At 67.3% G+C, this 57,671-nt stretch carries 45 protein-coding genes and 1 tRNA gene (1 of these 46 cut by a window edge); 21 read left to right on the top strand and 25 right to left on the bottom strand.

The window, feature by feature from the left end; translation table 11 throughout:
- Positions 1–1,807, bottom strand: partial view of a DNA polymerase III subunit alpha gene (dnaE, locus tag ACOGXE_RS07395; protein ID WP_419933303.1) — the 5' portion only. It extends 1,754 nt beyond the left edge of the window; 1,807 of the gene's 3,561 nt are visible here — the first part of the coding sequence; the start codon lies at positions 1,805–1,807; the stop codon falls past the left edge of the window.
- A gap of 153 nt (positions 1,808–1,960) precedes the next feature.
- Between dnaE and ACOGXE_RS07390 the strand changes: the two genes are divergently transcribed.
- Positions 1,961–2,806, top strand: coding sequence for an HDIG domain-containing metalloprotein (locus tag ACOGXE_RS07390; RefSeq protein WP_419933302.1), 846 nt, complete (start codon positions 1,961–1,963; stop codon positions 2,804–2,806).
- Between the two features lie 39 nt (positions 2,807–2,845).
- A complete protein-coding gene (locus tag ACOGXE_RS07385; RefSeq protein WP_419933301.1) occupies positions 2,846–3,667 on the top strand; it encodes a TerC family protein in 822 nt (273 codons plus the stop codon).
- Here ACOGXE_RS07385 and ACOGXE_RS07380 read toward each other — a convergent pair.
- Complete coding sequence (locus ACOGXE_RS07380) at positions 3,664–4,155, bottom strand: pyridoxamine 5'-phosphate oxidase family protein (RefSeq protein ID WP_419933300.1); 492 nt, start codon at positions 4,153–4,155, stop codon at positions 3,664–3,666. The two genes, ACOGXE_RS07385 and ACOGXE_RS07380, sit on opposite strands and share 4 nt — an antisense overlap.
- Before the next feature lie 200 nt (positions 4,156–4,355).
- Here ACOGXE_RS07380 and ACOGXE_RS07375 point away from each other — a divergent pair, with 200 nt between their 5' ends.
- Positions 4,356–5,669, top strand: coding sequence for a PQQ-dependent sugar dehydrogenase (locus tag ACOGXE_RS07375; protein WP_419933299.1), 1,314 nt, complete (start codon positions 4,356–4,358; stop codon positions 5,667–5,669).
- Between the two features lie 6 nt (positions 5,670–5,675).
- On the opposite strand, the gene ACOGXE_RS07370 is transcribed toward ACOGXE_RS07375, so the two are convergent.
- From ACOGXE_RS07370 to ACOGXE_RS07345, 6 genes are all read right to left on the bottom strand, one after another.
- The gene (locus ACOGXE_RS07370) at positions 5,676–8,081 is read right to left on the bottom strand and encodes a hypothetical protein (RefSeq protein ID WP_419933298.1); all 2,406 of its coding nucleotides are present in this window, start codon (positions 8,079–8,081) and stop codon (positions 5,676–5,678) included.
- Between the two features lie 44 nt (positions 8,082–8,125).
- Positions 8,126–10,444, bottom strand: a complete 2,319-nt coding sequence (locus ACOGXE_RS07365; protein ID WP_419933297.1) for a hypothetical protein — start codon at positions 10,442–10,444, stop codon at positions 8,126–8,128.
- Between the two features lie 39 nt (positions 10,445–10,483).
- On the bottom strand, positions 10,484–11,245 hold the full coding sequence (locus ACOGXE_RS07360; RefSeq protein WP_419933487.1) for a succinate dehydrogenase/fumarate reductase iron-sulfur subunit: 762 nt from the start codon (positions 11,243–11,245) through the stop codon (positions 10,484–10,486).
- A gap of 53 nt (positions 11,246–11,298) precedes the next feature.
- Positions 11,299–13,233, bottom strand: a complete 1,935-nt coding sequence (locus tag ACOGXE_RS07355; RefSeq protein ID WP_419933296.1) for a fumarate reductase/succinate dehydrogenase flavoprotein subunit — start codon at positions 13,231–13,233, stop codon at positions 11,299–11,301.
- Positions 13,234–13,240: 7 nt separating this feature from the next.
- On the bottom strand, positions 13,241–14,080 hold the full coding sequence (locus ACOGXE_RS07350) for a succinate dehydrogenase cytochrome b subunit (protein ID WP_419933295.1): 840 nt from the start codon (positions 14,078–14,080) through the stop codon (positions 13,241–13,243).
- Positions 14,081–14,160: 80 nt separating this feature from the next.
- The gene (locus ACOGXE_RS07345; protein WP_419933294.1) at positions 14,161–15,402 is read right to left on the bottom strand and encodes a hypothetical protein; all 1,242 of its coding nucleotides are present in this window, start codon (positions 15,400–15,402) and stop codon (positions 14,161–14,163) included.
- A gap of 278 nt (positions 15,403–15,680) precedes the next feature.
- On the opposite strand from ACOGXE_RS07345, the gene ACOGXE_RS07340 reads away from it, so the two are divergent.
- Positions 15,681–17,144 (top strand): sigma 54-interacting transcriptional regulator, encoded by a 1,464-nt coding sequence (locus ACOGXE_RS07340; RefSeq protein ID WP_419933293.1) that lies wholly within the window; start codon positions 15,681–15,683, stop codon positions 17,142–17,144.
- A gap of 3 nt (positions 17,145–17,147) precedes the next feature.
- The gene (locus ACOGXE_RS07335; RefSeq protein ID WP_419933292.1) at positions 17,148–19,184 is read left to right on the top strand and encodes a hypothetical protein; all 2,037 of its coding nucleotides are present in this window, start codon (positions 17,148–17,150) and stop codon (positions 19,182–19,184) included.
- A 4-nt stretch (positions 19,185–19,188) separates the two neighbouring features.
- On the opposite strand, the gene ACOGXE_RS07330 is transcribed toward ACOGXE_RS07335, so the two are convergent.
- Complete coding sequence (locus ACOGXE_RS07330) at positions 19,189–19,908, bottom strand: TetR/AcrR family transcriptional regulator (RefSeq protein WP_419933291.1); 720 nt, start codon at positions 19,906–19,908, stop codon at positions 19,189–19,191.
- A 152-nt stretch (positions 19,909–20,060) separates the two neighbouring features.
- Between ACOGXE_RS07330 and ACOGXE_RS07325 the strand changes: the two genes are divergently transcribed.
- The 4 genes from ACOGXE_RS07325 to ACOGXE_RS07310 all read left to right on the top strand — a co-directional run bounded on the left by ACOGXE_RS07325 (position 20,061) and on the right by ACOGXE_RS07310 (position 25,269).
- Positions 20,061–21,185: an LLM class flavin-dependent oxidoreductase gene (locus ACOGXE_RS07325; RefSeq protein ID WP_419933290.1), complete on the top strand. Its 1,125-nt coding sequence runs from the start codon at positions 20,061–20,063 to the stop codon at positions 21,183–21,185.
- A gap of 27 nt (positions 21,186–21,212) precedes the next feature.
- A complete protein-coding gene (locus ACOGXE_RS07320) occupies positions 21,213–21,581 on the top strand; it encodes an STAS domain-containing protein (RefSeq protein WP_419933289.1) in 369 nt (122 codons plus the stop codon).
- 77 nt (positions 21,582–21,658) lie between these two features.
- Positions 21,659–23,032 carry a Na+/H+ antiporter NhaA gene (nhaA, locus tag ACOGXE_RS07315; protein ID WP_419933288.1) on the top strand — a complete coding sequence of 458 codons (1,374 nt, stop codon included), beginning with the start codon at positions 21,659–21,661 and terminating at the stop codon, positions 23,030–23,032.
- Positions 23,033–23,160: 128 nt separating this feature from the next.
- Positions 23,161–25,269, top strand: coding sequence for a sodium-translocating pyrophosphatase (locus ACOGXE_RS07310; RefSeq protein ID WP_419933287.1), 2,109 nt, complete (start codon positions 23,161–23,163; stop codon positions 25,267–25,269).
- A gap of 67 nt (positions 25,270–25,336) precedes the next feature.
- Here ACOGXE_RS07310 and ACOGXE_RS07305 read toward each other — a convergent pair whose 3' ends face one another.
- From ACOGXE_RS07305 to ACOGXE_RS07285, 5 genes are all read right to left on the bottom strand, one after another.
- Positions 25,337–25,735, bottom strand: a complete 399-nt coding sequence (locus tag ACOGXE_RS07305) for a type II toxin-antitoxin system VapC family toxin (protein ID WP_419933286.1) — start codon at positions 25,733–25,735, stop codon at positions 25,337–25,339.
- Complete coding sequence (locus ACOGXE_RS07300) at positions 25,735–26,046, bottom strand: type II toxin-antitoxin system Phd/YefM family antitoxin (RefSeq protein ID WP_419933285.1); 312 nt, start codon at positions 26,044–26,046, stop codon at positions 25,735–25,737. Before ACOGXE_RS07300 ends, ACOGXE_RS07305 begins: the two co-directional genes overlap by 1 nt.
- Positions 26,047–26,120: 74 nt before the next feature.
- The gene (locus ACOGXE_RS07295; RefSeq protein WP_419933284.1) at positions 26,121–27,062 is read right to left on the bottom strand and encodes a hypothetical protein; all 942 of its coding nucleotides are present in this window, start codon (positions 27,060–27,062) and stop codon (positions 26,121–26,123) included.
- Between the two features lie 31 nt (positions 27,063–27,093).
- A complete protein-coding gene (locus tag ACOGXE_RS07290) occupies positions 27,094–29,088 on the bottom strand; it encodes an ABC transporter permease (RefSeq protein ID WP_419933283.1) in 1,995 nt (664 codons plus the stop codon).
- A gap of 58 nt (positions 29,089–29,146) precedes the next feature.
- The gene (locus ACOGXE_RS07285; RefSeq protein ID WP_419933282.1) at positions 29,147–30,175 is read right to left on the bottom strand and encodes a quaternary amine ABC transporter ATP-binding protein; all 1,029 of its coding nucleotides are present in this window, start codon (positions 30,173–30,175) and stop codon (positions 29,147–29,149) included.
- 71 nt (positions 30,176–30,246) lie between these two features.
- Here ACOGXE_RS07285 and ACOGXE_RS07280 point away from each other — a divergent pair, with 71 nt between their 5' ends.
- Positions 30,247–30,948, top strand: coding sequence for a TetR/AcrR family transcriptional regulator (locus ACOGXE_RS07280; RefSeq protein WP_419933281.1), 702 nt, complete (start codon positions 30,247–30,249; stop codon positions 30,946–30,948).
- On the opposite strand, the gene betA is transcribed toward ACOGXE_RS07280, so the two are convergent.
- The gene (betA, locus tag ACOGXE_RS07275; RefSeq protein WP_419933280.1) at positions 30,897–32,591 is read right to left on the bottom strand and encodes a choline dehydrogenase; all 1,695 of its coding nucleotides are present in this window, start codon (positions 32,589–32,591) and stop codon (positions 30,897–30,899) included. The two genes, ACOGXE_RS07280 and betA, sit on opposite strands and share 52 nt — an antisense overlap.
- A 130-nt stretch (positions 32,592–32,721) precedes the next feature.
- Complete coding sequence (locus ACOGXE_RS07270) at positions 32,722–33,807, bottom strand: glycine betaine ABC transporter substrate-binding protein (protein ID WP_419933279.1); 1,086 nt, start codon at positions 33,805–33,807, stop codon at positions 32,722–32,724.
- Between the two features lie 134 nt (positions 33,808–33,941).
- Here ACOGXE_RS07270 and betC point away from each other — a divergent pair, with 134 nt between their 5' ends.
- From betC to ACOGXE_RS07235, 7 genes are all read left to right on the top strand, one after another.
- Positions 33,942–35,435: a choline-sulfatase gene (gene betC, locus ACOGXE_RS07265; protein ID WP_419933278.1), complete on the top strand. Its 1,494-nt coding sequence runs from the start codon at positions 33,942–33,944 to the stop codon at positions 35,433–35,435.
- A gap of 194 nt (positions 35,436–35,629) precedes the next feature.
- Positions 35,630–37,003 carry an ammonium transporter gene (locus ACOGXE_RS07260; RefSeq protein ID WP_419933277.1) on the top strand — a complete coding sequence of 458 codons (1,374 nt, stop codon included), beginning with the start codon at positions 35,630–35,632 and terminating at the stop codon, positions 37,001–37,003.
- A gap of 216 nt (positions 37,004–37,219) precedes the next feature.
- Positions 37,220–38,116, top strand: a complete 897-nt coding sequence (locus tag ACOGXE_RS07255) for a DUF368 domain-containing protein (RefSeq protein ID WP_419933276.1) — start codon at positions 37,220–37,222, stop codon at positions 38,114–38,116.
- Positions 38,117–38,226: 110 nt separating this feature from the next.
- On the top strand, positions 38,227–41,034 hold the full coding sequence (gene topA, locus ACOGXE_RS07250; protein ID WP_419933275.1) for a type I DNA topoisomerase: 2,808 nt from the start codon (positions 38,227–38,229) through the stop codon (positions 41,032–41,034).
- A gap of 13 nt (positions 41,035–41,047) precedes the next feature.
- The gene (locus ACOGXE_RS07245) at positions 41,048–42,628 is read left to right on the top strand and encodes an MFS transporter (protein WP_419933274.1); all 1,581 of its coding nucleotides are present in this window, start codon (positions 41,048–41,050) and stop codon (positions 42,626–42,628) included.
- Positions 42,625–43,359, top strand: coding sequence for a dTMP kinase (gene tmk, locus ACOGXE_RS07240; protein WP_419933273.1), 735 nt, complete (start codon positions 42,625–42,627; stop codon positions 43,357–43,359). Before ACOGXE_RS07245 ends, tmk begins: the two co-directional genes overlap by 4 nt.
- Positions 43,360–43,459: 100 nt before the next feature.
- Positions 43,460–44,737 (top strand): hypothetical protein, encoded by a 1,278-nt coding sequence (locus ACOGXE_RS07235; RefSeq protein ID WP_419933272.1) that lies wholly within the window; start codon positions 43,460–43,462, stop codon positions 44,735–44,737.
- 45 nt (positions 44,738–44,782) lie between these two features.
- Here the strand turns inward: ACOGXE_RS07235 and ACOGXE_RS07230 are convergent.
- The 4 genes from ACOGXE_RS07230 to ACOGXE_RS07215 form a co-directional block, all read right to left on the bottom strand.
- A tRNA-Thr gene (locus ACOGXE_RS07230) sits at positions 44,783–44,854 on the bottom strand.
- Between the two features lie 204 nt (positions 44,855–45,058).
- Positions 45,059–46,708: a hypothetical protein gene (locus ACOGXE_RS07225; RefSeq protein ID WP_419933271.1), complete on the bottom strand. Its 1,650-nt coding sequence runs from the start codon at positions 46,706–46,708 to the stop codon at positions 45,059–45,061.
- Positions 46,701–47,591, bottom strand: a complete 891-nt coding sequence (locus ACOGXE_RS07220; RefSeq protein ID WP_419933270.1) for a hypothetical protein — start codon at positions 47,589–47,591, stop codon at positions 46,701–46,703. The genes ACOGXE_RS07225 and ACOGXE_RS07220 overlap by 8 nt, the downstream gene beginning before the upstream one ends.
- 947 nt (positions 47,592–48,538) lie before the next feature.
- Positions 48,539–48,784 (bottom strand): DNA cytosine methyltransferase, encoded by a 246-nt coding sequence (locus ACOGXE_RS07215; protein WP_419933269.1) that lies wholly within the window; start codon positions 48,782–48,784, stop codon positions 48,539–48,541.
- Positions 48,785–48,841: 57 nt separating this feature from the next.
- Between ACOGXE_RS07215 and ACOGXE_RS07210 the strand changes: the two genes are divergently transcribed.
- Positions 48,842–49,105: a hypothetical protein gene (locus ACOGXE_RS07210; protein ID WP_419933268.1), complete on the top strand. Its 264-nt coding sequence runs from the start codon at positions 48,842–48,844 to the stop codon at positions 49,103–49,105.
- Positions 49,106–49,445: 340 nt separating this feature from the next.
- On the opposite strand, the gene ACOGXE_RS07205 is transcribed toward ACOGXE_RS07210, so the two are convergent.
- The 3 genes from ACOGXE_RS07205 to ACOGXE_RS07195 form a co-directional block, all read right to left on the bottom strand.
- On the bottom strand, positions 49,446–49,703 hold the full coding sequence (locus ACOGXE_RS07205) for a hypothetical protein (RefSeq protein WP_419933267.1): 258 nt from the start codon (positions 49,701–49,703) through the stop codon (positions 49,446–49,448).
- Positions 49,704–50,058: 355 nt separating this feature from the next.
- On the bottom strand, positions 50,059–50,697 hold the full coding sequence (locus ACOGXE_RS07200; RefSeq protein ID WP_419933266.1) for a hypothetical protein: 639 nt from the start codon (positions 50,695–50,697) through the stop codon (positions 50,059–50,061).
- A 572-nt stretch (positions 50,698–51,269) separates the two neighbouring features.
- Positions 51,270–52,037, bottom strand: coding sequence for a TIGR02391 family protein (locus ACOGXE_RS07195; RefSeq protein ID WP_419933265.1), 768 nt, complete (start codon positions 52,035–52,037; stop codon positions 51,270–51,272).
- A 353-nt stretch (positions 52,038–52,390) separates the two neighbouring features.
- Between ACOGXE_RS07195 and ACOGXE_RS07190 the strand changes: the two genes are divergently transcribed.
- Complete coding sequence (locus tag ACOGXE_RS07190) at positions 52,391–53,038, top strand: DUF7380 domain-containing protein (protein ID WP_419933264.1); 648 nt, start codon at positions 52,391–52,393, stop codon at positions 53,036–53,038.
- A gap of 291 nt (positions 53,039–53,329) precedes the next feature.
- Here ACOGXE_RS07190 and ACOGXE_RS07185 read toward each other — a convergent pair whose 3' ends face one another.
- Positions 53,330–54,052, bottom strand: coding sequence for a hypothetical protein (locus tag ACOGXE_RS07185; protein ID WP_419933263.1), 723 nt, complete (start codon positions 54,050–54,052; stop codon positions 53,330–53,332).
- Positions 54,053–54,437: 385 nt separating this feature from the next.
- Here ACOGXE_RS07185 and ACOGXE_RS07180 point away from each other — a divergent pair, with 385 nt between their 5' ends.
- Positions 54,438–54,869: a hypothetical protein gene (locus ACOGXE_RS07180; RefSeq protein WP_419933262.1), complete on the top strand. Its 432-nt coding sequence runs from the start codon at positions 54,438–54,440 to the stop codon at positions 54,867–54,869.
- A 209-nt stretch (positions 54,870–55,078) separates the two neighbouring features.
- A complete protein-coding gene (locus ACOGXE_RS07175) occupies positions 55,079–56,395 on the top strand; it encodes a hypothetical protein (protein WP_419933261.1) in 1,317 nt (438 codons plus the stop codon).
- 614 nt (positions 56,396–57,009) lie between these two features.
- Here the strand turns inward: ACOGXE_RS07175 and ACOGXE_RS07170 are convergent.
- Positions 57,010–57,498, bottom strand: coding sequence for a hypothetical protein (locus ACOGXE_RS07170; protein ID WP_419933260.1), 489 nt, complete (start codon positions 57,496–57,498; stop codon positions 57,010–57,012).
- Positions 57,499–57,671: the final 173 nt, after the last annotated feature.

The raw sequence follows: 57,671 nt of genomic DNA, 5'->3' as shown, positions 1-57,671 counted from the left end.
CGTCGTCGATGATCGACAGCGTCCGCAGGCCCAGGAAGTCCATCTTCAGCAGACCCAGGTCTTCCACGCCGCCCATGTCGAACTGGGTGACAATCGGCGCCAGTTCGGGGTCGGTGCCCGACTCGGGCTTGCGCTGGATGGGCAGGTACTCGGTGAGCGGCTCGGGGCTGATCACCACCGCCGCGGCATGCACCGAGTCCTGGCGGATGAGGCCCTCGAGCCCGCGGGCCACGTCCACCACCTCACGCACCTCGTCGTCGGTGGAGTACATGGTGCGCAGCTCGGCCGCAGCCGCGTACCCGTCGGCGTGCTTGTCGTCGCGTTCGAGGCAGGCCTCGAGCGGGGTGTCGCGGCCCATGATCAGCGGCGGCATGGCCTTGGAGATGCGGTCGCCCAGCGAGTACGGCTTGCCCAGCACCCGGGCCGCATCGCGCACGGCCGCCCGTGCCTTGATGGTGGAGAAGGTGATGATCTGCGCGACGTGGTCGTGGCCGTATTTCTGGGCCGTGTAGTGGATCATCTCGTCGCGGTGGCGGTCGTCGAAGTCGATGTCTATGTCGGGCATCGAGATGCGGGCCGGGTTCAGGAACCGCTCGAACAGCAAGCCGTACTTGATGGGGTCGAGATCGGTGATGCCCAGGCAGTAAGCCACCACGCAGCCGGCCGCCGAGCCCCGCCCGGGCCCCACCCGGATGTTGCTCTCACGGGCGTGGCGGATGAGGTCCCAGGTGATCAGGAAGTAGCTGCTGAAACCCATGTCGGAGATGACCCGCAGCTCATACGCGATGCGCGCGGCAGTGCTCTCGGGCACGTTGGAGCCCCAGCGCTTCTTCGCCCCCTCGAACGCCAGATGCCCCAGGTAGGCGTCGGCGTCGGCGTGGGGGGCGGGCACCTCGAAGTGCGGCAGCAGCACCTGTCCGAACTCGATATTGGTCTCGGCCCGGTCGGCGATGGCCAGCGTGTTGTCGCACGCCTCGGGGAATTCGCTGAACACCGCCCGCATCTCGGCGGCGCTCTTGAGGTAGTGCTGGTCGCCGTGGAACTTGAAGCGGTCGTGGTCGCTGCGCAGCGACCCGGTCTGGACGCACAGCAGCGCGTCGTGCGCCACCGCATCGTGCTGGTGGGTGTAGTGCAGGTCGTTGGTGGCCAGCAGCGGGGCGCCCAGGTCGTGCGCGATCTGCAAGAGCTGGGGGTTGCACTCATGCTGGGCGCCGATGCCGTGGTCCTGCAGCTCGACATACAGCGAGTCGCGCCCGAAGATGTCCTGCAGGCGGCCGGCCCGGCGGCGGGCCTCGTCGTAGTCGCCTGCCAGCAGGGCCTGCTGCACGACGCTGCCGAGACACCCGGTAGTGGCCGTCAGGCCCTCGGCGTGGTCGGCGAACATCTCCCAGTCCATCCGGGGCTTGTAGTAGTAGCCCTCGAGGAAGGCGCGGCTGGCCAGCTTGAGCAGGTTGCGGTAGCCGGCATCGCTGTGGGCCAGCAACGTCAGGTGGTAGTAGAGCTTCCCCCCGCCCTCGCCGTCGTCGCCGGTGTCGTCCACCTTGGCGTTCTTGGCGCGGTTGCGGTTGGGGCGCTCGTGGCGGCTCTCGAGCGCCATGTAGGCCTCGGTGCCGATGACCGGCTTGATGCCGTGCGCCTTGCAGGCCCGGTAGAAGTCCAGGACCCCGTACATGTTGCCGTGGTCGGTGATGCCCAGCGCCGGCTGACCGTCGGCCGCCGCCGCTGCGACGACCTCGTTGATGCGCGCCGCGCCGTCGAGCAGGGAGTACTCGGTGTGGGTGTGCAGGTGCACGAACGACGCTGCCACGCTGCTCCTCGATCTCGTCTGAAGCGGGCCGTGTTTCGAACATAGACCGGTCGCCTCGCCGCGGCGTGAACCCGCGCCGGGCCGCGGTGCGCAACGCCCAAAACCCCCAGAAACATGGTTGGAGAGCGGCGCGCCGGGCAGCATCATGGAGGGATGGCCACCCCGCACCGCGCGCCCGAGCGCGACGACGCCGACGAGCTCGAGCTCGACCACGGTGCCGTGCTGCCCTGCGACGAGCTGAACAGCGTGCTCGTGGTCGACGATCCCCGCGAGGGCCTGTGGGAGCTGGTCGACAGCGGCTGGGCCGATGAGCATCTGCCCGAGCTGCCCGCCCTGGCGCTCGAACAGGATCCGATCCATCGCCACAAGGACGTGCTGGCGCACACGATCGCGGTGGTGGCTCAGAGCCCGCCCCGCCTGCGTGTGCGGCTCGGGGCGCTGTTCCACGACATCGGCAAGCCGTTGACGCGCCAGATCGGCTCGGGCGGCGTGACGTTCCGCAATCACGAGGCCGTCGGCGCCAAGCTCACCCGCAAGCGGATGCCGGTGATGGGTTACGGCCAGGATCTGACCGAAGAGGTGGCGCGTCTCGTGCACTTGTCGGGCCGCTTCAAGGGCTACGACACCGGCTGGACTGACGCAGCAGTGCGGCGCTATGCCCGCGACGCCGGGCCGCTGCTGGGCGACCTGAACGACATGGTGCGCAGCGACTGCACGTCGCGCAATGTGAAACGGATCGAAGCGCTGCACGACGCACTCGACCGGTTCGAGGTGCGCATCGCCCGGCTGGCCCGCGAGCAGACTGCCGCGGAGCTGCGCCCCGAGCTGAACGGCGACGAGGTGATGACCCACCTGGGCCTGGCGCCGGGGCCCGAGGTTGGCCGTGCCATGAGGTTCCTGCTGGAGCTGCGCCGCACCGAGGGTGAGCTCGGCGCCGACGAGGTGCGGTGCCGTCTCGACACCTGGTGGGCTGCCCAGGACGCTGCCGCCTCGCCATAGCGACGGCGAGGTCGCGGCTCCGCTCTAGCGTGTGCAGCCGTGGATTGGGTGACTGCTCCGGATGTGTGGATCTCGCTGATCACGCTGACGGTGCTCGAGATCGTGCTCGGCATCGACAACGTGATCTTCATCTCGATACTCGCCGGTCGGCTGGGCGGGAAGGAGGCCGAGCGGGCACGCGTGGTGGGCCTGTCGCTGGCCATGGGGATGCGGGTGCTCTTGCTGCTCGGCATCTCGTGGATCGTGCGGCTGACGACGCCGTTGTTCTCAGTGTTCGGCCACGAGCTGTCGGGGCGCGACCTGATCCTGCTGGGCGGCGGCCTATTCCTGCTCGGCAAGGCCACGTTCGAGATCCACCACAAGCTCGAGGGCGACGACCATCAGGGCGACGAGGCCCGCGCCGGCACCACATTCGCCAAGGTGATCTTCCAGATCCTCGTGCTCGACCTGGTGTTCAGCCTCGACTCTGTCATCACCGCCGTGGGCATGGCCGACCGGGTGGGAGTGATGATTGCGGCGGTGGTCATCGCGGTCGGCGTGATGCTGTGGTCGTCAGGGCCGGTGATGCGCTTCGTGGGCAAGCATCCGACGGTCAAGATGCTGGCGCTGGCGTTCCTGCTGCTCATCGGCATGTCGCTCGTGGCCGAGGGCGCCGAGTTCCACATCCCGAAGGGCTACATCTACTTCGCCATGGGCTTCGCGGTGCTGGTGGAAGCGCTCAACCTGCGCATGAAGCGCAACCGCCAATCCCGCACCCCGCCCGTCGAGTTCCACGAGCGCCGCATGCCGGATTTCGCAGCCGCCGGTGACGCAGGCGACTCCGACGACGCGCCGACCGCTGGCGACGGATCGTCTAGCTAGGCGACGCGCCGCTCCACCAGGCCGCCCGCTGGGGTCCAGGTTTCTACGACGAGGTGATGGCCCTCGACGCGTACGAGCACGGCGCGAGCGATCCTGGCGGTGAACAGGGCCATCGGGGTCGCGTCGTCGATCTCATGGTGATGCCCCCGCAGAAACGTCTCGAGCTCGGAGGCGTCGGCTGGGGCCACCTCGCCTTCGATGCGCGCATCGCCGCTCTGCAGCTCCCCGCTCTCGGGTGCAGAGTGCAGCCCGAACCGGGGGTCACGACGCAGGTCGGCCGCCTTCGTCGAGTTGCGGCCCATTCCCAGCCAGAGGTGCCCGTCGCGGATGGGGGCTTCCATGCCCGACATCCGGGGCGAGCCGTCAGCGCGGAGGGTGGCCATGACCGCATGCAGGTGGCTCTCGAATCGCTGCTGCATCCGCTTGGCCAGATCGCCGCAGGTTGCGGCGAAGCCCCCCCAGGTCACGGGATCACTGGTTGCATTCATGTGCTGTCCTCGGCTCTGTGCTCCGCGTCATTCTGCATGGCCTGCGTGGCTACCGTCGCGCCGTGACGCTCGGACGTGCAACAGCAGCACTTACGGCGGCTGCACTCTTGGCGTGTGCGTGCGGGGCCACGTCGGGCGATCACGACGATCCGGCCGCCGGTGGACAGGACGGCGATGCCCGCGCGGGCCCGAGCACCGTCGTGACGGCGCCCCCTGCGCTGCGGGCCGCCGACTCACCAGCGGGTCCCGATTTCGCGTCCGGGAGCACTGGCAACACAGCACCCGCCTCGGTGACAGGCGACGAGTCGCGTCCAGCGGGCACATCGATCGACGCAGACGACCCAGGCGACGCGGGCGCAGTGCCGGCATCGACGATGCCGCCGCAGACAAGTGCGCCGCCGGCCGGCGAAGCTGCGCCGTCGCTCGCCCAGACTCGATTCGAGCTGGTGCCGGTCGCCGAGATCGAAGCGCCCATCGCGCTCGCAGCCCATCCGGGCACCGGCCAGCGATACGTGGCGACGCTGACCGGACAGGTGTGGCTGCTGGATCCCGCTGATGGCCGCGACGCCGACAACGGGGCTGATGCCAGGGCCGCCCCGCAGCTCGTGGCCGACATCGGCTCGAGGGTCAGCCAAGGTTGCGAGAACGGGCTGCTGGGCATCACCTTCTCGCCTGACGGGTCGCAGCTCTACCTCAGCTACACCGACACAGCCCGCGACAGCCGGATCGCCGTGATGCCCATGGACGGCGAGACGCCCCAGGCCGGCCGGCGTCGCGTGCTGCTTGCACTCGATCAGCCGGCGTGCAACCACAACGCCGGCGAGGTGCAGATCGGACCCGACGGGAACCTGTGGATCGGCTTCGGGGACGGCGGCGGCGCCGACGACGTGTTCGGCCAGGGCCAAGACCGCGCAACGCTGCTGGCCACCATTGCTCGCATCGACCCGAACCCAGCCTCGGGGCAGGGCTACGGGATTCCGGCCGGCAACCCGTTCGCCTCCGGCGACGCCCCCGAGGTGTGGGCGTACGGCGCGCGCAACCCGTGGCGATTCTCGTTCGACCGGCTCACCGGCGATCTCTGGATCGCCGATGTCGGCCAGAACCGCATCGAGGAGATCCACGTGCTGCCTGCCGCCGACGGCTGGTCGCCGGGCGCCAACCTGGGCTGGCCGCTGTTCGAGGGCAACGAGCGCTTCAGCGGCAGCGAGTCGCCCCCTGATCTGCTGTTCCCCGTCTACACCTACACCCACGACGACGGCTGCTCGGTGACCGGCGGCTACGTGTACCGCGGCAGCGCCATCGAAGCGCTCAAGGGCACCTACGTGTTCGGCGACTACTGCACAGGCGACCTGTGGGGTCTCGTCCGAGGTCCCGACGGCGCCGCAGTGCGCAAAGACCTCGGCGTGTCAGTGCCGCGCAACACGCTCGTGTCGTTCGGCGAGGACGCCGCCGGCGAGCTCTACGTGCTCAGCGCCGCCGGCACCGTCTTCCGCCTACAGCAGACAACTCCCTAGCTGGCCCTACTCGGGCTGGGGCTGCCATTCACCCCAGGTGACGTCAGTGATCAGGCGATGCATCCACCGGGGCTGCCCGGTCTCGATGCCCCACACGCTCACACCGCGCCCTCGGTCGATGATCCATCCGATGAGCGACTCGATGGAGCCCGCCGAGTAGATGAGATGGCTGTCGCCCGGAGACCAGATCGCGACCCGGGTCGGCGCGGGCAGCGTGTGCACCAGCTCGACGTCGTCGTCGAGCGAGGCGGGCGTGTGCAGATACAGGGCCTCACGGTCGGGCATGCCGTCGCCGTCGTCGTCGTGATACGCCACATAGGCGACACGGCCGTCTTCGGACCACGACAGCGAGTTGCCCGCTTCTGCCAGGGTCGTCGCTTCCACGACGCCGTCGGTGCGCTCGACGCGAGCGCGCTGGCCCACGAGGTCGCCGTCGGCGTCGCGCAGCATCTCGGTGTAGGAGATGTACTTGCCGTCTTCTGACCAGAAGATCCAGCCGTAGACCGACGGGGCGAGTTCGCCGATGAATCGCTTCGAGCTGCCGTCGCGATGCGCGACCCACGACAGTTCGGAGGTCAGGAAGTCGGTCACCGGACGGTCGGTCTCCTCCCCGTATTCGAGGTAGGTGCTGTCGGGCGACCACCCCAGGAAATCCACGTCGGCAGCGATGATGACGGGTTCCGCATCTCCGTCCACGGAGGTGACGCGCAGCTCGGTCGAGCAGTCCTGCGGATCGACCGCCTCGTACGCGATGTGCTTCCCGTCAGGCGACCACGGGCGGATGATCAGCACACCCCACTCGGGGTATTCGACCATGTCGATGCGGCGCGCATCGCTGCCGTCGGCGGCTACCACCCACAGGTCCCAGATGTTGTCGGTGTCGCCGTCGCCGCACTCCGCGGGCGTCGCGTAGAGAAGGTGCCTGCTGTCGGGTGCCCAGCGCACGATGATCGCGTCCTCGGCCAGGGTGACCGGCGGCGCGCTGCCATCGGTCGGCTCGATGCGTGCCTCGTGGACCTCGTCGGAGGTCTCGGGGTCGATGTGATCGGTGATGTACGCCAGATAGGCGCCGTCACGCGACCAGATGAAGTCTCTGATATCGCCGTAAGCCCACGTGCGCCGGTCCATCTGGCCCAAGCTGCGCCGCTTCTGGCCGACGTCGTTGTACAGCACGGCCTCGAAGGAGTCGAGACGGTCGTTGCCGTCGGTGTCGGCGTTGTTCCAGACGATGAGATGGCTGCCGTCGGGCGACCACCACGGCCACGTGCCCTCGGCCACGAGCGGCTTGCCGTCGGCATCAGGGGTCGCGGCCATCACGCGTTCCTCGTCGTCGGCCCAGGCGAGCCGCAGCCCGTCGCTGAAGTCCCATTCCCAGCCGTTGTGATCGACGGTGCGCAGCTTGCGGTTGCTGCCGTCTGCCCGGACCGTGAACAGCGTCGAGCCCACGCCTCGGACGCCCGATGCCTCAGTAAGCGCCAGGAAGGGCCACGGTTCTCCAGGGTCCACGCTGTACGGGGTATGCCTGCCGTGAATAATGTCCTCGAACTTCTGGTGTGCCGCACGAGTGAGCGTCGTTATGTCTGCGGCGTCCGCAGGCGTGCCCGTCGCCACGGCGACGCGCTCGACGTAGACATCGGACTCCATCGCCTCGAGGAGAACCTTGACTGCGGCCTCGGCGGCCATGCCGGCCTCGTCGGCCAGCCCCGCGAAGACAACCCGAGCCGGTGGGTAATCGGCGAAGAGCGACGCTGTTGCCTCTGACAGTCCGTTCGAGATGTCGTCGGGGTCGAAGTACACGAGCACCGCATCGTCGATGGTGCCGGCGAACTCGAGTGCCGTGTTGACATCGTCGTCGTTCCAGCCATCGGCAATGACGAACGTGACCGTGCCAGCGTCGATGTACTCGGGCCTGCCCAGCCTGATGCGCGCAGCAGCGGCAGATGTCTCGACTCTCGTGGCGCCGCCCAAGTCGTGCACGACGGTCCAGCGGTAGGCCGATCGAGCCAGCGCCTTCACACTGTCCATGACCTCAGCCGGTATCACGTCATCACCGCCGACGATCATCAAGCCGTCGGGCGCGAACTCCGCGATGATCTCGGCTGTCTCGGCTGGCACGCCGTCAGGGTCAAGGCACGCCGCGGCGGTATTGCGCCCGTGCCGGGCCAATTCCTGCGCGACTGCGATGTCGGCGGAGCGTTCGCAGTTCGCGACGACGAGCGTCAGATTGGGCCCCTGGCGTGAGATATTGGCCGGCGCCCCGTCTTGTGCCTGCTGGGCCGCGGCCGGCGCGGCCAGCACGACGGAACCCAGCAGGACTGCGAGTGCCGTCGCTGCCGAGGCGGCGCGCGTGCGCCACCCCATCCGCCGAGCCGGCGCCTCGTGAGGACTCCGGAATGCCTTTTCGCGCTTCATCGAGGCGACACGCTACCGCCCGCTCGTCAGCGCTCTGGTCGCGCTCAGCGGGGCTGCCACTCGCCCCAGGTGACGTCGGTGATCAGGCGCCGCGTCCAGCGCGGATCGGTGGTGCGCACCACCCAGGCATCCGACCCGCGTCGGCGGTTGATGAACCAATCCAGCAGCAGCTCGGTCGGGCCCGAGACATACCCGAGGTACGCGCCGTCGGGTGACCATCGCGCTCCGAGCGTGATGCCGGCCAGCTCGTAGACCAGCCTGACGTCGGCAGCCGCCGAGCCCACGGTGTGGACGAACAACGCCCGGCGATCGATCTCGCGGTCGCCGTACTCGTTGTAGTGCGCGACGTAGGCGAGCCGGTCGTCGACGGGCGACCACTCGAGAATGTTGCCCCACTCGGCAAGCTGGACGACTCCGCCGATGCCGTTGGCCCGCGTGACGACGGGCCGGCTGCCGATGACCTCGCCGTCGGCATCTCGCACCACCGCGGCGTACGCGAGGTGCTGGCCGTCACGCGACCAGCGCACCGGTCCGAAGACGGTGGGGAGCGCCTCGCCCAGATCGCGCCGATCGCTCCCGTCGTTCCGAACGACCCAGACATGCTCCCGCAGCGGCACGCCCTTGCCTGGGGTGCCCACCGTGAGGCCATACGCCAAGTGGTTGCCGTTGGGCGACCAGCCCACGAGCCGCCCGTCGGCGACCGCGCCCAAGGCTGTGGCTTCGCCGCTGGCAGCTGCCACCTTCAAGTGCATCGAGCAGTCCGCTGGATCGAGCGACTCGTAGGCGAGGTGGCGACCGTCAGCCGACCACAGGTGCACGAAGCGCCACTGGATGCGGTCGATCGGGCCCAGCTCGCGGGGCTCGCTGCCATCGGTCTTTGCGATCCACAGGATCTGGCTCTCGTCCCGACCGTTGCCGTCGCAGTCATGCGGTGTGGCATATGCGAAGTGGGCGCTGTCAGGTGACCAGCCCAAGAACGTGACATCCTCGCCGAGCGTGAGCGCGAGCGCCGACTCATCGGTCGACCAGATGCGTGCGAATTGGGCCGTGCCGCCCGTCGCGGGATCGTCGATCAGCTCGACGTAGGCGAAGTGCGTCCCGTCGGGCGACCAGGAGGCGAGCGGCAGGTCCGCGTAGAGGAAGGTGCGGTAATCGACCACGCCGATGCGTTGGAGTCCCCGGCCGTCGGCGCTGGCGATGTGCGCCTCGGTGCGGCTGCGGAACGCGGTGCGACCGGCGAACCTGAAGGTGACGACGTGGCTGCCGTCGGGCGACCATGTCGGGTATTGGCCGGTCTCGGACACGACCCGCTCGTCGCCGGTGAGCGCCGAGACCCGCAGCCGGCCGTCGAGGTTCGCCCAGCTCAGTTCGCCACTGCCTGGATTCCACGCCCAGCCGCGGTGGTCCCCCGAGCGCAGCTCGCGCCCCGAACCATCAGCCTGCACGCTCCAGAGCCGGTGCCCGGGGCCCTCTTCCAAGGGTCCCCGCGCTGAGCTTGCCGCCAGCACCGGTACTGGATCGTCGCCCGCCGCGCCGCGCACCTGGGTGCCCTGAACGATGGCGGTGAAGATCTGGCGAGCAGTGCTGACAGACGGCGACGCCTCCGGAGTCCAGAAGAGCGGCTCGCCGGCTTCGGCGACGCGCTCGATCTCGACAGTCAGCTCGTTCGCATCGAGCGCGGCGGCGACGGCCGTCTCGGTGACTGCTCCGACCTCGTCGGGAAGGCCCACGAGCACGACGCGAGCAGGGCGATAGTCGGCAATGAGCGAGGCCGTCGCAGCGGGGAGGCCGCCGGCAATCGTGCGGGGCTGGACGTAGACGACTGCGGCGTCGTCGGTGACGCCGGCCGCCGCCGCGGCTGTTCGTACTTCGCTGCCGTTCCAGCCGTTCGCGACGTACAGCGTGACGGTGCCCGGGCCGGTGACGCTGGGTGACTCGAGGGCGGCACGCGCCGCCAGCGCGGCCGTCTCGATCCGGGTGGCGCCGCCAAGCCGCTCGATCGCGGTCCAGCGAAATGCGGCTCGAGCGGCTGCAGTCAGCTCGTCCATCACTGCAGGCGGCACCGCTACCTCGCCACCCACGACGATCAACCGGTCGGGTGCGAACTCGGCGATAAGCGCAGCCGTCTCCGGTGACAGGCCGCTGGGATCGACGCACACCTTCGCCGCATTGCGGCTGTGCGCGGCAAGCGCCTCCGCGATCGCGTTGTCGGACGGAACCGGACAGCTCGCCACCACCAGCGTCAGGTTGGGGCCGCCGCGGACGAAGTTCGACGGTGTCTGGGCCGCCGCAGGCGCAAGCAGGCCCAGCGCCATCGCCAGCGCGGTGAACAGTGCGACTGCCATCTTCGCTGCCGGCTTCATGGGACCGCCTTGGTCATCTGCAATCGGCGCCGCCGCCGCTCAGCTCTGGCCGGCCAGCTTGCGGTTCTTGATCTTCGCCTTGACGTAGTCGCGATTCATGAACGCGATGAAGTCGAGGCTGATCTCCTTCGGGCAGGCCTCGGTGCACTCGCCGTGGTTCGTGCACGAGCCGAAGTACTGCTCCATCGTCTCCACCATCGCCTCGGTGCGCTCCCAGCGCTGGGGCTGACCCTGGGGGATCAGGTTGAGATGCGCCAGCTTCGCCGAGGTGAACAGCTGGGCCGCGGAGTTGGGGCAGGCCGCCACGCACGCGCCGCAGCCGATGCAGGCGGCGGCGTCGAACGACGTGTCCGATGCCTCCTTGGGCACCGGCGTCAGGTTGGCGTCGCCCGCCGCACCGGTGTTGACCGAGATGTAGCCGCCGGCCTCGATGATGCGGTCGAAAGAGCTGCGGTCGACCACCAGGTCGCGCACCACGCCGAACGCCTTCGCTCGGAACGGCTCCACGGTGATGACGTCGCCGTCGGCGAACTTGCGCATGTGCAGCTGGCAGGTGGTGGTGGCCCGCTCGTGGCCGTGCGCCCGGCCGTTGATCATCAGGCTGCACGTGCCGCAGATGCCCTCACGGCAATCGTGATCGAACTCGATCGGCACGCCGCCCTCGGAGATCAGCCGCTCGTTGATGATGTCCAGCAGCTCGAGGAACGACATGTCCTCGCTGACGTCCGGTGCGTCGAAGGTGTGGAACCGTCCGGGCGCATCGGGCCCCTCCTGGCGCCAGATGCGCAGCGTGAGGTTCAGAGTGCGGCCGTGACCGTGCTGGCTGTTCTGGTCCGGCTGCCCGTTTGCCCCGCTCACTTGTAGCTCCGCTGTGTCAGTGCGACCACGTCGAAATCCAGCTCCTCGATGTGCCGGGTTTGCACCTCGCCAGGCCCGTTCCATTCCCATGCGGCGACGTGCGCGAAGTTCTCGTCGTCTCGCTGCGCCTCGCCCTCGGGCGTCTGGTGCTCGGCCCGGAAGTGTCCGCCGCAGCTCTCCTCGCGCACGAGGGCGTCGCGGGCCATCAGCTTGGCCAGCTCGAAGAAGTCGGCCACCCGGCCGGCCTTCTCCAGGCCGGAGTTCAGGTTGGCGCCTGAGCCCGGCACGCGCAGATCGGCCCAGAACTCGGCCTCCAGCGCCGGAATCTCCGACAGGGCCTTCTCGAGGCCTTCGGCGGTGCGCTCCATGCCGATGTAGTCCCACACGATCTTGCCCAGCTCCCGGTGGAACCAGTCCACCGAGCGGGTGCCCCCGATCGACAGGAACCGCTGCGTGGCATCGGTGACCTCGGCGACTGCCTGGGTGAACACCGGGTCGTCGATCGGCACCACCGGCTCGCCGAGCCTCGCAGCCAGGTCGTCGCCGATGGTGTAGGGCAGCACGAAGTAGCCGTCGGCCAGGCCCTGCATGAGTGCCGAGGCGCCCAGCCGGTTGGCCCCGTGGTCGGAGAAGTTGGCCTCGCCGATGGAGTAGCAGCCCGGCACGGTGGTCATCAGGTGGTAGTCCACCCACAGCCCGCCCATCGTGTAGTGGATGGCCGGGTAGATGCGCATGGGCGCCGCGTAGGGGTTCTCGCCCGTGATGCGCTCGTACATGTCGAAGAGGTTCCCGTACTTCGCCGCCACCGCCGGCTGGCCGTCGCGGGCGATCACCTCGGAGAAGTCCAGGTACACGCCGTTGCGCAGCGGGCCCACGCCCTTGCCCTGGTCCACGACGGTCTTGGCGTTGCGGCTGGCCACGTCGCGCGGCACCAGGTTCCCGAAGGCCGGGTACTTGCGCTCGAGGTAGTAGTCGCGCTCGGACTCGGGGATCTGCTCGGCCGGCCGGGCGTCGTCCATCTGCGCCGGCACCCAGATGCGGCCGTCGTTGCGCAGCGACTCCGACATCAGCGTCAGCTTCGACTGGAACTCGTCGCTGGCCGGGATGCAGGTGGGATGGATCTGCGTGTAGCAGGCGTTGGCGAAGTGCGCCCCGCGCCGGTGCGCCCGCCACGCCGCGGTGACGTTGCAGGCCATGGCGTTGGTGGACAGGTAATAGACGTTGCCGTAGCCGCCGGTGGCCAGCACCACGGCGTGACCGGTGTGGGCGGCGATCTCGCCAGAGATGAGGTCGCGGGTCACGATGCCGCACGCACGCCCGTCCTTGGTGACCAGGTCCAGCATCTCGGTGCGGGTGTACAGCTCGACACCGCCCGCTGCGACCTGCTTGGCCAGTGCCTGGTAGGCGCCCAGCAAGAGCTGCTGGCCGGTCTGGCCGCGGGCGTAGAACGTCCGGCTGACCTGCGCGCCGCCGAACGAGCGATTGTCGAGCAGGCCGCCGTACTCGCGGGCGAACGGCACGCCCTGGGCGGCGCACTGGTCGATGATGTTCAGCGACACCTCGGCCAGCCGGTGCACGTTGGCCTCGCGGCTGCGGTAGTCGCCGCCCTTGACCGTGTCGTAGAACAGCCGGTGCACCGAGTCGCCGTCGTTCGTGTAGTTCTTCGCCGCGTTGATGCCGCCCTGGGCAGCGATGGAATGCGCCCGGCGGGGCGAATCGTGGAACGTGAACACCTTCACCCGGTAGCCCAGCTCCGACAGCGACGCCGCGGCGGAGGCACCTGCCAGGCCCGTGCCCACCACGATGATCTCGAAGCGGCGCTTGTTGTTCGGGTTGACCAGCTTCATGGAGAACTTGTGGTTCTGCCACTTGTCGGCCATCGGCCCGTCGGGCACCCGGGAATCGAGCACGCCGTTCGTTGCACCGTTCATAGCCATCTCAGTGCGCCCCTGCTTCTGCTTCGAGACACTCCAGCCCGGTGGTGTCGTTGACCGGGCACTCCCGGTTGTCCTCGTCGACCAGGCCGGCCTGCACCAGCACCGGGAACGACAGGTTGCCCACCAGCACCACGCCGGCCAGCACGGTGGCCAGGTTGCGGCGCAGGCCGTTGTAGCGCGGGTTGTTCACGCCGAGGCTCTGGAACATGCTCCAGGTGCCGTGGAAGATGTGGACGGCCAGCGCCACGTTGGCCACCACGTACAGGATCGCCACCGGGATGCTCGACAACGACTCCACCACGTTGTGGTACGGATCGCCCCGTACGTAGGCGTCGCCCAGCCACCAGCCCCACGTCAGATCGGCCAGGTGGAACAGCACGTACAGGCCCACGATGGGACCCGTCCAGCGCATCGTGCGCGAGGCGTAGTTGGCGGCGATGTAGTCGCGCTTGGAGGCGTATTTCTTGGCGCCGCCCACGAAGCCCGCCCGCTCGGATGCCAGCCGGCTGCGCTCCTTGAGCGTGTACGCCGAGTGCAGGTGTACCACGAACATCGCGAGCAGCCCGACCCGCATGATCCACAGCAGCAGCGTGCGGGGCAGCAGCCCGCCGCCGAGGTCGCGCAGCGTCTCGGCGTACTCGTACATCCGCGAGGGGCCCTCGTAGAGGTGCAGATTGCCGATCATGTGAACGATCACGAAGCCGAGCAGCCCGATGCCTGTCCAGGCCATGACCCACTTGCGGCCGATCGCCGACTGGTAGATGTTCAGCGGGAACGGCAGCGGGCGCTTGGCCTTGAACACCGGTGCAGACCCGGCGGCCTGCGTGGCAGTCGGCGCCATGTGTTCCTCCCGTGCGTGGCGTGGTGCGGCGATCGGCGCGGTCCGCCCCGGGGGGCCGATCGCGCCAGGGCCGTACGGTACTAGCGCGTCGGCAGCGCTGGGCGGGTCGGATCGGCGGCGTGCATGGCCTGGCGCACGGTGCGATCGGTCCACGAGCCGATCCGCGGCGCACGTCGCCGACCGTCGGACGGATGCACCGGCTGCCAGGCGGCGATGCACGGATGGTGGCCGGCGTGATCGGCGGCGGCCGCGGCGGCCTGCGCGGCCAGCGCACGCAGGCCGCGTTCGGCGCCGGTGAACACGCTGGGCTCGAGTGTGACCTGCTGGCACAGCAGCTCGCCGCGGGTGTTTGCCGAGTCGTAGGCGCACCGATGGCTCAATTCGTGCTGCACGACACGCAGGGCGTCGAGTCCGCCGCGAAGCGGTTCGCCGTTCACGGCCACGCGTCCCCGCCGGAGCGACACGGTCCGGATCCCCGTCGGGAGCCTGACTGCGTGGCTGGAGCGCCCGTCGACGGCCACGTCGATGTCGATGCAGTAGAGCGCCTGGTCTCCTAGCCCGGCAGGCCACCACAGCGACGGTTGCTCCAGCGCGACCAGCCACTCCAGCTCGTTGCGACCGCGCGCCAGCACGGGCTCGGACAGGGCCAGGCCATCGCCCTCGGAGGCCACTTGACGGGAGGCGTCCTGCGACCAGCCGGCCTCGGGGTCCTCGGCGGGCAGCACCGTCGTGGTGATCTCGCTGCGATGCGTGCCGGAGCTGTCGACGGTGGCGGCGATGCGCAGCACGGCCCGGTCAGGACTGGCCTCGATGACCAGCGCGCGGACGCGTTGGATGCGCGCGGGCCCAGTCTGCTCAATCTGCACCTGCGCGTCCTCGCTCTGGGGCACCCGGACGGCCCCGTGTGAGGCCTCGACCGCCGCCAGGTGCTCGGGGCTGGCGCGCAGCAGATGGCTCACCTCGAAGGCGTGCTCTGCGTGGCGCCCGCGCAGGTCTCCCAGATAGGTGCCGTCGAGCCACAGGTGGCCGAGTTCGCAGAGTCCGTTCGCAACGAACCACCAGCGAGCATCACGGTCTGCCGTGCCGTCGGGGCTGCCGAGCTCGGCCGTTCCCTCAGCCGGCAGTTCGAATCGCCGCCGGTAGAGCACAGCACTCTCGTCGGCGAGGCCGGCGTCCAGCCACCAGCGGCCGGGGGTCGATGTTGCCTGCCATTCCGACTCGTCGAGTCCGCGCTCTGCCACAGTTCGCCACTCGCCGTGCCCGGCGGCCCGCACCAGCCAGTCGCCCGTCAGCACCCGGGCGTCGGAGCCTCCGGTTGTCAATGTGAAAATCATTGAGAACTACTGAGAATGGTGGGCAAGTGTGGTGCGGATGTCACGCAAGACCCCCGCCCAGCGAGCCGAGCGGGGGTCTTCGAGGAGCGGAGCTGTGTGGGCTTCGTTCCATGGGGGCAGCCAGGTGGCCGGGACGGCCTCTAAATCCACTCCCGAGGGGTTCGAGTCCCCTTGCCTCCACTGGTCACGCTACGCGCAGTGAACAGGCGGGTGCAACCAACCTGCGCCAACGCCGTCTGGAGCCACCAGCCACTAGGTTGCCCGCCATGACGCAACCCACCACGCTCGGCGAACTGCGCAAGACCGGCTGGGTCTCCCGGCCGGTCAAAGAGGAGATGCGTGCGAATGCCGCGAAGGCCATCGCTGCGTCCGAGCCGCTGTTCGAAGGGGTGCTGGGCTACGAGAACACGGTGCTGCCGCAGCTCGAGAACGCCATGCTGGCCGGCCACGACGTGGTGTTCTTGGGAGAGCGGGGCCAGGCCAAGACCCGCATGATCCGCTCGCTAGTGAACCTGCTCGACGAGTGGATGCCCTACATCGAGGGCTCGGAGATCTTCGACGACCCCTACAACCCGGTGTCCCGCCATGCCCTCGATCTCGTCGCCGAGCACGGCGACGACACCCCCATCGCGTGGGCGCACCGCGACATCCGCTACGGCGAGAAGCTGGCCACGCCCGACACCTCGATCGCCGACCTCATCGGCGAGGTGGACCCCATCAAGGTGGCCGAGGGCCGCTACCTGTCCGACGAGCTGACGCTGCACTACGGGCTCGTGCCGCGCACCAACCGCGGCATCTTCGCCATCAACGAGCTGCCCGACTTGGCCGAGCGCATCCAGGTGGGCCTGCTGAATGTGCTCGAGGAACGCGACGTCCAGATCCGGGGCTACAAGATCCGCCTGCCGCTCGACGTGCTGCTGGTGGCCACCGCCAATCCCGAGGACTACACGAACCGGGGACGCATCATCACCCCGCTGAAGGACCGCTTCGGCGCGCAGATCCGCACCCACTACCCGCTCGACGTCGACACCGAGATGGACATCGCGTCGTCGGAGGCCCGCCCGCTGGACCTCCAAGGGATCGATGTGGGGATGGGCGAGGGCGTGCCAGGGGGCGTCATCGTCACCATGCCCGACTTCATGGCCGAGATCGTGGCGACCTTCAGTCATGTGGCCCGTGCCAGCAGCCAGGTCAACCAGCGCTCGGGCGTGTCGGTGCGCATGACGGTCACCAACACCGAGACGCTCGCGGCCAACGCCACCCGCCGGGCGCTGCAACGCGGCGAGCGGCACGTGGTGCCCAGGGTCAGCGACCTCGAGTCGCTCATGAGCTCCACCGCCGGCAAGATCGAGATCGAGTCGATGGAAGAGGGCCGCGACGGCAAGATCGTGGAGACCATGCTCAAGGCGGCCGTGCTCGAGGTGTTCAAGAACCGCTTCTCGCCCGACGAGCTGAGCGACGTGGTGGCCAGTTTCGGCGAGGGCAAGGTGGTGCACACCGGCGACGACCTCGGCTCGGAGGCCTACATGGAGCTGCTCGCCGGCAACCAGGCGCTTGCCATCGCGGCCGAATCACTCGTAGCGGCCGCAGGCGACCAGCAATCGGATGAGGGCGCAGCGCCCGCCGTGCTGGCCTCCGCTGTCGAGCTGGTGCTCGAAGGGCTGCACCTGTCCAAGCGGCTCAACAAGGAGCACGTGGGTGCCCGGGCCACCTACCGCTCACGCGGCTGACTGATGCCTATCCGTTGGCGTCGGGCCCGCCGGGAGGGGGCGCGGTTCCGCTACTCGGCGTGGGACGGCACCCAGACCGGCTTCGACTTCGACGCGGACAGCCTGTTCGCCGAGATGACCGACGATCTGCTGTATCACGGCGATCTCAATGCCGCCCTGCGCCGGCTCATGCAGCAGGGCTTCACCGACGCCGACGGGAACCGGCTCGAGGGCTTGCGCGAGATGATCGAGCGGCTGCGCGACCGGCGCAAGGAGATGCTGGAGCAGTTCGACCTCGGCGGCGTGTACGACGACATCGCCCGGGAGCTCGACGAGATCACCGACACCGAGCGCGAGGCGCTGGAGGAGTTCGCGCAGGACGCGGCCGACAGCGGCGACGAGCGGCGCGAAGAGATCGCCCAGTCCAGCGCCGCCGAGCGCAACCTTCAGCTCGACATGCTGCCCCCCGACCTGGCCGGGAAGATGCGGGGCCTGCAGAGCTACGACTTCGAGTCGCCCGAGGCCCGTGAGCAGTTCAACGAGCTGGTCGAGCGGTTGCGCCAGGAAGTCGCCCAGAGCTACTTCGACCAGATGACCGGGGCGATGGGCAACATGAGCCCCGAAGACCTGGCCCGCACCAAGGACATGATGGCCGAGCTCAACCAGATGCTCGAGCAGCGTGCCCGCGGCGAGGAGCCCGACTTCGAGGGTTTCATGGAGCGCTACGGCGACTTCTTCCCCGAGAACCCCCAGACCCTCGACGAGCTGCTCGAGATCATGGCCAAGCGCATGGCGGCCATGGCCTCGATGATGAACTCGATGACGCCCGCGCAGCGCCAGCAGCTCGCCGACCTGGCGGCGCAGCTCATGGACGACATGGACCTGCAGTGGCAGGCCCAGCAGCTCGCGCAGAACCTGCAGCAGGCGTTCCCCGACATGGGCTGGGACCGCAACTACCAATTCGGCGGCGACGACCCGCTGTCGATGTCCCAGGCGGCCGACGTGCTGGCGCAGCTCGGCGACCTCGACGCGCTGGCGGAGATGCTGCAGGGCGCCGTCAGCCCGTCCGCCCTGGCAGAGGTGGATCCCGAGCGGGTCCGCGAACTGCTCGGCGACCAGTCGGCCGAGGCCCTCGAGCGGCTCAGCGAGATGGCGCGCATGCTCGAGGAATCAGGTCTCGCGCAGCACACCGAAGGGCGCCTGGAGCTGACGCCGCGGGCGCTGCGCCGCATCGGGCAGAACGCGCTCGGCGATCTGTTCAACCGGCTGATGGACGACAAGGTCGGCAGCCACCAGGTGCGCAAGACAGGCGTCGGCAACGAGTTCGCATACGAAACGAAGCCCTATGAATTCGGCGACACCTTCAACCTGAACATCGAACGCACCGTGCGCAATGCGGTGACGCGGCAGGGGACCGGCACGCCGGTCAGCCTGACGCCGGACGACTTCGAGATCGAACGCTCTGAGCTGCTGTCGCGCGCCTCGACGGTGCTGATGCTGGACCTGTCGCTGTCGATGCCGATGCGCGACAACTTCCTGCCCGCCAAGAAAGTCACGATGGCGCTGCACTCGCTGATCTCCACGCAGTTCCCGCGCGACTACCTGGGCATCGTGGGCTTCGCCGAGTCAGCTTCGGAGCTGACCGCCGCCCAGCTGCCGGAGGTGTCGTGGGACTTCGCCTACGGCACCAACATGCAGCACGGCTTCATGATCGCCCGGCGCCTGCTGGCCCGCCAGACCGGCTCGAAGCAGATCATCATGATCACCGACGGCGAGCCGACCGCCCACTTGGCACGCGACGGCCGGCCGTACTTCGCCTACCCGCCGGTGCGCGAGACCATCGAGGCCACGCTGCTGGAGGTGGCGCGGGCAACCCGCGAGGACATCCGCATCAACGTGTTCATGCTGGATCCCAACAGCTACCTGAGGGCATTCGTGGAGAAGATGACCGAGATGAACGGCGGGCGGGCGTTCTTCACCAGCCCGCACAACCTCGGCGACTACGTGCTGGTGGACTTCCTGGAGCACCGCCGCAAGCTCATCACCAGCGGCCGCCTGTAGCTGCTCAGTCGGCGGGGTGGAGGCCGTGCAGCACCATGCCGGCGAACTGGCGGGCCAGGTCGTCGAGGCGCAGCGGGCCGCCGGGCCGGTACCAGCTGGCCAGCGAGTTGAGGCCTGAGATCATCAGCCGGGCGAGCACCTTGGGGTTGGTGTCGTCGCGCAGCGAGCCGTCTGCCTGACCCTCGGCGAGCAGCCCGACCCAGAGGTCGGTGAACTCGCGCAGGGCGCTGGTGAGCTGCTCGCGCGTGTGCGGCGGCGACTCGTTGTAGCAGCGGATGTTGGCAACGGTGAAGCTGCTCTCGGCGACGATGCAGTTGACATACGCCACAATTGCCTCGGCCAGGCGCTCGGAGCCCTGCGCGTCGGGGCCGAGCGCCACCAGCGACGCGTCGATGGCGTTGCGGGCGTGATCGATGCCGACCCGCAGCACCTCCTCGACGATCGCATCCTTGGAGTCGAAGTGGTAGTAGAGGCTGCCGGCCTGCATCTCGGCTGCGGCGGCGATGTCGGTGAGCGTGGTGGCGGCGTAGCCGCGGCATGACAGCAGCCGGGCGGCGGCATCCAGGATGCGCATCCGGCTGCGCTCGCCCTTGCGGATCCTGCGGCCATTGCCGTTGCCGCCGTTCTGATCGTTGCCGTGATTCTCGCCGGTTCCGGCGTCGGCAGCAGCGTCTGTCGAGTCCTGCTCGGTGAGCGCGCCGGCGGCTGCATCGGTGCTGTTCATGCCGCAGAAAAACCTAGTCCTGAACGGGCGTTCATGCAGGGGCCGAACGCTCGTGGGTGCGTTCGGCGGTGCTGAGGTCGCTGCGAAGGGGGCTCACCTACACTCCGCGGAGAGGTCCGGGTCGTGCCGGGCGCGAGGCAGCGGGAGCCAGGGTGAAGTTCAGCTTGTTCATGTACTGCACGATCGGCCGGCGCCACGAGCTGGAAGCCGGCCTCGCAGGACTCAACAACGACTACTACCAGCGCATGCTCGGCGAGATCGCCGAGATAGCGCGCTTCGCCGACGAGAACGGCTGGTACGGCTTCGGCCACCCCGAGCATCACCTGCAGATCGAGGGCTTCGAGATCTCCAACGACCTGAACCTGATGGCGAGCTGGATCGCCCAGCACACCACCCGGCTGCGGCCGATCGCCTGCGGCTACGTGTCCACCACCCACAACCCGATGCGCGTCGCCGAGCAGGTGGCGACGCTCGACCACATGACCGGCGGGCGGCTCTGCTTCGGCGTGGTGCGCGGCTACCAGCACCGCTGGGTGGACCAGTTCAAGATCCGACCCGACCTCGCGGCGGTGGGCAAATGGAACCGCGGCACCGACGAAGACGACTACAACCGTCGCTTCTTCGAGGAGTTCGTGGACGTGGTGCTCACCGCCCTGCGCAGCAACACGTTCTCCTATGAGGGCGAGTTCTGGCGCTTCCCCAACGACAACCTCAACCCCCACACCCACACCGTGTATTCCGACTACGGCGCCGGGGTGGACGCCGACATGACGATCCACGAGGTGGGCATCGCGCCGAGACCGCTGCAGTCGCCGCATCCGCCGCTGTACGGCGGGTTCACCATGTCGATGAGCTCGGCGGTGTTCTGGGCGCGCTACGGCGGCACGCCGATCGTGCTCAGCGACAAGATGGATTTCTGCGAGGCGCTGTGGAAGGCGTACCGAGAGGAAGCCGCGCAGCACGGCGTCGACAAACCCCGCGGGCACGAGTGCGGCTGGGGCGGCGTTGCGGTGTGCGCGCCCACCGACGAGGAGGCGTGGGCGCAGTTCGCCGACATGGAGTGGTTCTGGAACCAGTGGGCCATCCAGTTCGGCCAGGGCATGCCGCTGCAGCTCGTCGGCAGCCCCGACACGATCAGCCGCCAGGTCGAAGAGGCGCAGACGCTGCTGGGCATCGACGAGGCGTTCTTCCTGGTGCCCCAGGGCATCCACTCGGCCGATCAGATCAACGCGTCGCTCGAGCTCATCAGCGACAAGGTGATGCCCCGCTTTGCCTGAGCCGCACCGCCGGCGAGCCGGCTTGTCGTGATCTCCGGCATCACCCAGCAGATCGTCGACACGCCTGACGGTGCAGCGGCGGTGGTGCTGACGCCCCGGGGCGAGCTCGACCTCTCGGCCATCGCCTCTTTGGACGCCGCGGCGCGCACGGCGCTGACGGCCGCGCCGACGCCGCCACGGCTCATCGTGGACCTGTCCGAGGCGAGCGTGCTGCACCCTGTCGTGCTCGGCGTGCTGCTCGACGCTCGGCGCCGTTGCCGCGCCGGCGGGGGCCAGCTGGCGCTGATCGTGACGGCGCCCGACATCGCCGCGACGCTGACCGAGACCGGCGTCGAATCGCTTTTCGAAGTGACGAGCGGGCTGCCAGCGGCCCTGCAGCGCGTGTCGAATCGCTGAACATCGGCAGGCGCGCCTGCGCGGAGCGGGGTCCGCGGCAGGACCCCCAGATAACGGCCCGTATCCTGTGCGGCCGTATGGCGGGCCCGGAGTACCTGTTCCAGCGGGAGACGTTCGCGGGCGGCGACCGCTGGCTGGCCCGATTCGTAGCCCGGCCGATCCTCAGCTTCGTTCATCGCGAGGTTGCCAGCAGCGCGCTGCTGCTCGTGGCTGCCACCACGGCGCTCATCTGGGCGAACTCGCCGTGGAGTCAGAGCTACTTCGATTTCTGGCATACCCACATCGACCTGACCGTCGGCGGCTACCACGTGCATGGCGACCATGGGCTGACCTTGGAGGCGCTCGTCAACGACGGCCTCATGGCGCTGTTCTTCTTCGTGGTGGGACTCGAGATCAAGCGCGAGCTGGTGACCGGCTACCTATCGAGCCTCCGCGCCGCGACCTTGCCGGCGATTGCCGCCATCGGCGGGATGGTCGTGCCGGCGCTGTTCTACGTGGTGTTCAACCCGTCCGGAGAGGCCGCCTCGGGCTGGGGCATCCCGATGGCCACCGACATCGCGTTCGCGGTGGGCGTCGTCGCGCTGCTGGGCACGCGGGTGCCTCCGATTCTGAAGCTGTTCCTGCTGACGCTGGCCATCGTCGACGACATCGGAGCCATCGCTGTCATCGCGATCTTCTACACCGGCGATCTGGACTTCCGGTGGCTGGCGGTCGCTGTCGGGCTGACCCTCATCGTGCGGATGCTGGCGATGATGAAGGTGTGGGCGCTCGAGGTCTACTGGGTGATCGGGCTGGTGATCTGGTACGCCACCCTGGAATCAGGCGTGCACGCCACCATCGCCGGCGTGGTGCTCGGCCTGCTGACGCCCGCCAAGCCACTGCTCGACCGGGTGCAAGCCCAGGACATGGTGGATCACCTCCCGGACGATCCGAGTGTCGAGCAGGTGCACCAGGCGTCGTTCCTCGTGCAGGAATCGGTGCCGGTGACCGAACGGCTGGAGTCGCTGCTGCACCCGTTCACGGCATTCCTCATCGTGCCGATCTTCGCTCTGGCGAATGCCGGCATTCCGCTGTCGAGCGAGACGGTGACCGATGCCGCCGGCTCGCCTGTGACGTGGGGCGTCATCTTGGGTCTGGTGGTCGGCAAGCCGCTGGGCATCGCCGCGTTCACCTGGGTGGCGACCCGCTTCGGCTTCGACCTGCCCGAGGGGATGAACTGGCCGCAGTTCGTCGGCATGGGGTTCGCTGCGGGCATCGGCTTCACCGTGTCGATCTTCATCACCGGGCTGGCGTTCGACGACGGCGGCATCACCGATCTGGCGAAGATCGGCATCCTGGTCGCTTCGGGCGCCGCGGGCGGAGCGGCGCTGGCGCTGCTGTGGTTCTCCGGCAAGCGCGGTGCGCACACCGAAGTCATGCCCGAAGAACACCACGCTCACGACGAGTCCTGAGCATCCAGGAACCACAGCATCTCTGCCCGCAGTCCGGCATACTCCCCCGAGCCATCCCGACGTGACCTGATCCTGATTGGGCTCTGATCTGACCCTGATCTGTTTCTGACGCGACCTTGGAGGTCCATGTGACTGCTGTTCCGTATCTCGCCCTGATCGCCTCCGTGCTGGCGCTGCTGCTGGCGTACTACTTCGCCAAGGTGGTGCTGCGGGCCGACCAGGGCACCGATCTGATGCGAGAGATCGGGGCAGCCATCCGTGAGGGCGCCATGGCGTTCCTGCGCCGTGAGTACCAGTGGGTCTCGGTGTTCGTGGCGGCCATGTTCGTGCTGCTGCTCATCGTGCCCATCGACGGCCGCCCGGCTGCGAGCTTCGCCTACCTCATGGGGGCCGCGCTGTCGTCGGTGGCGGGCTTCATCGGCATGCGCATCGCCACGGCGGCCAACACCCGCACGGCCAACGCCGCCCGCCAGGGCGCCGCCAAGGCGCTGCCGCTGGCTTTCAAGGGCGGGGCCGTCATGGGCTTCAGCGTGGCCGGGTTGGCGCTGCTGGGCATCTCGTTCAACTACCTGCTGTGGGTGAAGTGGGCGGGCGTCGACCAGGCCTTCCAGGTGGTCGCAGCCTTCGGCTTGGGCGCCAGCTCGATCGCCCTGTTCGCCCGCATCGGCGGCGGCATCTACACCAAGGCTGCTGACGTGGGCGGCGACCTGGTCGGCAAGGTGGAAGCCGGCATTCCCGAGGACGATCCTCGCAACCCGGCCACCATCGCCGACGCGGTCGGCGACAACGTGGGCGACGTGGCCGGCATGGGCGCCGACCTATTCGAGTCCTACGCGGGGTCGATCGTGGCGCCGGTGGTGCTGGCCTCGCTGCTGGTGCCTGTGTTCCTCGAAGGCGACAGCTTGGCTGGCAATTTCGGCGATGCGGAAGCGCTGCTGATGTACCCGATCCTGATCGGGGCGCTCGGCATGATCGCCTCGATCGTGGGAGCGCTGTTCGTGCGCGGCCGTGAGGGCCGCAGCCTGTCGGGGCAGCTGCACACCGGCCAGTACGTGGCCATGGCGCTGACGGTGGTCTTCGCCATCGTCGGCACGCTGGTGCTGTTCAGCGGCAACCCGACGTTCGGGGGGTACGAGCTGAGCGCACCGATCTTCCTGGCGTTCACCATCATCGTCGGGCTGCTCGGCGGCTGGGCCATCGGGTTCACATCGGAGTACTTCACCTCGGAGCACTTCCGGCCGGTGAAGGGCATCGCACAGCAGTCCGAGACGGGGCCGGCCACGGTCACCATCGAGGGCATCGCGCAGGGCAAGCTCTCGACACTGCCGGCGGTGGCGCTGGTGGTGGCGATGATCGGCCTGTCGTACCTGTTCGGTGGCATGGCCTTCGGCGACGCCGGCAACGAGATCGGGCTCTACGGCGTAGCGCTGGCGGCCATCGGCATGCTCGCGGTGACCGGCGTGATCGTGGCGGTGGATGCCTACGGGCCCATCGCCGACAACGCCGGCGGCATCGCGGAGATGGCCGAGCTGCCGCCCGAGGTGCGCGGCGTCACCGACAGCCTCGACTCGCTGGGCAACACCACCGCTGCAGTCGCCAAGGGCTTCGCGGTCGGCTCGGCGGCGGTCACGGCGCTGGCGCTGTTCAAGTCGTTCAGCCTGACCGCCGGCGACCAGGTGTTCCTGGACATCAACGACACGGCGGTCACGATCGGCCTGTTCCTGGGCGCCATGACCCCCTTCATTTTTGCCGCGTTGACCATGTCGTCAGTGGGCCGGGCGGCTCAAGCCATGATCGTGGAGGTCCGGCGCCAGTTCGCCGAGATCCCCGGCCTGCGTGAGGGCGAAGCGGGCGTGAAGCCTGACAGCCGGCGCTGCGTGGACATCTCCACCCAGGCGGCGCTGCGCGAGATGCTGCTGCCCGGCGGCCTGGCGGTGGTGCTGCCGCTGGTGATCGGCTTCATCGACGTCAACGCGCTCGGCGGCTTCCTGGCCGGCGCGGTGGTGACCGGGTTCCTGATCGCGATCTACATGGCCAACTCGGGCGGCGCCTGGGACAACGCCAAGAAGTACATCGAGGCGGGCGCCCACGGCGGCAAGGGCACCGATGCGCACGCAGCCGCAGTGGTGGGCGACACCATCGGCGACCCGTTCAAGGACACCTCAGGCCCGGCGATGAACATCCTCATCAAGGTGATGACCATCGTCAGCCTGGTCTTCGTCCCCGCCTTCCTCTAGCCCGAACGGTGACGAGCGCTGCTGAGCGCTGCACCTCATCGAATTTGCGGCTCGGTCCGCGCGAGATTCAGGCGCCGAGGACCGCCATGCCGATGGCGCGAGCCGCCTCTGCTTGACGCCGGTCGAACGTCAGCACGGTCGCGTGCGGGCTCGCCCGTCGGGCGGCCGCCAGGTGGATGGCGTCGAGCGAGCGGCAGAGCGTCTCCTCAGCTATACGAGCTGCATCGACACATACCTCTGCGTCCAGCTCGACCATCTCGAACGCCGTGAGATCGACCTGCAGCTGACGCTGAACTCGCGCCAGCTCTTCGCCCTCGAAGTGGCGCACGAGGTTGCGTCTGACTTCGACCTCGGTGATTCCGCATGTGACCCGAAGCGGCTCCGTCGCCACGGTGTGCAGCGTGAATTCGGAGTCGTGCTCGGGTCGATAGAGCTTCATCAGCGCACTGGACTCGACGTACAGCATCAATCGCCGCGGTCTTCGTCGAGCATCTCCATGACCGTCGGTCCATCTGACAGCAGCTGGGGCCGCGGCGGCGTGAAGGGCTGGAGCCCGCCTCTGCGCTTCGCAGGTCTGATCCAACCCTCGGCGACGCCCTGTTCGATGCGTGCCAAGTCGTCCAACATCGAGTCGTCCAACGGGGTGAGTTGTGCCACCGGCCGTCCCCGGTCAGTGACGATGAGGCGCTCGCCGCTGGCCGCCCGCCGCACGCACTCCGACAGTTTCGCCTTCAGCTCCCGGATGCCGATGTCAGTGGTCACAACGCCGGTACTCATATGGTCACATTACTCAATAACAGTGACTACATCAAATCCATTTGTGGTCACAAGGAGGGGCGCTCGGCAGGTTGTCAGCGATCAGTGGTGCTGGTGCCGCCCGCGCTGCCTTCGTTGCTCACTTCGGCGGTATCTGTGCCGCTGCTCTCGTCAGGCGTGTCTTTGTCGAGAGCTGTCGCCTCGGCCGGGTCGCCGACCGCTTCGATGCCGTGCGTGTCCCTTGCGGCGGATTTGGCTTCCTGGTGGCGGCGCAGCGTGACGAGTGCTGCCAGGGTCAGCAAGACGCCGGCGACGATCGCACCGATTGCCTCGGGCCCGAGCCCGCCGCCGGGTGCCGTCTGGACATAGAGCGATGGGGGATGCTCGTCCACCGCGAACAGGTCCAGTTCCCACGAGTACTTCGATTGGCTCACCGAGTCGGCGTTGTGCTCGATGGCATCGCCCGGCAGGATCACCGAGATTGCCATCGTGGGGAACTCGAAGCCCAGCGCCTCAGCCTCAGCGCGGTCCTCAGCGGTGAACTCCTCGTCAGCCAACTCCTCGCTGAGCGATGCCATGTTCAGATCGAAGCGCCAGCCACCGCTATCGGTGCGGCGCACACTCGGGCCGTCGTCCCCAGCTAAGGCCGCTAAGACAGTCTCGCCCTCGTCAGCGGCCCATTCACGTCCGAATCTGACTGTGCAGACCCCGTCGCCCAGAGAAATTTTGACGTCATCCAGCTCGCTCAGGCCGAAGATGCTCGGCAGATCGGTACCGGAATCATCGACGATCTGTCGGCACACCTCCTCGGCCGTCTCGGACGCGTCGCCCCCGCCAAGCCCCATGAGGCTGAGCATGGCGATGTCGATGTTCATCGCCGCGTCGACGGATCCCGATCCGTCTTCGCGCACCACCAGATCTATCTCGAAGCGGTAGCACGCCGTCGCCACGACGGCCAACGCGAAGACCGCCGCCGCTGTTCGGACCCGTCGCCGCAGGCATGGTGACGAGCGGAGAAAGCGAAGCTGATCAGCCATAACGGCACCGTAGCTGTCGGCCGCTGACCGCTCAGGCGGCGGGGGGCGGGCGGAGGCGGTCTGCTACGCCCCTGGTGAGGCGGTCGAGGATGCCTGCCAGCAGCACGATCGCGATGCCTGCTTCGAAGCCCCTGCCGACGGCGTCGCTGCGGCGCAGGGCGTTCACGGTCTCGAGCCCGAGGCCGCCGCCGCCGACCAACCCGGCGATCACCACCATCGCCAGCACCAGCATGATCACCTGGTTGACCGCCACCATCAGCTCGGGCGCCGCGAGCGGCAGCTCGACACGCCGGAGGCGCTGACTGCGGGTTGCGCCGAAGCTGGTGGCGGCCTCGTGGACCTCGGCAGGCACCCGGCGGAGCCCCAGATCGGTGTAGTGCACCGCGGCTGGGAGCGCATAGACGACCGAGGCGATGATGCCCGGGATGCGCCCCACGTGGAACAACGTGATCACCGGCACCAGCAGCACGAAGCTGGGAATGGTCTGCAGGAAATCCAGCACTGGGTCCATCAGTCGCTGGAAGCGGTCGCTGTGGGAGGCCTGGATGCCCAGCGGCACGCCGATCGCCAGCGTGACCGCCACCGCCACCAGCGTCTGGGCCAGCGTGTCCATCGACAGCTCCCACATGCCCAGCCACCCGATCAGGAACATCGCGACGCCGATGCCGAGCCCCAGCGTGACGCCGCGGGCCAGCAGCCCGCCCAGCACGCCCAGCCCGATCATGGCCGGCCAGGGAATGCCCGACGACAGCAGCTCTCGCAGCGGCGTCACCATGTACACGGTGATGAAGTCGCTGAGCGGCCCGGTGCCGATGCCCGAGTTGCCGATGTCGTAGAGGTTGTCGCGAGCCCACGCCGTGATGTCGTTGACGTAGGGCGCGTAGTGCCACTGCAGCCACTCGGGGAACTCGTTGTGGCCCACGATGCCGCCCACCAGCGCCACCACACCTGCGGCCGCCGCGATCCAGCGGATCGCCATGGTGTCGGCGGCCCGCAGCGCGCCGTCGCCATGAGCGTTCGTTGCCTGCCCGCGGCCCCGCTCGCCCAGCGTGGCGACGCCCCGAGTGAAGCGGTCCAGGATGATCGCCATGATGACGATGGCGATGCCGGCCTCGGAGGCCTCGCCGACGTCGATGTCGCGCATGGCTCGCAGCACGTCCTGCCCGAGCCCGCCTGCGCCGATGAAGGCGGCGATCACCACCATGCTCATGGCGAGCATCGTCGTCTGGTTGGTGCCGGCCAGGATCGCCGGCCGGGCCGCCGGGATCCGCACCAGCCGCAGCGTCTGGCGGTCGGTCGCACCGAACATCTCCGAGGCTTCCACCATTGCTCCGGGCACGTTGCGCAAGCCGACGTCGGTGAGCCTCACCACCGGCGGCAGGGCGAAGATGACCGTGGCGATCAGCGCCGGCACGCGCCCGATGCCGAACAGCAGCACGAACGGGATGAGATAGACGAAGCCCGGCATGGTCTGCATGGCGTCGAGCGTCGGGCGCAGCACGCCGGCGAACCGGTCGTTGCGCCATGCGGCAATGCCGAGCGGGATGCCCGCCAGCAGCGAACCGAACACCGCCACGCCCATCAGCGCGAGGGTGGCGAAGCCCTGCTGCCACAGGTCGGTCATGCCGATGAGCACCACCCCGGCAGCTCCGAGCACACCCGCCAGCCGGCTGCGCACACGCCACAGCCCGAGGCCGCAGAAGACGGGGTACACGTACCACGGGAACCAGCGCAGGATCGACTCGAGCTGGCGGATGCCCGCATCGGCGAGGTCGGTCAGCGGGTCCAGCAGCACGGTGTAGAGCCAGTGCGACGTCTGGTTGTTGATCAGCCAGCGCCGGGCACGGTCGATCGGGTCGGCCAGCCCGAAGTTCCACGATTCGGGGAAGGCGCCCACCGATGCGGCGAAGCCGATGACCACCAGCGCGACCGCAGCCGCCGCCAACGCCACGGCCACAGGTGACTGTCGCCGGGCTGCCGGTGCGCCCGAATCCGCCGACGGCCCAGTCTCGAGGGTCTGGCTCATCTCAGATTCTGTTCGAGGGCCGTGTCTGACGGCGGTACTGGAGCTCCGAAGGTGCGGCTCATCGCAAGTTCCGCTCCAGTACCGCTGCCACATCGTCCTGGTGCAGCAGGCCCAGGGGCTCGCCCTCCGCGTTGCAGACCACGACCGGACGGTGCTCAGACAGCAGGAACGGCAACGCCGATTCCAGCGTGGCGGTCTCGGTCGTGCGGGGCCAGCCATCCTCAACAGCGACGTCGCCTATCGGCTGCATCAGCGAGCAGGCCGGAAGCACCTTGGCGATCGGCGCATCCTGGGTGAACGCCCGGACGTAGTCGTTCGCCGGCTGGGTCAGGATCTCGAGCGGTGTGCCGACCTGGGTGAAGGCCCCGTCGCGCATGATGGCGATGCGATCCGCCAGCCGCAGGGCCTCGGCGAAGTCGTGGGTGATGAACACGATGGTGCGCTGCAGCTCCATCTGCAGCGCCACCAGCTCGTCCTGCATGTCCCGCCGGATCAGCGGGTCGAGCGCCGAGAACGGCTCGTCGAAGAACAGCACCTCGGGCTCGACAGCGAGAGCCCGTGCCAGCCCGACGCGCTGCTGCATGCCGCCGCTGAGCTGCTGGGGGTAGTGGTCGCCCCAACCGTCGAGGCCCACCGTCGTGAGTACGGCCCTCGCTCGCTCGTGGCGTTCCTCACGAGCAACTCCCTGCACCTCGAGCCCGTACGCCACGTTGTCGACGACGCGCCGGTGGGGAAACAGGCCGAAGTGCTGGAAGACCATCGCCATCTTGCTGCGGCGCAGCTCGCGCAGCGCTGTGTCGCTGGCGTCAGCGAGCACGGTTCCGCACACTTCCATCTCGCCGAAGGTCGGCTCGATCAAACGGGAGATGCAGCGCACCAGCGTGGACTTGCCCGAGCCTGACAGGCCCATCACCACGAACGTCTCGCCCGCCTGCACCTCGAAGGTGACGTCTTGAACTGCCACGAGACAGCCCGTCTCGGCCTGCACCTGCTCCCGGTCGGCCCCTCCCGAAGCGAGATCACGGGCGGCATCGAACTTCTTGCCGAAGATCTTCCACAGGCCGTTGACCGTGACGATCGGCTCCATGGCTGCCCCCATTTGCCGCCGAGTTACCGTCTGCCGGGACGGGTTTGGCGTGTCGATACGCTGTGCTGACTGTGGCACGATCTCGCCCCTCCGATGCGACACCTGGCGACAGCGACCTGCCTGCCAACGGGGCGGCATCGAGATCGGGCCCGGTGCAGGAACGCGCCGTGCAGACCCGCGAGCGGATCCTGCAAGCGGCCATCGAGGTCATCCGCACCGACGGTGCCGCCAATCTCACGCTCGACCGGGTTGCCGTAGCAGCGGGCGTCAGCAAGGGCGGGTTTCTCTACCACTTCGGCTCCAAGGACGCCCTGATGGCCGGGCTGCTGGACGAGACGCTCGCCGTTCTCGACGACGAGCTGGACATGCGCGAAGCCCGCTTCCGCGCCGCCGATCCTGCTGCCCGCGGCACGTTCGCGCTCGCTTACCTGGACTACGTGCGCGAGCCGTACAAGGCGGCCGACGACACCTCCGCCTCGATCCTGGCCGCTGCCGCGCTCGACGACGAGCTGCTGGCCAACACCAGGGCAACGTTCGAGCGCTGGCAGGAGCGCCTGGTGCATGACGACCGGCTGGCCGAGACGACCGGCCTGCTCGCCCGTATCGTCGGCGACGGCCTCTGGCTCATCGACCTGTTCGGCCTGGCGCCCCCGACCAAGGCTGAGCGCCACGAGGTGCTCGACCTCGTCTCGGCGATGATCTCCGATCATGACCGCAGTCATCATGCCGATGACGACGGGGGCGCAGGCGGAGCAGAACCGCCGCACGCCTGACCGTAAACCGGCACGTCCAGCGGCGCGAGCGGCTCGTTTCCGAGCAGCAGGTCGGCGGCTTTCTCGGCGATCATCATGACCGGCGCGTAGATGTTGCCGTTCGTCACCGTCGGCATCACTGAGGCATCCACGACGCTGAGGCCCGCGGTGCCCAGCACGCCCATCGTCGCGGGATCGGTGACGGCTGCGGGGTCGGTGCCGAGCCGTGCCGTACCGGCGGGATGCAGCGCCGTCTCGGCGTCACGTGCCACCCAGTCCATGATCTCGTCGTCGGACTGGGTGTCGGGACCGGGGGACAGCTCGCCGTCGTTGTAGGCCGCGAAGGCCGGCTGGTTCATGATGTGGCGCGTTACCCGCACCGTCTCCACCCACTCGCGCCGATCCTGGGTGGTGGACAGGTAGTTGAACCGGATGGCCGGCTTGACCGCAGGGTCGCGCGAGGTGATGCGCACCCAGCCGCGGGCATCGGAGTACATCGGCCCGACATGCACCTGGTAGCCGTGCTTGCTGACCGGCGCCGAGCCGTCGTAGCGCACGGCCAGCGGCAGGAAGTGGAACATCAGGTTGGGGTAGGCCTCGTCGGTGTTGCTGCGCACGAAGCCGCCGGCCTCGAAGTGATTGGTGGCTCCCGGTCCCCGCCGAGCCAGCCACTGAAGGCCGATCCACGGATGCCGCCAGCGACGCAGGTGCGGCTGCATCGAGACCGGCAGCTTCGAGGCGTACTGGATGTACACCTCGAGGTGGTCCTGCAGGTTCTCGCCGACCCCCTCCAGGGGCGAGACCACTTCGATGCCGTGCTGGGCGAGCAGTGCGGGCGAGCCGACGCCGGAGAGCTGCAGCAGCTGCGCGGACCCGAAGGCTCCCGCACACAAGATCACGTGCCCCGCCCGGGCGACGTGCTCGCGGCCGCGCTGCCGGCCCTTCTGGCGGTACACGACTCCCGTTGCGCGGTTGCCCTCGAGCAGTACCCGGCTGATGAGCGCTCCGGTGCGCAGCTTCAGGTTGGGGCGATCCAGCACGGGATGCAGGTACGCCTGCGAGGCAGACAACCGCCGGCCTCGGTAGATGTTCCGATCGAACGCCGCGAAGCCTTCCTGGCGAAAGCCGTTCACGTCGTCGGTCAGCTCGTAGCCGGCCTGCTGCACGGCGTCAAAGAACGCCTCGAACAGCGGGCTGGTGGCCGGGCCACGCTCGAGCACCAGCGGGCCCTCGCTGCCACGCCAGTCATCGGGGCCCGCCAGGCACGTCTCCATCCGCTTGAAATACGGCAGGCAGTGCCGGTAGTCCCACGCCGACATGCCGGGCCGGCTGGCCCATTTGTCGTAATCGGCCGGATTGCCCCGCTGGAAGATCATGCCGTTGATGGAGCTGGAGCCGCCCAGTACCTTGCCGCGGGCGTGGTACACCCGCCGCCCGCCCATGTGCGGCTCCGGCTCGGTCTCGTACTGCCAGTCGTAGAAGCGGTTGCCGATGGGCATGGCCAGCGCGGCCGGCATGTGTATGAGCACGTCCCAGCGGTAGTCCCGGCGACCGGCCTCGAGCACCAGCACCTTGATGCCGGGGTCTGCGCTCAGCCGGTTGGCGAGCGCACAGCCAGCCGATCCACCGCCGACGATGACGAAGTCATACATGGGCTCGTCCATTGGCCGAATTGTTCACGAATTCATGCGCAGAAGTGCGTTCTCGGGGCGTGAGCGACGAGGCCCGCAGGCGCCGGCCCAAGTGGGCCGGCGCCGACGGGTCGCCGTCTCGCTGGAGCGATGTCCTGCGGAGCTACTGGAGCCAAGCGCTCCAGGTTGCCTCGTTGTCTGCGATCCACTGGGCAGCGGCATCGTCGATCGACATGCCTTCGCCCTCGACGGCGGCCAGCATGGAGATCTGGTCGGCGCTGTCGTAGTTCATGGCTCGCAGGAACGCATCAGCTGCGGGGGCGTTCTCGGCAAGGCGCGCATCGATGATCTTGAACAGGACGTCGGCGGGATAGTCGCAGTCGACTCCGCCGGCATCTGCGGCGGCGTAGCAGTCGTCGCTGTACTCAGGCAGCAGCACGTTGGTGAGGTCGTAGCTGTTGAACGCCGAGTGGGGCGTCCACAGGTACACCAGGATCGGTTCCTCCCGGCTGTACGCGGCGTCGACCGCAGCCAAGATCGCAGCCTCGGACCCGGCGTACACCACCTGCATCGGCAGGCCCAGGTTGTTGATGATGTCCTCGTCGTACTGGACGAAGCTCGGATCACCGCCCAGGAACTGCCCCAGGTCGCCGGTCTCGGCCGTGGCGTACAGGCCGGCCAGCGCTGGATCGGCGAAGCCCTCCCACGTGGCCAGCTCCGGATGGCGCTCGATCATGTAGGTCGGCGTGAACCAGCCGATCTTGCCGACCGGGCCGAGCAGGCCAGCGTGGTCCACATTGGCGTCGGGGTTATCGATGAAGTCGATCACGTCCTGCGCGTGGCCCGACGGCCACACCTCGAGCGATGCGCTGATGTCGCCGGTGTTGATGGCCCCCCACTGCGCGTTCTCGTCAATGTCGACGATCTCGACGTCGTAGCCGAGCTCGCTCTCGAGCAGCTGTGCGGCCACCGCCACGTTCAGAGCCGAGCCGTTCCACGGATTCGCAGCCAAGGTGATCGTGGTCTGCGAGCCCAGGTCCGGGCCCTCATCGGCCGGCGCCTCTTCGGGCTCGTCGGCCTCCATCGCCTCGGTCGTGGCCGCTGGCTCCTCGGCAGCGTCATCGCTGTCGCCGCCGGTGCAGGCGGCAGCGAGCAGCCCCATCGCTGCGATGAGCGCTAGGAGCAGTTTCCAGCTGCTGAGCTTTCGGTGCCGGCGAGTTCGTTCGCCGGACTTGCGTTCTTCGGACATGGGCTCCCCCCGGTGTATCTCCCCCCCGTCCAAAACAGGCTGTTTGGACGGTTTTAGAAACACTAGCACGTCCGCAATGCGCCAATACCGCGCACTGGCGCGCGGCAGCGGCTCGTGGGCGTACTGTGCAACTGATGACGGCGCCCAATGTCCTGCTGGTGATGGCGGACCAGCTGGCGCCGCACTTCACCGGCACCTACGGGCACCCGATCGTCCAGACGCCTGCCATGGACGCGCTGGCCGAACGGGGTGCGAGGTTCGATGCGGCCTACTGCCCGTCACCGCTGTGCGCGCCCTCGCGCTACTCGATGATGACCGGCCGCCTCCCATCGCAGATCGGCGCGTGGGACAACGCGGCGGAGTGGAGTGCGGCAGCGCCCACCATGGCCCACTGGCTGAGCCTGGCGGGCTACCGGACCGTGCTCTCGGGGAAGATGCACTTCGTCGGCCCCGACCAGCTCCACGGCTTCAGCCGGCGGCTCACCACCGACATCTACCCGGCCAACTTCGCCTGGACGCCCGACTGGGATGCGGCCGATGAACGGATCGACGCCTGGTACCACAACATGGAGAGCGTCACCGATGCCGGCCAGGCGCTCGCCACCTACCAGATCGACTACGACACTGAGGTCGGCAACGCCACCCGCCGCTGCCTGTACGACCTGGCCCGTGACGCTGACGAGCGTCCGTTCTTCCTGGCGGTGGCCTTCATCCATCCCCACGATCCCTACGTGGCTCGCCCCGAGTGGTGGAACCTCTACGACCACGACGACATCGATCTGCCGGGACCGCTGCCGTCCGAGCTGGATCCGCACACGATGCGCATACGCCGCGGCATCGAGGCCGACACCATCGGCTTCACCGAGGAGCAGTGCCGCAACGCCCGCCGCGCCTACTACGCCAACACCAGCTACTTCGACTGGTGGCTCGGCGAACTGCTGGCAGTGCTGGACGAGACCGGCCGAACCGATGACACGGTCGTGATCGCCACAAGCGATCACGGCGACATGCTCGGCGAGCGGGGCGCCTGGTTCAAGATGTCGTTCTTCGAGCGGTCCGCCCGCGTCCCGCTGGTGATGGCCGGACCCGACATCGCTCAGGGCACGGTTGCCAACGTGTGCTCGCTGATGGACCTGGCGCCCACGCTCGTCGAGGCGGCAGGGGGCTCGGTGCCGGATCTCGGCGCGGTGCTCGACGGGCGCAGCCTGTGGCCTGCTGTCACCGGTAGCGATGATCCGGCGGACGAGACCATCGGCGAGTACATGGGCGAGATGACGTCGTCCCCGATGTTCATGATCCGCCGGGGTCGCTACAAGTACATCCACTGCGACACCGACCCGCCTCAGCTCTACGACCTCTCGGCCGACCCGGCCGAGCACCGGAACCTGGCGGCGTCGCCCGATCTGGCCGACGTGTCGGCTGGCTTCGCCGCCGAAGTGGCCCAGCGCTGGGACGCTGCGGCCATCCGCGAACAGGTGCTGGCCTCACAGCGGGCTCGGCGGGTAGTGCATGCCGCCGCCGCACAGGGCTGGGACTACCTGCCGCCAAGGGACCCGGCCAACGAGTACATCCGCGACCACATGGACTGGGCCGAAGCCGGACCCAAGCTGCGATACCCCGCCGACTAGACCGCAAGCACCCCGGCTCGACCGGACCCGAGCGGACCGGACAAGAGCGGGAAATCCGGCCGAAACATCTTTGCAACAGCCCCGACCCGCGCTGTGCATCCAGCGGTCACCTCAGGGTGACTCCCGCGCAACACGCCGTTTCTAGGTTCGGTCCATCAGCCAGCAATCGGAAGCCGAGTCCTAGGAGATTGGCCATGAAACGCAAGCTATTCGTCGTTCTCGCGGGCGCTGTCGGCGGCCTGTTCCTGTTTGCCGGCCCAGCCGGCGCGCAGGACGATTCGCTGTCCGCCGAGATGGTGCAGGCGGTGATGGACAACCTGTGGGTGTTCATCGCCGGCGTGCTCGTGTTCTTGATGCAGGCCGGCTTCGCCATGCTCGAGTCGGGTCTCACCCGCTCGAAGAACGTGGCCAACATCATGGCCAAGAACCTCGCCGACGCCTCCATCGGCATCCTGGCGTTCTTCCTGGTGGGCTACGGGCTGGCCTACGGCGGCGACGGCAACGAAGCGTTCGGCTGGGGCTCGTTCGCCCTGTCGGGCGTCGACCTGTTCGACATCTCCGAAGGCCTGTCGGGTTCCACCGACTTCTTCTTCCAGGCCGTGTTCGCCGCCACCGCAGTCACCATTGCCTCGGGCGCCATGGCGGAACGCACAAAGTTCAGCACGTACCTCATCTTCAGCCTCGTGACCACGGCGATCATCTACCCGATCGTGGTCCACTGGACTTGGGGCGGCGGCCTCATCGCCAACATCTCGATCGGCGACGCCGTGTACAGCGACTTCGCCGGCTCCACCATCGTCCACAGTGTCGGCGGCTGGATCGCCCTGGTCGGCGCCTGGATGCTCGGGCCGCGCATCGGCAAGTACGCAGCCGACGGCACCTCGCGCAACATCCCGGGCCACAACGTCACGCTTGCCATCCTGGGCGTGTTCATCCTGTGGTTCGGCTGGTTCGGCTTCAACCCGGGCTCCGAGCTGGCCGCCGACGAGTTCGTGATGTTCGTGGCGCTGAACACCGTGCTGGCAGCGTGCGCCGGGACCATCGGTGCCACGGCGCTGAACTGGCTGCGCACCGGCCGGCCCGACGTGCCCATGGCAGGAAACGGTGCGCTGGCCGGCCTGGTCGGCATCACCGCCGGCTGCGGCACCATGACGCCCTGGGGCGCCATCATCACCGGCTTCATTGCCGGGCTCATCGTGGTGGTCGTGGTCGGGTTCGTGGACCGCAAGATGAAGATCGACGATCCAGTCGGCGCCTTCGCCGTCCACGGCGCGGCGGGCATGTGGGGCACGCTCGCCATCGGCCTGTTCGCCCGCTACGACGACGCCTTCCTGGGCCGCGAGAACGCCGGCCTGTTCTACGGCGGCGGCATCGAGCAGCTCATCGTGCAGTTCCTGATGGTGGTGATCGTGGCCGTGTGGGTCATCGTGACCTCGGTGATCCTGTTCGGGGTGCTGAAGGCCACCATCGGGCTGCGAGTGTCGGCAGAGGAGGAAATGGTGGGCCTCGACGTGTCCGAACACGGGGGCCCCGGCATGGCGCTGGACGACGTGGTTTCGAGCGGCTGACACTCGACCATGGGCTGAGTCGCCTCGCGGCACCTTTTCTGCTGTCAGCGGAAGTCCCCGGGTTATCGCCCGGGGACTTTCCGCGTTGCGCCCGCTGCGGAGGCGGCAGAACCCTCGGCGACCAGCGATCCGGCAGGTCGCAACGTCGCCGAGTCTCCTGCCGCCTCCGCAGCTCGTGCATCTGTGTGTCTCGGTGCGTGCCGTAACTTCGGTTCGATGGTGCGGCGGGTGCTCGCGAATGTGGGGCGGGGGCTCGCCATGGGGGCCGCGGACGTGGTGCCGGGGGTGTCGGGCGGCACGGTGGCGCTGTTGCTGGGGATCTATGACCGGCTGGTGGGGCAGATCGCTCACTTGAGCGCGGCTGCCGCCGCCGCGTTGCGTGGTCGGTTGCGCAGCGCGTTTGCGATGGCGTTGCGTGCTGAGTGGGCCTTTCTCGTCGCTTTGGTCGCGGGAATCGGCATTGCGATCGTGGCTCTGGTTGAGGTGGTGCGGTGGTTGATTGATGAGCAGCCGGTGGGGTTGTCGGCTGCGTTCTTTGGGCTTGTTGCCATGACGGTGGTGACTGCCCGGCGGGAGGTGAGCCGGTGGCGGGGCGGGCTCGTGGCGATGGCCGTGGTGGTGGCGGTGGTGGTGTTTGTGTTGTTGGGGGTGCGGGCTGGGAGCGTGGGCGATCCGGGTGCTGTGGTGATTGTCGGCGCGGGGGCGCTGGCGATCTGCGCCATGATCCTGCCTGGCATCTCCGGGGCGTTCGTGTTGCTGCTGCTGGGGCTGTATGACCCGATCACCGAGGCGGTGTCGGACCGTGATGTGGGCACGGTGTTGCTGTTCGGTGTGGGTGCAGTGCTGGGTCTCGGGCTGTTCTCGCGGCTGCTGCAGCGCTTGCTGGAGCGGTGGCGGGATGCGGTGATTGCGGTGCTGATGGGGCTGATGGCGGGGTCGCTGCGGGTGCTGTGGCCCTGGCCGGTCGGCGATCCTGACGCCGAGGGTTTCGGCAATGCGGCGCTCGGCGCACCGCCTGCATCCGACTTGGCGGTGGCCGTTGTGGCGGCTGCTGTGGCGGCCGTGGTTGCGGTGGGGCTGCATCGCCTGGGCACCCGGCAGGCATCCCCGTAACGACGTTCCGCTGCTGTTAACTGAAACTGTTGCGCTACCGTCCGGCGCTGTCCGCGCCGGCGCTGTACCCATCAGCGTCGCTGAGCGAGCGCTGCCCACCCCGGATCCCCATGGCCACTTCTCTCGTCATCGTCGAGTCGCCCGCGAAGGCGCGCACGATCTCGCGCCTGCTGGGCGACGACTACGTGGTGGAGTCCTCCGTGGGCCACATCCGCGACCTGCCGCGCAACGCCTCCGAAGTGCCGGCCGCCTACAAGTCGGAATCATGGGCGACGCTCGGCGTCAACCCCGACGACGGCTTCAAGCCGCTCTACGTGGTGACCGCCCGCGACCAGGTTCGGCGGCTGCGATCGCTGCTGCGCTCCGCCGACCAGCTCTTCCTCGCAACCGATGAGGACCGCGAAGGCGAGGCCATCGCCTGGCACCTGCTCGAGGTGCTGAACCCGCAGATACCGGTGCGGCGCATGGTCTTCCACGAGATCACCGCCGCCGCGATCCGCGACGCCATCGACAACCCCCGCGACCTCGACCGGCGGCTCGTCGATGCACAGGAAGCACGACGCATCTTCGATCGCCTCTACGGCTATGAGGTCTCGCCGGTGCTGTGGCGCAAGGTGGCGCCACGGCTCTCCGCCGGGCGGGTCCAGAGCGTGGCCAACCGGCTCATCGTCGAGCGCGAGCGGGAGCGGATGGCGTTCCGGGCTGCGGAGTACTGGAGCATCACCGCCACCCTCGAGGCCCCGTCCGGTGCGGCTGCAGGCTCTCCGCCGGGCGGGCCCCCCGCAGACCGGTTCGACGCATCGGTCATCTCGCTGAACGGCAGCCGGGTCGCGAGCGGTCGTGACTTCGACCAGCAAGGCATGCTGCGCACCGCCGGCGCCGCAGTGCTCGACGGCATCGCTGCCGCGTCGCTGGCCGGCGCCCTGGAGGGGACCCGCTTCGCCGTGACCTCCCGGGAGTCCAAGCCGTACCGGCGCCGACCCCCCGCCCCGTTCATCACCTCGACGCTGCAGCAAGCGGCCGGCGCCCGGCTCGGCTTCTCGGCCTCGCGCACGATGGCAGCGGCCCAGCGGCTGTACGAGAACGGACGCATCACCTACATGCGCACCGACAGCACCACGCTGTCGGACCAGGCGCTCGGCGCGGCACGGCGCATCGTCGCCGGCCGCTACGGGGCCGACAACCTCCCGCCGAAGCCCCGCATCTACACGCGCAAGGTCAAGAACGCCCAGGAGGCGCACGAGGCGGTCCGGCCTGCGGGCGAGAGCTGGCCGGCGCCGGGCAGCGTCAACGAGCTCGGCGGCGATGCCTCCCGCCTGTACGACCTCGTGTGGCAGCGCACCGTGGCCAGCCAGATGATCGATGCGACGGGTGAGACGGTCACGATCCGGCTGGCCGGCACGGCCGCCTGCGATCTGGCGCCGGCGCTGTCGCAGGGCTCGCCGGCAGCCGGCCGGCACGATGTCGAGCTGTCCGCCGGCGGCACCGTCGTGCGCAGCCCCGGCTTCCGGCTCGTCTATGCACCGCCGCCGGCCGGCGCTGACGAGGAGCCCGAGCGCATCCTGCCTGACCTGGACGCGGGCGACTCGGCGACCGCCCTGGCGCTGGAGCCGAACTCCCACAGCACCAGCCCGCCGGCGCGGTTCACCGAGGCGTCGCTGGTGCGGCGGCTCGAAGAGCTGGGCGTCGGCCGGCCCAGCACCTACGCCAGCATCATCGAGACCATCCAGGCACGCGGGTACGTGTGGAAGAAGGGCTCGTCGCTGGTGCCGGCCTTCACGGCGTTCGCCACGGTGGGCCTCATGGAGCGGCACTTCGACCACCTGGTCGACTACGCGCTCACCGCCCGCATGGAAGAAGACCTCGACGAGATCGCCAACGGCGAGCGCGACGCCCAGCCGTGGCTGACGGCGTTCTATTTCGGCGATGGGGATGCCTCGACGCCCGAGGCGGCCGGCGGCCTGCGCTACCTCGTCTCCGACGATCGGCTGGCCGACATCGACCCGGCCGAGATCAACAGCATCCCCATCGGCGTCGACGCCGAGGGCGAACCGGTGGTTGCCCGGGTGGGACGCTTCGGCCCGTACCTGCGGCGCGGCGACGCCACCCGGCCGCTGCCCGACGACCTCGCGCCCGACGAGCTGACCTTGGAGCGGGCGCTCGAACTGCTCGACGAGCCCACCGAGCGAGTGCTCGGCACCGACCCCGACACCGGCCTCGACATCATCGTGCGGCCCGGCCGGTTCGGCCCTTACGTGTCGGTGGGGCGCCCCGACGAGGTCGACGAGCGTCCCCGCACCGCATCCCTGCTGAGCCACCAGTCGCCCGAGACGCTCACGCTCGACGACGCCACGGCGCTGCTCTCGCTGCCGCGCACGGTGGGGGCGGATCCGTCCGACGGCGCCGAGATCACGGTGCAGAACGGGCGCTTCGGCCCGTATCTCACCAAGGCGGCTGTCGGCGACGCCAAAGCAGAGAACCGCAGCCTCGAATCCGAGGAGCAGCTCTTCACCCTCACGCTCGACGAGGCGCTGGCACTGCTCGCCCAGCCCCGCCGCCGTCGCGGCCAGCAGCCGGCCAATGCGGGCCGCGAGATCGGCCAGGACCCCGACAGCGGCAAGCCGATGGTGCTCAAGGACGGGCGCTTCGGCCCGTACGTGACCGACGGCGAGTACAACGCGTCGCTGCGGCAGGGCGACGACGCCGAGACGCTGACGGTCGAGCGAGCAGCCGAGCTGCTGGCGATGCGACGTGCGAAGGGCCCCGCCAAGAAGCGTGCGGCCCGTCGCAAGCAGCCCGCCAAGAAGTCTGGGGCACGCAAGCGTGCCGCCAAGAAGTCTCCTGCGCGCAAGCGTGCGACAAAGAAGTCAGCTGCCCGCAAGAAACCGGCGAAGAAGCAAGCACCGCCCGGCTCCTAGCCTGCTGAGTGCCATGGGTTCCGATCGTTCGACGCAGTCGTCCGCCGGCTCGGACGCGCCCGACGGCAGCTCTCAGGCCGATGCAGAGGTCGACGGTGGGGCCCCCGACGGATCACCGCGGCCGGGGTTGTTCGCGGCACCGGGCTTCCTGCGCCTGTGGGTCGCGCAAGTAGTCAGCTCCTTCGGCGACTGGATCGGGCTGCTTGCCACCATCGAGGTGGCGCGACGCATCGGGGGCGACCAGCCCGGCTCGGCCATCGCGCTGGTCGTCACCGCACGGGTGCTGCCCGGCTTCTTCCTGGCCTCGGCCGGCGGCATCATCGTGGACCGCTTCAACCGCAAGCGGCTGCTGGTGATCTGCGACATCGTGCGGGCCAGCGTGCTGCTGACCATCCCGTTCATCGACCGGGTGTGGCTGCTGGTGCTGGCATCGCTGGCGCTGGAGCTGGCCACCTCGCTGTGGAGTCCGGCCAAGGAGGCCATCGTCCCCAACATCGTGCCCACCGAGCACCTCACCGCGGCGAACTCGCTGGGCTTGGTGGCTGCCTATGGCACGTTCCCGCTGGGTGCCGGCGCCTTCGCCCTCATGGCCAAGCTGGGCGAGCTGATCGGCTGGACCGACATCGGCCAGGTGGAGATGTCGCTGGTGCTCGACTCGGCCACCTTCCTCATCGCCGCGGCCATCATCGCAACGCTGCCGCTGTCGCCGCACATCACCGCTGCCCACCGCAAGCGTGACACCGGTCGCCGCATCGACTGGCGGCAAGGCTTCCGTGAGCTCCGCGAAGGCTGGGATTTCATCGCCCTGAACCCGCAGGTGCGTGCCGTGCTGGTGGGGCTGGGCACCGGCATGATCGGCGGCGGGATGCTGGTGCCGCTGGGAGCGGTGTTCAACGATGAGGTACTGGGCGCCGGCAGCGCCGGCTTCAGCTCGATCCTGGTGGCGATGGGCCTGGGCGTCGGCGGCGGAGTGATGCTGCTCACCTTGGTGCAGGCGGCGGCGAACCGCTTAGCTCAGAACCGCGAGCTTGAGACTCCGAAGGGCCTCTTCTCCCGGAGCGCTCGCCTAGTGATCAGCGTTCTCCACGCCACAGCCAGGCGCATTGCGGCATCGAAGTTTGGCCAGCGCGACAGTCTGTTTGTGCTCTCAGTTTTCTTGGCCGGGGGATCGTTGTTCTTCGCTGCGTCGATGTCCACCACGCTGCTGGTGTACGCCGGGGTCTTGATGTTGGGGCTGGCGGCCGGCTCGGTGTACGTCACCGGGCTGACCCTGCTGCACGAGAACGTGGAGGAGGTGCTGCGAGGGCGGGTCTTCGCGGCGATGTACACGCTGGTGCGGTTCTGCCTGCTCATCTCCATGGCGGCCGGCGGGTTCCTGTCCGACGGCTTCCAGTGGTTCTTCGAGGTTGCGTTCGACAACGAGATCTCCATCGGCGATTGGGTGCTGGCGCTGCCCGGTGTGCGGGGAGCGCTGTGGCTGGGTGCGCTGCTGATCCTGATGGCAGGCGTGCTGGCCGCCCTGTCGCTGCGCACCCGGCGGGGCACAGGCCGCCGGGCGCCGCAGGCAGCCGGCTCCGGTGAGAATGGGCCATGACTGACCGCGGCCGCTACATCGCGCTGGAGGGCTGGGAGGGCAGCGGCAAGACCACGCAGGCCGCGCTGCTCGCGGAGCATCTCGGAGCGGTACTGAGCCGCGAGCCCGGAGCGACTCCCCTGGGCGAGCATCTGCGTGAGGTGCTGCTCGGCGCGGACTACTGGCCGAGCCCGCGGGCCGAGGCCTTGCTGTTTGCAGCCGACCGCGCCCAACACATTGCCGAAGTCGTCGCTGCGCACCTGGCGCAGGGCCGCGATGTCGTCACGGACCGCTCGTACGGTTCGACCCTTGCGTACCAGGGTTACGGGCGGGGTCTGCCTCTCGACGAGCTGCGAGCGCTGATCGAGTACGCCTCAGGTCGCCCTGATCCGCCGCCGACAGGTCACCGTTTGCCAGAGGTGATCCTGCCCGACGTTGTCGTCCTGCTTGACGTGCCGCTTGCACATCCCCGGACTCGCTCGCGCCAGAAGAACAAAGGGGCCAAGCGCAAGGACGACATCGATGGGATCCAGATGACGCTCTTGGGCGCCGAGGAATCTCACACCGCGCTGCAAGGAGACAAGTTCGAGGATGCTGACAGCTCGTTTCGCGAGCGGGTCTGGCACGGGTTCAGGGACTTGTGTGCAGCGGAGCCCGAGCGCTGGGTGCTTGTCGATGGGACTGGCCGAAGGCCAGGAGTCGCGGAGCGTGTCAGGGAGGCCGTCGCCGGAAAGCTCTCGGGCGATGCATAGGGCGTCGTCGCACGCAGGTGCTGCCCCACGGCATCCGGCTCGGAAGCCGCTGCCCGTCAGGTCAACGCGGCAGCGCCGCTTGACGAGCTGAGGAACTGCCGTGGTGTCAGACTCCGGCGTCGGGGAAGAGGTGGTTCCGGCCGAACCGGCAGAACTCTCGTTGTTCGACTTCGGCGATGCACCGGCGATAGTGCCCGACTCGCCGCCGCCTGCGCCGGAACCACCGTCCGAGTCGCAATCGGAGCGGCCGAAAGCGCCGCCTGTGCCCTCGCCCGCTGCGGCAGGCGACTCCGTGCCCGCTGCGCGGCCGCCAGCGCCCCCGGAGCCTCAAGTCGACGAGGCGCCGGTCGGCAGCTTGCTGGACGGCATTGTCGGCCAGCCGGCAGCCGTCGAGCGCCTGCAGGCTGCGCTGGCCTCGCCGCTGCCCTCCTACCTGTTCGTCGGTCCCGCCGGTGCCGGCCTGCGCGGCGCAGCGTGCCGGTTCGCCGGGGAACTGCTGGCGGCCCGCAGTGCGACACCCGAACGCGAACGCCGCCTCGCCCTCGCAGAGCAGCATCCCGACCTGCTCGTGTTCGACCGTGTCGGCGCCGCCATGACGGCCGAGCAGGCTCGCGAAGCAGTGCGCGCAGCGGCGGCCGCGCCCGTTGCCGGGGACCAGAAGGTCATCGTGCTCTGCGACGTCGACCGTGCCGCGCTGAGCGCGCCGATCCTGCTCAAGTCCGTCGAGGAACCGCCGCCGTCGTGTGTCTTCGTGCTGCTCGCCGAAGAGATCAACCGGTCGATGGAGACGCTGGCCTCCCGCTGCGCACGCGTGGACTTCGAAGCGCTGGGCGATGCCGATCTGCAGGCACTGCTGATCGCCGAGGGCATCGAGCACGGCCGGGCTGGCTTCGCTGCGGCTGCAGCCGGCGGCTCGATCGACCGGGCCCGCCTGCTGGCATCCGACGACGATGCTGCGGTGCGCATCGAGACGTGGCGACGCCTGCGGGGCTCCTTGGACGCCACGGCATCGGTGGCGATGGCGGCAGTGGACGAAGCGCTGGAGGCGACCGAGCAGGCAGCAGCGCCGCTGGAGGCCCGCCACGAGGCGGAGCGAGCAGCAGCCGACGAGCAGGCCGAGCTGTACGGGACGAACGTGGGCCGCAGCTCGCTCGACGAGCGGCACCGCCGCGAGCTGCGCCGGGTGCGCACCGACGAGCTCACGATGGGCCTGGAGGTGCTGGCCTCGCAGATCCGGGAGGAAGCCGGCGCCGGCCGCCTGCGGGCAGATGCGGCCGCCGGGCAGCTCGACGCCATCGGCGAGGCCGCCGAGGCGCTGCGCTTCAACGCCAACCAGCGGCTTGCGCTGAGCTGCCTGTTCATCCGCCTCGGCCGCTGACGCCGCTTCAGCCTCGCCCTCGAGGCGGGATCGGGGCGGCCGGCGAGCCCGAGGTGGGGATTGAACCCACGACCTGCTCTTTACGAGAGAGCCGCTCTGCCACTGAGCTACTCGGGCAGGAGTTGGTGCGAAACTTGGTGCGTAATGGCAGTTTCTTGGCCTCTAGGCGGTGTTGCGGACCGCTTTTCGCACGCGTTGGAGGTTAGCGCTGCCGAGCGGACGTTTGACGGCCGCCGCTTAGGCCCGTGACCGCTGTTTCGCCGACGCGCAGACGCGCTGAGCTAGCCCTCGTGGGGAAAACTTGGGGCCGCGTCGTGCCTGCTAAGTGTTCGGGGGGATCTTGTGCGTCCCGAACCAGTCTTCGAGCTTGCGCAGACCGAGGCGGCGCATGTAGTGGACGAGCGCTTTGATGCCTGTGAACAGCTGGTAGCCGGCGAGTTCGAACAGAAGCGGGTTGCGTCCGATGGTTCCGGCGCGGCTGCGGGGCAGCCGTGCTTTGAGGTCTGAGTTGAGCGATTCGACGTCCTGGCGGAGCCCGAGGAGATCTTCGCCCCTTGGGTCGGTCTCAGGCAGGACGCTGAGTGCTCGTGTGCGACGGTAGCTGTTGTTGATTTCGTCGGGTGTGCTGTTGTGGCAGATGAGCACTACGGCTCCGCGGAGCTTCTTGGGGACGCCGGCCACGTCGGGGAGTCTCCAGTGGCCCCACACGACGATGCGCATGGCTTGGTAGTCGCGGTGGGCTTTGATCCGTTCGAGCACCGCGTAGTGCTCGTTGCCGGCGGAGTCGCGGAACGCTACGGCGGGGGACCCGTCGATGGCTTCGGCTTTGAGCCATCGCATGGTGCCGTCTGTGAGCTTGAACTTGTGCTTGCCGAGGTTTCGGTAGGCGTAGTGACCGCCTTTGGTGCGCTGCACTTTGCCTACGGGGATGATGCCTGCGTCGAGCAGGCGGTCTCGGTGCGTCTGGTGCATGGCCATGTCGTAGATGAACGCGCAGACTTTGCCGCCTTCGCCTTCGATGCCGTTGATGAGCTTGAAGGCCATGTCGATGGCGAGGGTGCATTCGCTTTGGGGGTTGTCGGGGCTTGGCTGGGCGAGCAGCCGGACCGACAGCGGCACGCGTTCGCCGGGGTGCGGTGCGCGGGCTTCGGTGATGACGGCGTGGTGGCCGGCGCTTCTGACGATGTTGCCTTTGGAGTCTCGGGTGTATTGCAGCGCTTCGGGGTCGTATGCGTGCAGCTTTTCGCCGGTTTCGGGGTCGACGGCTTCTTCGATGCGGGCTTTGTAGAGCGCGGGTATCCAGGTGCCGTCGGAGATGATGCAGCTGGTGGACGAGGGGGTGCTGAACGGGTCGTTGCGGTTGAACAGCCCGATGGATGTCGCGATGAGGATGCTGATGGCGTCGATCTTGTCGAGCATTTTGTCGAATTCGGCTCGGTCGGCGACTGCTTTGCGGAAGCGTCGGTACTGGTCGCGGCTGGGTGGCCGCTTGGAGAGCCGGAACCGCTTGTTGTCGGGGTGGGCGCGTTTGACGGCTTTGCGCAGCCGCTTCCATGTCTGCAGGTCAGCGAGGTTGCGTTCGGCTGGACGCTCGCCGCCGTAGGACCATTTGGCGAGCCAGAACACGAGCGCGTCGGCGGCGACGTACTCGCATGGCCGTCCGCCGTCGCCGGGTGTGTGCTCGAAGGCGGGCTGCAGTTCGAGATGCAGGTCCCACAGCGGCTTGGACACCGCGCAGATCTCCATCATTGCGGTGTCGGAGATCTTGAGCGGCTTGCTCTTGATCTTGCGCTTCCGCTTCTCTTTGGAGAGCCGCTTCGGGGTGACGCCGATGGGTCCGTCTTTGCGGTCCGCGATGGTGTCGTCGGAGGGGTCGATGTCGAGTTCGGCTGCGGCGACTATTAAGCCTTCGCTGAATGCGTATGGCTTGCGCTGCTGTCTTGTCTGCGCCTTGGTCTTGCCTCTAGCCATCGTCGGACCTCCAGGTGTGTCCGACTGCGGCTGCGGCGGTGTCGAGAGAGCCGGTGCCGAGGAACCTGGCGGCTGCTTCGATTCCCGCTGATTCGAAGACTTTGCGTGCTGCGGTGTAGCGGATCGACATGCCGCTGATGCCGTCGATGTGCCCGATGCCGGCTTGGCGCATGAGCTGCGACAGCTGGGTGCGGATGCTGCGCGCTGCGCCAATGGGCGATGTGGCAGGCCGGACGCACAGCGGCTCTGTGCGCGAATCGGGCGGGGTGTGCTCGATGCGCCTCCGGATGGTGCGGCAGCCCCATTCGCTGAGCGAGTTGACGCGGGCGTTGTCGCCGGTGCCGAGTCGGACGGTGCCGACATTCAGGTCGATGTCCGCGAGGCACACGGCGGGGATCTCCGCCGGTTTGGCTCCTGCGAGCGACAGCGTCACAGCCACTGATCGCCGTGACGGACGCGTTCCGGGGTCCGCGTGGGTCTTGACCCTGTCGAGCTGAGTGTCGGTCAGCAGCTTGGTCTTGCGTCCGCCGTCCTCTGCGATGACTGCTCCGCGCACCAGTGCGTTGGCGTCGATGGGGGCGCCGAGCTGTCGTGCTGCCTTCAGCGCAAGCCGTGCCGCCCACAGCCGGTTTCTCTGCGTTGTCGGCGCGGGGTCGTAGTGGGTCTGGGTCTGTGCGTTGTATCCGGGCGAATCGACCCATTCGGGGATGACATCGTCAGTGAGATCCTGAAGCTGTTCTAATCCGGCGCTTTCGAAGTAGGCGAATAGCTCGAATATCAGGGTGTTGATTTTGTGGTATGAGCCTGCGTTGTGGTCGTAGCTGGCTGCTATTTCGCTGCTGATCGGCTGCAGCCAAGACGAAATGCACCAGTCGTCCCTCATGATGAGATTCCAGGCGCCGATTGCGGAGCGAATACGATGCGGCATCCGGGGTGAAATCGGCCGAATCGCGGACGTGCGCTTCCACTGGTTCTCGGCGAACCGAGAGCTGGGCGGAAGCGGGAACGTGTTATATTGCATCTATCAGTTGCGGTATGGCTAGTTGCGGTATGGCTAGTTGAGGCATTGCATCTGGTCAGACCTGCCATAGTGAATGGCAGATCAATTGGTCGGTCGCCGCAGCGATCTTGGAGGAAAGATGCGGCGACCGACCTGTCTTTAACCAGACGCACGTATTTTAATTCAAGTGCGTTCCCTGAGGATTTGGACAACCGGGAAACAGCACGCGTGAGTTGTACGGAATTGGACATCGAGGAGTCCTGAGTGTGGCGCTGAGATCGGACAACAGCCGAAGTCAGAGTCGCCGAAAATAGGACGCCCGAGCGATAACGTCAAAGGTTTCAAGAGTTCGGTCGTTCGACTGCTGCCGCATGTCGATGATGCTGGAACAACGGACTATTCGGCAAACTTGACGGATGCGCGATGCAGTGATCTTGATGCAATGCTGAGCTGTCGACATTGCGTGCGATACCGGGCACTGGGACCGTCGACGACGTGCGCATAGGGCATGCTGCGGACCGCGCCTGGATGCCGATTGTCCAGACGGTGCGTATATGGGGTCATCAGGATTGACGTCGAGATCTGCCGAGTTCAGATCGATCTGTGATACGCATCGTGTTCCAGTCTCTGAGTCTTGGCTCACAGCTGACGCGATCTATCGAGTCATATTGGATTGCTACGATCACCAGTGGTCCGAAGGCGATATGTACCGATACGCCGTATCGGACTGCGTAAGGCAATTGCAGCTGCCGCTGTGGCCTCAATATCCGCCTTGGCCATCAGACGCGCGTGCCCAGTGAATCTGTGAGCGTTATCGCGACGGCTGTCGACTAGCCCGACGGAACTGCGTTGCCGATTTGTCGGTAGACGGCGCTGCGGGTGCCACGCCACTCCATGTCGGCAGGAAGGCTCTGGATGGCAGCGGCCTCTTGGACGGTGATGGGTCGAAGACGCTGCGCGATTATTTTGCAGGTCTCGCCGCCGTCGAAAAGGTGCGCGCCATAGCGGGTGACCCAGCAGCTGTCGTTGCCTTCGAGCCAGTCTTGGTCGACGATTGGTGTGTGGTTCCCGCCCATCGACGCAGGGAGCGTCGGCGCGGGCTGATCGATTCTGCCTCTCCTACACTTCGACCGATGGCGCACTACTTCAGCATCCAAAGCGAACGTCTGGCGGCTCGGTTCACCGATGCGTGCGACGATCCCGACCTGCTGTCGTTGGCGAGCGGCCGAGTGCTTGCCGCAGTCGGCAATGCGTACTTCGACGTTCTGTTCATGATTCGCGCATCGGGGATGGACACACATCCCAAGATCGAGCCCATCTGGGAACAGCTGAACCAGCGCTTCACCGACACGCAGAACCTCTTGGAATCCCGGTACCCCAAAGACGACGACGCCTGACTCATCAGCCCGCAGCCGAACCCGCATGCTCGCTGCTCGGCGCTCGTCCTGTCGCTTCAGTACCATGGCGACGCCACGAGTAGTCGTGATCGGTGCCCTCGATACGCGAGCGGCTCGGACATCCGGCAGTCCTCACGCACGAAGCGCCTAGCTGAGCTCCTATGTCAAGGACCCGGTGTCGAGATGGGTCCAGATGCAATCTGAGATGCGCGGGTTCGCGTGAAGTCGGGAGTGCACCCAGCGGATGATGCTCCCTTGTCAGCCCAAGTGCGGCTGTGGCCGTCGTCGACTTGGAATTGCGCAGACTCGTCTGAACTCGGCATTGAATGGCGGTTGAGCGTCAGCAGCGCGAGATGGGCCGATCGAGCACCTCACTGCAGAATTCGGCGAGGGACTGACGGTCCTCGTCCACCACCGTCTCGATGTCCTTGAGCAGCGCTGAATCACCACAGCGTGATCGTGCTTGGATCAGCGTTGTCTCAAGGCGTCCGTGAACGATGACGAGCTGCTCGTAGACATCGGAGGCTTCGCCGACGTTGTTGATCTGCCCGCTGGCAATGGCATCGCGCTCGGCGCTGAGAGCGAAGATGTTCGCCACTGCAGCCTCGCAGGATCGCTCATCGCTTAACTCGGGACCTGAGCTTGCACAACTGGCGAGCAGCACAGCTCCGAGAGCGGCGAATGCCCGCCTCATAGACAGCCCTCCTCTGTTCCGACGTGCCCGCTGTGACGCTATCCCGCGCAATTTCCTAAGCAGATGCAAGTGACTCGGTGAGTTTTCCGAATCCGCAGAAATCGCTGGTGTGCCCCTCACGCTTCAGAATGAGGTCACCTTGCTCTACGCCACACCGCCGTCGGCGGCGCGCCTGCATCACGCGCACACAATTTCACGCGAAACGACTACCGGCAGTCCGCGGTGGGTTGGCCTATCGACAGCGCTGCCGGTCAGCGGCTTATGCAGCGGCGAGTGTCCCGTCGTCGATCCCTCGGGAGCCTCGGCGTGCGCAACTAGCCGGCAGGTTGGCTGCGACGATCTGCGGCAGGCGGGGGTCTTGGAGTTCGTCGCTTAGGTGCGCGAGGCGTCTGAGCGCGGTCATGCGCTCTCGCTCGTCGATTGCGGGGTCGGCGAGCGTTTCGAGGTATGCGTGCACTGCGATCTGCTCGAACTCGGATGCGTTGCCGTGCCCCAGCGTGCTCAGCAGGTCCGCGAGCCGTGCGCGCAGCAACGGGTGAAGGGCGGTCTCCTGGGCGAGTTCGGCCCATCGGTCCTGGATCGTGCTGTTCACTCGGTCGAGCGGCGGCGGGCAGGTGAGCATGCTGTCATGCTCGATGTCGATCCATCCCGGAATCCATTCCCCGAGCGCCAAGTCGCCGTGAGGGTCGGGCTGGCCGCGGCGTGTCGTGTATCCGCACGCCACGGACAGCGCCGTGAACGCTCGGTCAGGATCGTCATGGGATTCGCGATGCTCGTCGATACGCCGCCGCAGATCCTCCAGCGCAAACGACGAGGCATCGGAATCCGCCACGAGATCAGCGCAAAACCCGTTGACAGTCTGGACACTGGAATCGAGTTCAGGAGTGGTCACAGTCATGGATGGAACGTAATGAGCAACCGAACGAGAAGACCCGAATAGCCCGAAGCCCCGCGTCCCGACCTAGCTTCCGGCCTCGTCCGCGACCAGTCCACCGCTTACTTCGACGTCTGGTCTTGCGAGTCCGACCAAGCGCCATCGCGTCGAGCTGGCTGTATTCGGCCAGCCACCTCAGCATTCTCGCCAGCACACCTGCGTCCCGATACGGCATCACGGCCGGCATACGATCAAGCTCACCCGTTTGGACCCATCTGGCGGACCACCCCAGCCTCGGGGGCGCCGGCCTTGATCCGTTCGACCAAGAGCCGCCTCCCCATGGCTGTCTGGCGTGCACCAGCGTGAGACATCGGGCCTCTTGTCGTCGTGTCCGTTCCCGCCGACACTGCGTTCCCACGGTGGGCTCAACCCATTGCTCTGTTGCCAGCCTCTATGTCCACGACAACTGGTCATCCGAGCGGCGGATCGCTCGCGCGGATGGTGTACAGCTGCCTGGAGCATGCGCTCAACGATGCTGAAGCTCGTTGCAGCAGTGTTCGCCATCAGCGGACTGGTAGTCCCGACAGTGCTGTGTCTCAGGCTTCTATTGACTGAGGATGCCGCTTGCTGGAATCGACCCAGCGTGCCAGAACGCTGAGGGCAGCGAGCTGCTCAAGGGCCTCTTGTTCGCTCAATTCGACGGCATGATGACCTGACAAGTTCCGAATCCCCGCGGTTACGGCGATGCCGAGATGCATGGCGCCGAGATGCGCCGAGCGCCAACTCTCGGCGTCCTCTTCATCCACCACGGTGAGCCGAAGTCGGGGATTCGCCTCGCTGGCTTCGTCAAGCGAGAAAGCCTGCTCATAGACACTCTTGCCGGAGAGATCCCGTCGTTCTAAGCGGACCCGCGTTTTCTGCTGCACGGCTTCAGCAGCAGCGTGGACCGCGTCACGAAAGTAACCGTCATCCCAGCGGCCGCGCGCAGCATCCCAGACCCAACCGTGAAGGCCAACGGCCCTGAGCGCTGGGCCTCGCGTCGGGAAGATCGCTTCTCTGCGGTCGGCTTGGCTGAGGATGCCGGCAAGACGTTCGGCGGCTTCACTCGCGGTATCCCATTGCCAGAATTGGCCTTGCGGCTTGAATCTGTCTCTCGGTTCGTCCGGATCAACGACACCGGCGATTTGCTCGATGAGCGGCTGCAGGCGTAGAAGCCCGGAATGGGAAGGGTGATCCCGCGGACTGGTTGACTGAGAGTTCATGTCGTGGATGCTGTAGGCGTCATCGACGGACTTGTTCACGTTCAACACCTGCAGGAACTCGCTGACTGTTCTTTGCGCTTCGTCGATGTCGAGTTCTGGCATCACGATTTCCGAGGTTCGCAGTGCCCATGAATGCCGCCACTGAGGCGATCCAATCGGAGGGCTCCTGGTTCAGCGGCGTGCAATGTAGCTGTCGATTCGGACGCGACGATGCTGCCGCTCGGCATGTGAGGGCATTGTCGCCGCCATGGCGACAACACAGAGCGAGAAGCGGCACCGCATCCGACGGGTGGTGGACTGTGCCCGCGGTGGCGGCTCTTTAGTCGTGGCAGCCCGCGTCGCCGGTGTCAGTGTGAGCACCGTGGCTCGCTGGAGAGACGCTGGTTCGACCCTCGAATGGCTTCTTTGGGCGCAATTCGTGACCTGTTGTCGCTCGCCTGCGCATTCTCCTTGCCATGGACATGGAGACGGTTGACGCTGATAGGTACGTGAGCTACGCGGATGCGTTTTTCGCGGACGCGATGACCGCTGGGCGCTTCTGGGTCAGAGTGCGTGACCTCGGTGAATCGTTCTACGACCGCTGGCTTGACTGTCCTGACGACTGGGGGCTCTATGCAATCGCAGAAGCCTGCATGTACGAACTGCGTCTCAGTACTACAGCGAGAGGCTGCGAGCGGGACCCGTTCGTGCCCTCTCCTGCGGACGCGGCAGGAAGGCCGTCGCCGGTGGAGCTGTCGGAAGTCCCGCAGCAGTCAGTGGATCTGTGGCGCGCCTGCGCATCGAGTGACCGGCTGAACCCGCTGCTCAAGGCCAGGCTCATGGACCTGCTGTGGGTGCGTGCCGATGGCAACCTCAAGGAGCGCAGCCAAGCCGCCATCGACGCCTATCTGCGAATCGCCGAGCTGGAGCAGGTCGATGACGAGGAGCGCTTGAGTGTGCTGCTGCGCGCACTCGAACTGAGCTATCGGGCCGGAAACGACGAACTGCACGATTGGATCGCGAGCCGGATCGACAGCTTCTTGCACGAGTATCCGGAAGTCGCGCTCTCGTCGGGCTTCGAGTTCTTCGAGAGCCACGTGAGCCTCCTGTTGCACCACCGTTGACAGCCCGCCTGCGGGAACCGTTATCGGGTGTCGCATCGGTCCCGACGCGTTGTGCGACCAAGACCGAACCGGGTGACCACAGTCTCACTCCGGCGCGGCTGGTGGCATCAGCAGTGGAGTCGCCCCCTGCGGGATGGTCGTCAAGGCGGTTCGCTGTGCTGGTAAGGCAGCTTGGTTCCTTGCGCCTTCGGGGTGTGTTGCATATCGAGCGATGCCTCGTTGAGCGCAGCGGCGAGTCAGGTGAGGACGCACGACACCGAAGTCTGGCGTCCCGGCCCGTCCGCAGGGGCGCTACCGGAGCTTCGCAATGAATCCCCTGTCGGACCCTCCATAGGCAAGTTCCACGTCGAGATCGTCGATGGCTTCGCGTGCTATTTCGGCCTTCGCTCGGTCCACAGGGCGGAGAGTTTGGGCTCGCTGTTCTTCGTGAGAGTTGTAGGCCGCGACGCGGTCCTCGGGGTCGAGAGTCATTAGGTGCCTCGCCAGTGCTTGGCCCACGCGTGAGTCCTTGAAACTCTGAACTGTTTCGCTGTAGATCTGGTTTGCTCGGTCTTGTCCGAGGCGCGAGGTGGCGGACCAGCGTCGCTTCAGTGCTTGAGCAGCGTCGTACTCGAAGCATCCGTCGAAGTAGCCCCCAACCTCGGTTTCAACCTGCATGTCTTCTAGGGCTTGCTCGACTTCGCGCCATTTGTTGGCGATTCTCTCGTTGGCGGCTCGCACTTCGCGCCAGTCGTCCATCGCAGCAAACTTGGCTTCCGCCTTAGCGATCATTTCGTCGGCTTCGGCTTCGGCTTCGACCCGTCGCTGATCGCGCTCTAGGTCCAGTCGCTCGGATTGCAGTTCCTCGATGGTCTTGAAGTGTCGAGCTGACTCATGGCCTTGGCGACGCAACGCTTCTAGTCCGCGGTCATAGGCTTCCTGCTGGGCGAGTGACCAGTCCAGTTCGTCGGCCGGGTCGAGGATCTCCAGGGTCGGGACGACAACGCGCTTTCCTGACTTGCTGACCGCTATCACGAGAGGTGAGAGGCTTGAGTGCCTCCATCTGCCTATGTCTCGTGTTGCGCCCTTGGACATGTTGCAGCCGGCATGGGTAAGCGCACCGCACGGCACGGGCGCGTACAGCTCTCCACTGGTCGGCCTGTGGGACGCAGGGTGCACGCTGAACTTGCCGTCAGCGTGGACGAGCACGAACCCATCGGCGGCGTTGCCTGATCCGATCGGCATTACATGGTCGTCCTGCAATGGGAGATCAGCGAACGGCTTGGCGCAGATCGAGCAAGGCTGGCGCGGGTCGATTCCGCGCTCGAACGCGCTCGGACCGCTGCGCGAGCGCTTTCTGCCTGTGGATGGTTGATTGCTGTGGTCCTGGGGGCGCTGGTCCGTGCCGGCCTCTCGTGTCATGTCTTCGAGGCCGTTTCTCGGTGCTTCGCGCGAGCGCGTGCGTTCGACATCGTCGTTCGCGGGCTGGGTCGATACGATCCGCGCAATCGGCTGTCAGTCGCACCCGCGGCACCTGCCGAATGCCGGCGCAGCCCTCCCTGTTGCATGGCAGATGAAAGCTACCAATCTGCACATGAATGCTATGGACGCTGGCTTGCGACCTCATGATTGCGTGGCGGTCGGGGCGCATAACAGAGCACGAGCTGAAGTGGATGATGCGTCCGATGGCGCGTCCGTCGATCATTTCTTCGAGTTCGCCCAAGCGGACTCGTCGCTCGTCGCCGAGCCAGAGGTTGCCCTCAGTGCTGTGGAAACCGAGGTACCCAACCCGGTAGTCGTCGTAGTCGTCGGCACGTCGTCTCGTGCGCGATTGCAAAACGAGGCTATGTGAGTAACTGGGTATTGATGAGTCTTGCTGGGTCCGCTGGCATCGAGAACAGGTGCTCGTAAAGGCATCTGCCTAGCAGCGCTGTCGGCCAGCGTGTGCCGCGATGGGCGAGGCGCATCAGCGATGCAGCAGCGGTTTGCCATCGGCGCTCGCCTGCAGTGAGGTCGGTAGCGTGCCCCGCGTCGATGCTCCCAGTTTGAGGTTCGTGAGACATGGAGTTCGCAAGGCCGCGAGTCGCAGCTGTCGGCTTGGACCAGGAGCGGGTTGACGCCATCGAGCCGCTGTGCGGAACGCTGCACAACGTGGCTTCCTGGGCCGACTACGTCGAGCGCTTCAGTCCGTTCGAAACGGACATAGCGGTCATGTCAGCGCCGCATGTGGCGAGGTTTCCGAGGGCGATACACGTGCTCGCTCTTGCGCCGCGGTGGCTGGAGACGCATTGGCACCACCCGGACACGCGCGGGGTTACGGGCAAGATCGCGCTTCGATCCGAGAACAGCACCGAACACCAGTTGTGGGTGCCTGAGACTTGTCCCGAGTTCTACAGGGAGCTGGCGGATGATCTAGTGAAGTCGTTGTGGAGCGACAGCGATGCGCCAGAGACGATTGAAGCAACGCGTGACTGGGAGGCAGATCCAGAGCATCTGGTTGAAACGACCATCAGACGTCCGGTCGCGCTGCGCTATCAACGCACGCACGCAGGTCAGGGCGAAGGTCAACCGATCATCACGCTCGCGCTGCCGTTCGTTGACAATCTCGGCGCGTGGTTTCGCTCGTTTCTTCAGGACCTGCACGAGATCTCGCCTGGCCGCGTCCCCACGCCGCCGCCGCGACTGTTGCAGCCGTCGGACTGGTACACCCCCGACCAGCTACGCGTCGCCCGGAAGATCGCCGACATCGACTCCAAGATCGAACGGATGCGAAGGAACCGAGAGCGTCTGAAGGACGAGATGCGCGTCGAAGCTGAGCGTGCCGAAGCCGGAGTCGTTCGGGCTCTGTGGAGCGATGGCGACGACCTTGTCGAGGCCGTCGAAGAACTCCTAGCCGGAATCGGATTCCAAGTGCGCAACATGGATAAGGAGAAGTCGCCCAGCGATGCGAATCGCGAGGATCTGCGCCTGACGGTGCCCGGTGACGACACGTGGGAGGCGATCGTCGAGGTCAAGGGCTATCCCAACGACACCAAGTCGAGCGACGCCCGTCAGTTGCGCGAATACCGCGATCTATATCGCGAGGAGAATGAGCGCTTCCCTGATCTGACTCTATGGATCACGAACCCGCACCGGCGCAGGGATCCCTCGACTCGGCCTTCGCCCAACCCTGCGCTCGACGAAGTCGCCCGAGTCGCCGAGACCGTTCACATTCGGACTGTTGACCTGTTCCCCATCTGGCGAGATGTCGCCGAGGACCGAATGGAATCCATGGATGCGATCCGTCTCATTCAGTCCGCGCGACCCGGCACTTGGATTAGCCCCGCCATAGGAGATGAACACCGCTCGCAGAATGACTCGACAGCCGATGGCGGTTAGCGACTGCGGAAGCCGCCTGCTGCGCAGCATGACCCGACCAAAGTGCTGACCGTGACGCGCAGGGAAGTCGTTGTGTCGCCGGCAGGACCAGGTCGCTGGGCGATAGGAGTGCTCGCCGCATCGCTGACCCGGTGGTTCCGCAAGAAGGTGCCTGACTACTGCTCGCACTCATGACCGATCCGGCCGGTCAGCAACAGGTGTCCTTTCCACTGCGGGAGCTTCGGCGCAAAACGGCCGAGCGGGAGGCTGCAGGCGAGAACCGCTGGACCGAGACGCTGGACTCAGCGACGCGCAGATGCAGGCAAAGACAAGCCAAGCAGACTCTGCCGTTGAGGACTTCACCGACGCTAGCGACGGCGTGCGCGGGAGCGTCGATCGCGAAGTCGGATTCGCGCATGGTCTCGGCAAACCGGCGATCTTCACCTATAGACGAGATCATCCGCAAGAACTGCAGTTCGGATACGCAGCACCCGGCATCTCGCCTGGAACGAAACCGAGGACCTGCGAGTTCGTCTCGACGACCAGATCAGGCACCTCGTGAGGTGGGATGCGGGCGAGAGAGGATCCAAGTCACGGGACTCATGCGCGTGGCTACACGGGCTGATCGCGTGTGTTCACTCGAAGCCATAGCTGATCACTTCGACGATCTCGCATGTTCTCACGTCCATCAATCCCCGCGCGTCAACGCGCACCATGCCACCGAACGCGTTGCGTGCCCCGTAGTTGAGCCGAATGAGGATCGTTCCGTCGCTGGTGCTGTCTGACGAGTTGTAGTAGGTGCCGTGCGTTTCCATGCTGCCCGGATCGTTCAGCACTCCCCGTATGAGCGCCTCGAAGCCCTCGTGGTTGCCATCCCAGGCCGATACGCACGGCTCGAAGGCCTCTGCTGCCGTATCCGGGAACGGACTGCTGCGCTGTGTATCAGGCCGCACTGTGGTCGCCGTGGGAACAGGACGCCTATCGTCAGTTGCGGGTGTCGAGTCCTCGGATTCATCGGTGAGCGCACCGATGGCAGCTGCCAGGATCACCAAGCCGAGAATCGAGAGACCAGCGATCCGCCACCGCCGCCTCCTGCGTCCGCTGCGACCTTCTGCCTCATTCACGCTCGTAGTTCCAGTCTTGTCTTGGTGGGCTGCTGACGAGCACTCTGCCTAGCTGTTCAGGGGTGACGGGCAGCGATCCGACCTTTGGGCGGGGTTGCGTGCTTTCTGCCGTTTCGTGACCTGCTTGTGGCACTCGTCCATGATCATGGGACTCATGCGCGTGACTACACAGC

The sequence above is a fragment of the Candidatus Poriferisodalis sp. genome, from assembly GCF_965208555.1.
Lineage (GTDB): Bacteria > Actinomycetota > Acidimicrobiia > Acidimicrobiales > Poriferisodalaceae > Poriferisodalis.
The sequence above is the reverse complement of the archived record's forward strand: the minus strand, read 5'-3'. Positions and strand labels throughout refer to the sequence as shown.

Coding starts and splice junctions, on each gene's coding strand:
- ACOGXE_RS07390 (WP_419933302.1), top strand. CDS start 1,961: ATGGCCACCCCGCACCGCGCGCCCGAGCGCGACGACGCCGACGAGCTC.
- ACOGXE_RS07380 (WP_419933300.1), bottom strand. CDS start 4,155: ATGAATGCAACCAGTGATCCCGTGACCTGGGGGGGCTTCGCCGCAACC.
- ACOGXE_RS07370 (WP_419933298.1), bottom strand. CDS start 8,081: ATGAAGCGCGAAAAGGCATTCCGGAGTCCTCACGAGGCGCCGGCTCGG.
- ACOGXE_RS07365 (WP_419933297.1), bottom strand. CDS start 10,444: ATGAAGCCGGCAGCGAAGATGGCAGTCGCACTGTTCACCGCGCTGGCG.
- ACOGXE_RS07355 (WP_419933296.1), bottom strand. CDS start 13,233: ATGAACGGTGCAACGAACGGCGTGCTCGATTCCCGGGTGCCCGACGGG.
- ACOGXE_RS07350 (WP_419933295.1), bottom strand. CDS start 14,080: ATGGCGCCGACTGCCACGCAGGCCGCCGGGTCTGCACCGGTGTTCAAG.
- ACOGXE_RS07340 (WP_419933293.1), top strand. CDS start 15,681: ATGACGCAACCCACCACGCTCGGCGAACTGCGCAAGACCGGCTGGGTC.
- ACOGXE_RS07335 (WP_419933292.1), top strand. CDS start 17,148: ATGCCTATCCGTTGGCGTCGGGCCCGCCGGGAGGGGGCGCGGTTCCGC.
- ACOGXE_RS07330 (WP_419933291.1), bottom strand. CDS start 19,908: ATGAACAGCACCGATGCAGCCGCCGGCGCGCTCACCGAGCAGGACTCG.
- nhaA (WP_419933288.1), top strand. CDS start 21,659: ATGGCGGGCCCGGAGTACCTGTTCCAGCGGGAGACGTTCGCGGGCGGC.
- ACOGXE_RS07305 (WP_419933286.1), bottom strand. CDS start 25,735: ATGCTGTACGTCGAGTCCAGTGCGCTGATGAAGCTCTATCGACCCGAG.
- ACOGXE_RS07300 (WP_419933285.1), bottom strand. CDS start 26,046: ATGAGTACCGGCGTTGTGACCACTGACATCGGCATCCGGGAGCTGAAG.
- ACOGXE_RS07295 (WP_419933284.1), bottom strand. CDS start 27,062: ATGGCTGATCAGCTTCGCTTTCTCCGCTCGTCACCATGCCTGCGGCGA.
- ACOGXE_RS07290 (WP_419933283.1), bottom strand. CDS start 29,088: ATGAGCCAGACCCTCGAGACTGGGCCGTCGGCGGATTCGGGCGCACCG.
- ACOGXE_RS07285 (WP_419933282.1), bottom strand. CDS start 30,175: ATGGAGCCGATCGTCACGGTCAACGGCCTGTGGAAGATCTTCGGCAAG.
- betA (WP_419933280.1), bottom strand. CDS start 32,591: ATGGACGAGCCCATGTATGACTTCGTCATCGTCGGCGGTGGATCGGCT.
- ACOGXE_RS07270 (WP_419933279.1), bottom strand. CDS start 33,807: ATGTCCGAAGAACGCAAGTCCGGCGAACGAACTCGCCGGCACCGAAAG.
- betC (WP_419933278.1), top strand. CDS start 33,942: ATGACGGCGCCCAATGTCCTGCTGGTGATGGCGGACCAGCTGGCGCCG.
- ACOGXE_RS07260 (WP_419933277.1), top strand. CDS start 35,630: ATGAAACGCAAGCTATTCGTCGTTCTCGCGGGCGCTGTCGGCGGCCTG.
- ACOGXE_RS07255 (WP_419933276.1), top strand. CDS start 37,220: ATGGTGCGGCGGGTGCTCGCGAATGTGGGGCGGGGGCTCGCCATGGGG.
- topA (WP_419933275.1), top strand. CDS start 38,227: ATGGCCACTTCTCTCGTCATCGTCGAGTCGCCCGCGAAGGCGCGCACG.
- ACOGXE_RS07245 (WP_419933274.1), top strand. CDS start 41,048: ATGGGTTCCGATCGTTCGACGCAGTCGTCCGCCGGCTCGGACGCGCCC.
- tmk (WP_419933273.1), top strand. CDS start 42,625: ATGACTGACCGCGGCCGCTACATCGCGCTGGAGGGCTGGGAGGGCAGC.
- ACOGXE_RS07225 (WP_419933271.1), bottom strand. CDS start 46,708: ATGGCTAGAGGCAAGACCAAGGCGCAGACAAGACAGCAGCGCAAGCCA.
- ACOGXE_RS07220 (WP_419933270.1), bottom strand. CDS start 47,591: ATGAGGGACGACTGGTGCATTTCGTCTTGGCTGCAGCCGATCAGCAGC.
- ACOGXE_RS07215 (WP_419933269.1), bottom strand. CDS start 48,784: ATGGGCGGGAACCACACACCAATCGTCGACCAAGACTGGCTCGAAGGC.
- ACOGXE_RS07210 (WP_419933268.1), top strand. CDS start 48,842: ATGGCGCACTACTTCAGCATCCAAAGCGAACGTCTGGCGGCTCGGTTC.
- ACOGXE_RS07200 (WP_419933266.1), bottom strand. CDS start 50,697: ATGACTGTGACCACTCCTGAACTCGATTCCAGTGTCCAGACTGTCAAC.
- ACOGXE_RS07195 (WP_419933265.1), bottom strand. CDS start 52,037: ATGCCAGAACTCGACATCGACGAAGCGCAAAGAACAGTCAGCGAGTTC.
- ACOGXE_RS07190 (WP_419933264.1), top strand. CDS start 52,391: ATGGACATGGAGACGGTTGACGCTGATAGGTACGTGAGCTACGCGGAT.
- ACOGXE_RS07180 (WP_419933262.1), top strand. CDS start 54,438: ATGTCTTCGAGGCCGTTTCTCGGTGCTTCGCGCGAGCGCGTGCGTTCG.
- ACOGXE_RS07175 (WP_419933261.1), top strand. CDS start 55,079: ATGGAGTTCGCAAGGCCGCGAGTCGCAGCTGTCGGCTTGGACCAGGAG.